At 37.2% G+C, this 56887-nt stretch carries 66 protein-coding genes and 4 pseudogenes (2 of these 70 only partly in view); 48 read left to right on the top strand and 22 right to left on the bottom strand.

All coding sequences use genetic code 11. The annotated features are described in order from the left end of the window. On the bottom strand, window positions 1-650 hold the 5' portion of the coding sequence (locus MIDI_RS04930; protein ID WP_013951482.1) for a glycosyltransferase family 2 protein. The gene continues 301 nt to the left of window position 1, outside the view; the window shows 650 of its 951 coding nt (coding positions 1-650); the start codon lies at window positions 648-650; its stop codon lies beyond the left edge, outside the window. Window positions 651-726: 76 nt separating this feature from the next. Between MIDI_RS04930 and MIDI_RS04925 the strand changes: the two genes are divergently transcribed. The 3 genes from MIDI_RS04925 to MIDI_RS04915 all read left to right on the top strand — a co-directional run bounded on the left by MIDI_RS04925 (window position 727) and on the right by MIDI_RS04915 (window position 3337). After that, window positions 727-1875: an ankyrin repeat domain-containing protein gene (locus MIDI_RS04925; protein WP_013951481.1), complete on the top strand. Its 1149-nt coding sequence runs from the start codon at window positions 727-729 to the stop codon at window positions 1873-1875. 97 nt (window positions 1876-1972) lie between these two features. Next, window positions 1973-2959 carry a transporter substrate-binding domain-containing protein gene (locus tag MIDI_RS04920; protein ID WP_083809654.1) on the top strand — a complete coding sequence of 329 codons (987 nt, stop codon included), beginning with the start codon at window positions 1973-1975 and terminating at the stop codon, window positions 2957-2959. Further along, window positions 2960-3337, top strand: a complete 378-nt coding sequence (locus MIDI_RS04915; RefSeq protein WP_013951479.1) for a dihydroneopterin aldolase — start codon at window positions 2960-2962, stop codon at window positions 3335-3337. It begins immediately after the preceding gene. A 374-nt stretch (window positions 3338-3711) separates the two neighbouring features. On the opposite strand, the gene MIDI_RS09440 is transcribed toward MIDI_RS04915, so the two are convergent. The 3 genes from MIDI_RS09440 to leuS form a co-directional block, all read right to left on the bottom strand. Further along, window positions 3712-3891, bottom strand: a complete 180-nt coding sequence (locus MIDI_RS09440) for a hypothetical protein (RefSeq protein ID WP_013951478.1) — start codon at window positions 3889-3891, stop codon at window positions 3712-3714. A gap of 161 nt (window positions 3892-4052) precedes the next feature. After that, a complete protein-coding gene (ybgF, locus tag MIDI_RS06425; protein ID WP_013951477.1) occupies window positions 4053-4919 on the bottom strand; it encodes a tol-pal system protein YbgF in 867 nt (288 codons plus the stop codon). Window positions 4920-4946: 27 nt separating this feature from the next. After that, a complete protein-coding gene (gene leuS / locus MIDI_RS04905) occupies window positions 4947-7466 on the bottom strand; it encodes a leucine--tRNA ligase (protein ID WP_013951476.1) in 2520 nt (839 codons plus the stop codon). A gap of 623 nt (window positions 7467-8089) precedes the next feature. On the opposite strand from leuS, the gene MIDI_RS08950 reads away from it, so the two are divergent. Continuing rightward, entirely contained in the window at window positions 8090-8230 is a 141-nt protein-coding gene (locus MIDI_RS08950) for a hypothetical protein (protein ID WP_192805741.1), read from the top strand. A 280-nt stretch (window positions 8231-8510) separates the two neighbouring features. On the opposite strand, the gene MIDI_RS09845 is transcribed toward MIDI_RS08950, so the two are convergent. Continuing rightward, the gene (locus MIDI_RS09845) at window positions 8511-8639 is read right to left on the bottom strand and encodes a hypothetical protein (RefSeq protein WP_272940948.1); all 129 of its coding nucleotides are present in this window, start codon (window positions 8637-8639) and stop codon (window positions 8511-8513) included. 536 nt (window positions 8640-9175) lie between these two features. On the opposite strand from MIDI_RS09845, the gene MIDI_RS06420 reads away from it, so the two are divergent. The 6 genes and pseudogenes from MIDI_RS06420 (at window position 9176) to sdhA (ending at window position 13678) form a co-directional block, all read left to right on the top strand. After that, window positions 9176-9526, top strand: coding sequence for a hypothetical protein (locus tag MIDI_RS06420; RefSeq protein WP_052567721.1), 351 nt, complete (start codon window positions 9176-9178; stop codon window positions 9524-9526). Between the two features lie 87 nt (window positions 9527-9613). Continuing rightward, window positions 9614-9929: pseudogene (locus MIDI_RS10010) on the top strand (hypothetical protein); the annotation flags it as partial. Beyond that, complete coding sequence (locus MIDI_RS04890) at window positions 9921-10937, top strand: PHA/PHB synthase family protein (protein ID WP_013951475.1); 1017 nt, start codon at window positions 9921-9923, stop codon at window positions 10935-10937. The pseudogene MIDI_RS10010 and the gene MIDI_RS04890, both read left to right, overlap by 9 nt. A 113-nt stretch (window positions 10938-11050) precedes the next feature. Continuing rightward, on the top strand, window positions 11051-11476 hold the full coding sequence (gene sdhC / locus MIDI_RS04885) for a succinate dehydrogenase, cytochrome b556 subunit (RefSeq protein ID WP_041185520.1): 426 nt from the start codon (window positions 11051-11053) through the stop codon (window positions 11474-11476). Window positions 11477-11496: 20 nt separating this feature from the next. Further along, entirely contained in the window at window positions 11497-11868 is a 372-nt protein-coding gene (gene sdhD / locus MIDI_RS04880) for a succinate dehydrogenase, hydrophobic membrane anchor protein (RefSeq protein WP_013951473.1), read from the top strand. 16 nt (window positions 11869-11884) lie between these two features. Beyond that, window positions 11885-13678, top strand: coding sequence for a succinate dehydrogenase flavoprotein subunit (gene sdhA, locus MIDI_RS04875; protein WP_013951472.1), 1794 nt, complete (start codon window positions 11885-11887; stop codon window positions 13676-13678). A 134-nt stretch (window positions 13679-13812) separates the two neighbouring features. Here sdhA and MIDI_RS04870 read toward each other — a convergent pair whose 3' ends face one another. Further along, window positions 13813-14295, bottom strand: a complete 483-nt coding sequence (locus MIDI_RS04870; RefSeq protein ID WP_148234163.1) for a hypothetical protein — start codon at window positions 14293-14295, stop codon at window positions 13813-13815. A 468-nt stretch (window positions 14296-14763) separates the two neighbouring features. Between MIDI_RS04870 and MIDI_RS04860 the strand changes: the two genes are divergently transcribed. From MIDI_RS04860 to MIDI_RS09090, 8 genes and pseudogenes are all read left to right on the top strand, one after another. Beyond that, on the top strand, window positions 14764-15483 hold the full coding sequence (locus MIDI_RS04860) for a Bax inhibitor-1/YccA family protein (protein WP_013951470.1): 720 nt from the start codon (window positions 14764-14766) through the stop codon (window positions 15481-15483). A gap of 72 nt (window positions 15484-15555) precedes the next feature. After that, a complete protein-coding gene (locus MIDI_RS04855; protein ID WP_052567718.1) occupies window positions 15556-16269 on the top strand; it encodes a pseudouridine synthase in 714 nt (237 codons plus the stop codon). Continuing rightward, window positions 16266-16721, top strand: a complete 456-nt coding sequence (locus tag MIDI_RS04850; protein ID WP_013951468.1) for an SIMPL domain-containing protein — start codon at window positions 16266-16268, stop codon at window positions 16719-16721. Before MIDI_RS04855 ends, MIDI_RS04850 begins: the two co-directional genes overlap by 4 nt. Beyond that, the gene (locus tag MIDI_RS04845; RefSeq protein ID WP_013951467.1) at window positions 16696-17082 is read left to right on the top strand and encodes a hypothetical protein; all 387 of its coding nucleotides are present in this window, start codon (window positions 16696-16698) and stop codon (window positions 17080-17082) included. Before MIDI_RS04850 ends, MIDI_RS04845 begins: the two co-directional genes overlap by 26 nt. Before the next feature lie 9 nt (window positions 17083-17091). After that, the gene (tsaE, locus tag MIDI_RS04840) at window positions 17092-17499 is read left to right on the top strand and encodes a tRNA (adenosine(37)-N6)-threonylcarbamoyltransferase complex ATPase subunit type 1 TsaE (RefSeq protein ID WP_013951466.1); all 408 of its coding nucleotides are present in this window, start codon (window positions 17092-17094) and stop codon (window positions 17497-17499) included. Window positions 17500-17502: 3 nt separating this feature from the next. Next, a complete protein-coding gene (folE, locus tag MIDI_RS04835; RefSeq protein ID WP_013951465.1) occupies window positions 17503-18042 on the top strand; it encodes a GTP cyclohydrolase I FolE in 540 nt (179 codons plus the stop codon). A gap of 329 nt (window positions 18043-18371) precedes the next feature. Beyond that, the gene (locus MIDI_RS09095) at window positions 18372-18599 is read left to right on the top strand and encodes an AAA family ATPase (RefSeq protein WP_083809652.1); all 228 of its coding nucleotides are present in this window, start codon (window positions 18372-18374) and stop codon (window positions 18597-18599) included. Window positions 18600-18675: 76 nt separating this feature from the next. Beyond that, window positions 18676-19345 (top strand): annotated as a pseudogene (locus MIDI_RS09090) (DUF4143 domain-containing protein). A gap of 143 nt (window positions 19346-19488) precedes the next feature. On the opposite strand, the gene murC reads toward MIDI_RS09090, so the two are convergent. From murC to MIDI_RS06400, 4 genes are all read right to left on the bottom strand, one after another. Next, complete coding sequence (murC, locus tag MIDI_RS04820) at window positions 19489-20913, bottom strand: UDP-N-acetylmuramate--L-alanine ligase (RefSeq protein ID WP_013951463.1); 1425 nt, start codon at window positions 20911-20913, stop codon at window positions 19489-19491. Next, window positions 20910-21659 (bottom strand): outer membrane protein assembly factor BamD, encoded by a 750-nt coding sequence (locus MIDI_RS04815; RefSeq protein WP_013951462.1) that lies wholly within the window; start codon window positions 21657-21659, stop codon window positions 20910-20912. The genes murC and MIDI_RS04815 overlap by 4 nt, the downstream gene beginning before the upstream one ends. A gap of 305 nt (window positions 21660-21964) precedes the next feature. Continuing rightward, window positions 21965-22393 carry a hypothetical protein gene (locus MIDI_RS08070; RefSeq protein WP_148234162.1) on the bottom strand — a complete coding sequence of 143 codons (429 nt, stop codon included), beginning with the start codon at window positions 22391-22393 and terminating at the stop codon, window positions 21965-21967. Window positions 22394-22566: 173 nt separating this feature from the next. Next, window positions 22567-23004, bottom strand: a complete 438-nt coding sequence (locus MIDI_RS06400; protein WP_052567716.1) for a hypothetical protein — start codon at window positions 23002-23004, stop codon at window positions 22567-22569. 548 nt (window positions 23005-23552) lie between these two features. Between MIDI_RS06400 and MIDI_RS04800 the strand changes: the two genes are divergently transcribed. From MIDI_RS04800 to nuoH, 4 genes are all read left to right on the top strand, one after another. Further along, window positions 23553-23723, top strand: coding sequence for an aminopeptidase P family N-terminal domain-containing protein (locus MIDI_RS04800; protein WP_160162276.1), 171 nt, complete (start codon window positions 23553-23555; stop codon window positions 23721-23723). A gap of 41 nt (window positions 23724-23764) precedes the next feature. Continuing rightward, window positions 23765-24394, top strand: a complete 630-nt coding sequence (locus MIDI_RS06395) for an aminopeptidase P family N-terminal domain-containing protein (protein WP_052567715.1) — start codon at window positions 23765-23767, stop codon at window positions 24392-24394. Between the two features lie 102 nt (window positions 24395-24496). Next, the gene (locus tag MIDI_RS06385; protein ID WP_237697441.1) at window positions 24497-25102 is read left to right on the top strand and encodes a M24 family metallopeptidase; all 606 of its coding nucleotides are present in this window, start codon (window positions 24497-24499) and stop codon (window positions 25100-25102) included. Window positions 25103-25150: 48 nt separating this feature from the next. Then, entirely contained in the window at window positions 25151-26152 is a 1002-nt protein-coding gene (gene nuoH / locus MIDI_RS04790; protein WP_013951457.1) for an NADH-quinone oxidoreductase subunit NuoH, read from the top strand. A gap of 7 nt (window positions 26153-26159) precedes the next feature. Here the strand turns inward: nuoH and MIDI_RS04785 are convergent, their stop codons facing one another. Further along, the gene (locus MIDI_RS04785; RefSeq protein WP_013951456.1) at window positions 26160-27899 is read right to left on the bottom strand and encodes an ABC transporter transmembrane domain-containing protein; all 1740 of its coding nucleotides are present in this window, start codon (window positions 27897-27899) and stop codon (window positions 26160-26162) included. Window positions 27900-28051: 152 nt separating this feature from the next. Here MIDI_RS04785 and MIDI_RS04780 point away from each other — a divergent pair, with 152 nt between their 5' ends. The 15 genes from MIDI_RS04780 (at window position 28052) to MIDI_RS04720 (ending at window position 38273) form a co-directional block, all read left to right on the top strand. Then, a complete protein-coding gene (locus MIDI_RS04780; protein WP_052567711.1) occupies window positions 28052-29443 on the top strand; it encodes a DegQ family serine endoprotease in 1392 nt (463 codons plus the stop codon). A gap of 2 nt (window positions 29444-29445) precedes the next feature. Continuing rightward, entirely contained in the window at window positions 29446-30492 is a 1047-nt protein-coding gene (gene lpxD / locus MIDI_RS07355) for a UDP-3-O-(3-hydroxymyristoyl)glucosamine N-acyltransferase (protein ID WP_041185517.1), read from the top strand. Further along, window positions 30489-30941 carry a 3-hydroxyacyl-ACP dehydratase FabZ gene (fabZ, locus tag MIDI_RS04770; RefSeq protein ID WP_013951454.1) on the top strand — a complete coding sequence of 151 codons (453 nt, stop codon included), beginning with the start codon at window positions 30489-30491 and terminating at the stop codon, window positions 30939-30941. Before lpxD ends, fabZ begins: the two co-directional genes overlap by 4 nt. Next, window positions 30925-31665, top strand: a complete 741-nt coding sequence (lpxA, locus tag MIDI_RS04765; RefSeq protein WP_013951453.1) for an acyl-ACP--UDP-N-acetylglucosamine O-acyltransferase — start codon at window positions 30925-30927, stop codon at window positions 31663-31665. Before fabZ ends, lpxA begins: the two co-directional genes overlap by 17 nt. Window positions 31666-31765: 100 nt before the next feature. Further along, window positions 31766-32614, top strand: coding sequence for an LpxI family protein (locus MIDI_RS04760; RefSeq protein ID WP_052567710.1), 849 nt, complete (start codon window positions 31766-31768; stop codon window positions 32612-32614). Between the two features lie 336 nt (window positions 32615-32950). Beyond that, window positions 32951-33190: a translation initiation factor IF-1 gene (infA, locus tag MIDI_RS04755; RefSeq protein ID WP_013951451.1), complete on the top strand. Its 240-nt coding sequence runs from the start codon at window positions 32951-32953 to the stop codon at window positions 33188-33190. A gap of 26 nt (window positions 33191-33216) precedes the next feature. Further along, entirely contained in the window at window positions 33217-33798 is a 582-nt protein-coding gene (locus MIDI_RS04750; protein ID WP_202795461.1) for a Maf family protein, read from the top strand. 87 nt (window positions 33799-33885) lie between these two features. Continuing rightward, entirely contained in the window at window positions 33886-34731 is an 846-nt protein-coding gene (locus MIDI_RS04745; protein WP_013951449.1) for a motility-associated protein, read from the top strand. 13 nt (window positions 34732-34744) lie between these two features. Then, window positions 34745-35632: a flagellar motor protein MotB gene (locus MIDI_RS04740; RefSeq protein ID WP_013951448.1), complete on the top strand. Its 888-nt coding sequence runs from the start codon at window positions 34745-34747 to the stop codon at window positions 35630-35632. 94 nt (window positions 35633-35726) lie between these two features. Continuing rightward, the gene (locus MIDI_RS04735) at window positions 35727-36095 is read left to right on the top strand and encodes a hypothetical protein (protein WP_148234161.1); all 369 of its coding nucleotides are present in this window, start codon (window positions 35727-35729) and stop codon (window positions 36093-36095) included. 148 nt (window positions 36096-36243) lie between these two features. Next, a complete protein-coding gene (locus MIDI_RS04730) occupies window positions 36244-36594 on the top strand; it encodes a hypothetical protein (protein ID WP_237697350.1) in 351 nt (116 codons plus the stop codon). 5 nt (window positions 36595-36599) lie between these two features. After that, entirely contained in the window at window positions 36600-37127 is a 528-nt protein-coding gene (locus MIDI_RS04725; protein ID WP_013951445.1) for an NADPH-dependent FMN reductase, read from the top strand. 241 nt (window positions 37128-37368) lie between these two features. After that, window positions 37369-37602, top strand: coding sequence for a hypothetical protein (locus MIDI_RS10615; RefSeq protein ID WP_237697349.1), 234 nt, complete (start codon window positions 37369-37371; stop codon window positions 37600-37602). 198 nt (window positions 37603-37800) lie between these two features. Beyond that, complete coding sequence (locus tag MIDI_RS07345) at window positions 37801-38019, top strand: transposase (protein ID WP_148234160.1); 219 nt, start codon at window positions 37801-37803, stop codon at window positions 38017-38019. A gap of 26 nt (window positions 38020-38045) precedes the next feature. Further along, complete coding sequence (locus MIDI_RS04720; RefSeq protein ID WP_013951444.1) at window positions 38046-38273, top strand: hypothetical protein; 228 nt, start codon at window positions 38046-38048, stop codon at window positions 38271-38273. Window positions 38274-38407: 134 nt separating this feature from the next. Here MIDI_RS04720 and MIDI_RS04715 read toward each other — a convergent pair whose 3' ends face one another. From MIDI_RS04715 to dapE, 5 genes and pseudogenes are all read right to left on the bottom strand, one after another. Further along, entirely contained in the window at window positions 38408-38638 is a 231-nt protein-coding gene (locus tag MIDI_RS04715) for a hypothetical protein (RefSeq protein ID WP_148234159.1), read from the bottom strand. Between the two features lie 14 nt (window positions 38639-38652). After that, window positions 38653-39132: an ATP-binding protein gene (locus tag MIDI_RS06380; protein WP_052567709.1), complete on the bottom strand. Its 480-nt coding sequence runs from the start codon at window positions 39130-39132 to the stop codon at window positions 38653-38655. Next, complete coding sequence (locus MIDI_RS10400) at window positions 39114-39209, bottom strand: ATP-binding protein (protein WP_148234204.1); 96 nt, start codon at window positions 39207-39209, stop codon at window positions 39114-39116. Before MIDI_RS10400 ends, MIDI_RS06380 begins: the two co-directional genes overlap by 19 nt. A 226-nt stretch (window positions 39210-39435) precedes the next feature. Further along, window positions 39436-39648: pseudogene (locus MIDI_RS06375) on the bottom strand (magnesium chelatase domain-containing protein); the annotation flags it as partial. 224 nt (window positions 39649-39872) lie between these two features. Further along, window positions 39873-41018 (bottom strand): succinyl-diaminopimelate desuccinylase, encoded by a 1146-nt coding sequence (dapE, locus tag MIDI_RS04705; protein WP_013951441.1) that lies wholly within the window; start codon window positions 41016-41018, stop codon window positions 39873-39875. A gap of 125 nt (window positions 41019-41143) precedes the next feature. Here dapE and gltX point away from each other — a divergent pair, with 125 nt between their 5' ends. From gltX to MIDI_RS04690, 3 genes are read left to right on the top strand one after another with little or no spacing between them, the layout of a single operon-like run. Further along, window positions 41144-42523: a glutamate--tRNA ligase gene (gltX, locus tag MIDI_RS04700; RefSeq protein WP_013951440.1), complete on the top strand. Its 1380-nt coding sequence runs from the start codon at window positions 41144-41146 to the stop codon at window positions 42521-42523. Then, window positions 42508-42891: a hypothetical protein gene (locus MIDI_RS04695; protein WP_013951439.1), complete on the top strand. Its 384-nt coding sequence runs from the start codon at window positions 42508-42510 to the stop codon at window positions 42889-42891. Before gltX ends, MIDI_RS04695 begins: the two co-directional genes overlap by 16 nt. Then, window positions 42872-43072 carry a hypothetical protein gene (locus MIDI_RS04690; protein WP_041185513.1) on the top strand — a complete coding sequence of 67 codons (201 nt, stop codon included), beginning with the start codon at window positions 42872-42874 and terminating at the stop codon, window positions 43070-43072. Before MIDI_RS04695 ends, MIDI_RS04690 begins: the two co-directional genes overlap by 20 nt. A 100-nt stretch (window positions 43073-43172) precedes the next feature. Here the strand turns inward: MIDI_RS04690 and MIDI_RS04685 are convergent, their stop codons facing one another. Continuing rightward, the gene (locus MIDI_RS04685) at window positions 43173-44576 is read right to left on the bottom strand and encodes a phosphomannomutase/phosphoglucomutase (protein ID WP_013951438.1); all 1404 of its coding nucleotides are present in this window, start codon (window positions 44574-44576) and stop codon (window positions 43173-43175) included. A 184-nt stretch (window positions 44577-44760) separates the two neighbouring features. Between MIDI_RS04685 and MIDI_RS04680 the strand changes: the two genes are divergently transcribed. From MIDI_RS04680 to MIDI_RS10390, 6 genes and pseudogenes are all read left to right on the top strand, one after another. After that, complete coding sequence (locus tag MIDI_RS04680; RefSeq protein ID WP_013951437.1) at window positions 44761-46992, top strand: NADP-dependent malic enzyme; 2232 nt, start codon at window positions 44761-44763, stop codon at window positions 46990-46992. A 23-nt stretch (window positions 46993-47015) separates the two neighbouring features. After that, on the top strand, window positions 47016-47933 hold the full coding sequence (locus tag MIDI_RS04675) for a TerC/Alx family metal homeostasis membrane protein (protein WP_013951436.1): 918 nt from the start codon (window positions 47016-47018) through the stop codon (window positions 47931-47933). Between the two features lie 292 nt (window positions 47934-48225). Next, on the top strand, window positions 48226-48363 hold the full coding sequence (locus tag MIDI_RS08705; protein WP_160162274.1) for a hypothetical protein: 138 nt from the start codon (window positions 48226-48228) through the stop codon (window positions 48361-48363). Between the two features lie 669 nt (window positions 48364-49032). Continuing rightward, window positions 49033-49176, top strand: a complete 144-nt coding sequence (locus tag MIDI_RS09430) for a hypothetical protein (protein ID WP_013951433.1) — start codon at window positions 49033-49035, stop codon at window positions 49174-49176. A gap of 127 nt (window positions 49177-49303) precedes the next feature. Then, window positions 49304-49480: pseudogene (locus MIDI_RS10395) on the top strand (tryptophan-rich sensory protein); the annotation flags it as partial. Continuing rightward, window positions 49425-49811, top strand: coding sequence for a tryptophan-rich sensory protein (locus tag MIDI_RS10390; protein ID WP_083809648.1), 387 nt, complete (start codon window positions 49425-49427; stop codon window positions 49809-49811). The pseudogene MIDI_RS10395 and the gene MIDI_RS10390, both read left to right, overlap by 56 nt. A 1106-nt stretch (window positions 49812-50917) precedes the next feature. On the opposite strand, the gene MIDI_RS09425 is transcribed toward MIDI_RS10390, so the two are convergent. The 4 genes from MIDI_RS09425 to clpB all read right to left on the bottom strand — a co-directional run bounded on the left by MIDI_RS09425 (window position 50918) and on the right by clpB (window position 54740). Then, complete coding sequence (locus MIDI_RS09425) at window positions 50918-51187, bottom strand: Fic family protein (RefSeq protein ID WP_237697348.1); 270 nt, start codon at window positions 51185-51187, stop codon at window positions 50918-50920. Then, window positions 51168-51305 (bottom strand): Fic family protein, encoded by a 138-nt coding sequence (locus MIDI_RS09420; protein ID WP_237697347.1) that lies wholly within the window; start codon window positions 51303-51305, stop codon window positions 51168-51170. The genes MIDI_RS09425 and MIDI_RS09420 overlap by 20 nt, the downstream gene beginning before the upstream one ends. A 187-nt stretch (window positions 51306-51492) precedes the next feature. Beyond that, entirely contained in the window at window positions 51493-51690 is a 198-nt protein-coding gene (locus MIDI_RS09415; RefSeq protein ID WP_237697346.1) for a hypothetical protein, read from the bottom strand. A 461-nt stretch (window positions 51691-52151) separates the two neighbouring features. Next, on the bottom strand, window positions 52152-54740 hold the full coding sequence (gene clpB, locus MIDI_RS04655) for an ATP-dependent chaperone ClpB (RefSeq protein ID WP_013951429.1): 2589 nt from the start codon (window positions 54738-54740) through the stop codon (window positions 52152-52154). Between the two features lie 597 nt (window positions 54741-55337). Here clpB and MIDI_RS10610 point away from each other — a divergent pair. After that, window positions 55338-55766: a transposase gene (locus MIDI_RS10610; protein WP_160162272.1), complete on the top strand. Its 429-nt coding sequence runs from the start codon at window positions 55338-55340 to the stop codon at window positions 55764-55766. A 192-nt stretch (window positions 55767-55958) separates the two neighbouring features. Further along, window positions 55959-56099 carry a hypothetical protein gene (locus MIDI_RS08695; protein ID WP_013951426.1) on the top strand — a complete coding sequence of 47 codons (141 nt, stop codon included), beginning with the start codon at window positions 55959-55961 and terminating at the stop codon, window positions 56097-56099. Window positions 56100-56179: 80 nt separating this feature from the next. Here MIDI_RS08695 and mltG read toward each other — a convergent pair whose 3' ends face one another. Next, window positions 56180-56887 carry the 3' portion of an endolytic transglycosylase MltG gene (gene mltG, locus MIDI_RS04645; RefSeq protein ID WP_013951425.1) on the bottom strand. It continues 318 nt past the right edge of the window, so only the last 708 of its 1026 coding nucleotides appear in the window; its start codon lies off the right edge, out of view; it ends in the stop codon at window positions 56180-56182.

Here is a 56887-nt window from a genome sequence, read left to right as displayed (position 1 = left end):
AAAGCAAGCTTATATAACTTAATAAAATTGAATGAAGTCGTACTTGAAAAACGTTCTGGTCTTTCAAATTCAATAACACTACTTTTAAACCCAACCCAGGCAAAAATGCCTTTCATAAACCTATTCTTCTCTCGGATTTGACGTAGTACTAAAACTACTTTTTTATCTAATAGTCGGTAATCACCCACATTTACTGGGATTTGAGTGTCGGCAACTTTATTCCATAGCCAATAAAATGCTGTTGCTGTCTTCTTTTTGAAGAAGGAATCTTTATTTCTTTTAACACGCTTAGCAAAAACAATATCAAAGCCTTCCTGCCATTTTTGCACCATGCCTTCTAACAGAGTTGGTGGATCTTGCAAATCCACATCTATAGGAACTACCGCTTCACCAGAAGCATAATCAAGGCCTGCAGTTATAGCTGCTTCTTTGCCGAAGTTCCTTGAGAGGTCTATTGCTTTAATTTGAGGCAATCTTTCTCGCTGGGTAATAATCTTTTTTAGGGTTTGGTCTGAACTGCCATCGTTAATAAAAATGATTTCAAAATTATCCGTTAACTTATTAAGTACAGTCAGGATATTATCTATAAACGGCTCTATTGCCTCCTCTTCGTTATGGACTGGAACAATAATAGATATCTTACAACCCATAGTTTAAAACCTATTTATTAATATAAAATTTTTAGTTAGGATAAAAGAATAAGATGATGTTTTATAAAAGGCAATAATGGTTATACAAATTAATACCACAAAGGACATTGCTAGTACTTTATCAAAGGATAGTAGTAATAGTCAGCTATTTGAGCATATAATTGGGTATCTCTCAGAAAAACAAGGTATAAGATCTTCAAGTGAAGATGAAGAATTATTATTGTGGCTACTTAAAAATGATAGAATAGAGGTTTTTGTAAAGTTGTTATCAGACAGTAGGATATTTGGTCCCTCTTCTGTTGGTCTTCTATCTAAGAAGAATACTAAAGAAAAACCTAAAACTGGTAAACTAAACTCTTCTGATGATAATTCAATAATTCTTAAAGATAATCTAATAAATAAGATAGTAGAAAAGCTTTATGATAGTGAGTACTGTAAACCTTTTTTTCAGAAATTAGGAGAAATAAATAGGTTCATAGAAACTAAGGTGAACCCTCAGTTGAGTCCTGAGGGAAGAAAGAAACAATTAAAAGAAGCTGGCTACGGTAATGATGTAATAGCTGAGCTCAAGCGGCTTTTGGATGATTTACACAATTCTATTTATGCTGGCGATTTAAGTTATATCCAATCTTTATTATCTTTACTACCAGCAGAATTAAAAAGCACCATGCCTTTAAATAAATTTGTTGAAGCAATTAATACTAAAGAAGAAGAAAAAATCTTGATCCTGCAAAGATCGGCAGAAGAATTGTGCGATGAAACAGCGTATGTAATTGGAGGCTGGGATTTTTTTGGGCAGTTACGCCAACAAGTGGAAACGGATCAAATGGCTGATAAGTTTATAGGAGGGCTAATGAATCTTGGTCTCGGAGTTGGCTTTCATCTTCTTCGAGATTCAACAGAATTTTTAGAAAATTTTCAATCAGCATTAGAAAAATGTCACTTTAAAGATATAAGGGATAAAGAGGGGAACACCTTGTTGCACAAAGCGTGCTTAGAAGGTAACGCAGATATAGTTAAGATCATATTGACTACTCATCAAGATGGTAAAATATCACTGGATTTTACAAACAATAAAAATAATGCCGGCCTCTCATTTGATGATTGCGCTCAGCTGTGCCAAGAAAGAGAGGTAAGAAATGCTATTCTTAACATGTTGAGTAATGCTAGCAAAGGCCAGCATATTCAGAAGGAAGCCACATTAGCTGTTGAAATTTCACGTTAGTGATGTATGATGTAAATTTTTTGTATTGATTTTTACAAAATACAGCTATATTTCTAGGGTGTATGTTCCATTTAGAATTATTATTTATGAATAAAAAATAAAAACACTGTTAGCTTCCTTTATATCATTTTTTGTTCTTACTGGATGCTTTGAAAAAGGAGATAACCACACGATTACAGTAGGGCTCTCTCCGGATTATCCACCGTTTGAATTTCAACAAGATAACACAGTTGTAGGCTTTGATGTAGATCTAGCGAATAGAATTGCTGAGAAAATGAATAAAAAGCTTGTTATTAAAGATATGCCTCTTTATAGCCTTGTCGCCTCACTACAAAGTAAAAATATTGATCTTATCATTTCTGGAATTTCACCAACAGAAGAAAGACAAAACTTAGTAGCTTTTTCTGATATATACCACAAAAGCGAAATGGCCTTATTATTTGATGCTAAAAGAAATTTAATCAAGGATACCAAAGATTTAAAAGGTAAAGTGGTGGGGGCCCAAACTGGTTCTACCATGGAAACTTACCTTGATGATCAAAAAGAGTTTCCAGATATTACGGTCCTTTCTCAAGATAGTAATATCCAGCTGATAGAGCATTTGAAAATAGGCAGAATTGACGCAATTTTACTTGATTTTGATCAAGCAATAGCCTTTAATAGGGTTTCACAAGATTTTGCGTATTTGCCGATTGATACTGGAAACACTTATGGTTTTGCTATTGCAATGCAGAAAAAAGATGAAGCCCTTAAGAAAGAAATCAACGATATATTATCTCAGCTAAAGCAAGATGGTACTATTGATGAATTAAAAAATAAGTGGGTGGTAAAATTAGAGACGCAAATTGCTGAACCAGAAGTTTCTAATACTGTCTCAGACACCGAACCAACTGTTCCTGATAGCGAGACTCCTTATGAGCACCCAGCTACTCCTGACCAAAATGCAATAGATCCTCCTGGTGGCGGAGTGGAAAGCGATGAAGTAATGGATTTACAGTCGGGAACAGTAACTCAATTAGAATCTTCTACACAAGAAAATAATCAACCTAAGACTGATACTATAGCTGTAGAACAACCGCAATAAATGTCTTATATTCTATCTATCAATAAGCTTCCTGTGCTTTTAAGCATAGGAGCCCTTGATTTTGAGAGGGTAGCCAAACAAGAAGTTTTATTAGACATCAAAGTTAAAAGTGAAGAGCGCCCTAGAGGGTGTATATCCGATCGATTGCTCGATACTACATGTTATAAAGAATTAATAGAGCAGATCCTATTATTTGCAACTACTAGGCATTTTAATCTCATAGAACATTTTGCTTATGAAATAATGCAGCTGCTAAAAGCTAAGTTTTTAGAAGAATCTATAATCATTGAAGTGACGAAGTTTCCTATTATAGCTAACCAAAAACAAAATGTATCTTTTCGAATCCAGTCTGATACCTTTTTAGAAGATTTAATGTAATACACGGCCAGGGCGGCGCACAAAGAGGACATCAAATTTTAGAAACCTGAAAAAAATTCCCAATTCTCTTGCTTGAAAGACGCCCTGTAGCTATCTATGCACTTCTTTAATTCGAAATTGGGTAACCATACCTAAGGTGGGCCATATTAAAAAAGTAAACGAGCCTGGCAACGGATCGTCCCTTAACATCTTGTTGGAGGCTTTTTAACTCTCCGTTTACTAGAGGTACACTGCGCATATCCACGAAGAATTCTCGGTGGGATTCTCTCTCAAGTTAGATTAGATTTACTGTCGTAGCTGGTTTGTTTTTGACATGGACCGTCTCGTAAGCTTTGCTCGCCAAGGGGCAAACGGCGTGAGATACTTTTCTTGCTTTAGCTATATTTTAAAAACCCTTCTGCGGTTAGTCTGATACAATGTGAAGGTCGATAATTAGAACTAGATTTTTGGGGGGCAAAATCTCCATTTAAGTCTCGCCTTGAACCGCTCCTTCCCATTACAGCAATGACATTAGTAGGTACCGTAAACGAAACGATTTTTTTAAAAGGCGGCATTCATTGAAGTGTTTCTTTTAGCTCGGCCGGCCGCCCAAAGTGTATAACCCACTCTTCTTTTGATAATCATTAGGCGCTAAAAATATAAAATTATTGGTATTTGGCTAAAGGGGCATACAGACGAGCTATAGGACCATGATTTGTCAAGGACCATCTTTGCGCTAATTGCATACCGCATCTTTTGCCAGTTGGTTCGCACTTCTTTTTATTGAAATTGATATATTAGGGAATTCTTTATTCAATTTTGCAATCGTTACACAGCATTCTTGACGCTTCCCAAGCTTAAATAAAGATTCCGCTAATTTCAATAAGTTATCAGGAGCCCTGCCGCTAGTTGCTCCGACTTGGTAGCCTTTTAAGTATTCAACAGCTGCTTTATCATATTCTTGCTTATTAGTATAAACCTCTCCAATCCAGTAATGCGCTGACCCTATTAAAGTATTATTGGGGTTATTTTTGATAAATTTTTCAAAAGCGTCCCCAGCTCCATCAAAATTTTTTTCTCTTAGCAAATAATAAGCATTTCTAAATTGCTCCTCAGGAGTAGTTAATCCTTTATCAACATTTACTTGAGTACTTGGATCTGGCCTATTTTCTATTTCGTTTAGTTGCGACTCAACCCTGTCTATAATTTGAGCATTTTCTCTCTTTTCTTTGATAGGGCCCTCTAAATCTGCAAGCCTGTGCTCAACATCAGAGGTGATTTTCAACATTCTATCATTAATTTGATTAATCTCTTGCTTAATATTTTCTAGATCAGATCTTATAGATTTAAATTGTTCGCCAATTTCGTCAACATTTATATGATTTTCAACGTTTCCAGAGCCCTGAGAGCCAGCCAATTGAGAGGAACTTAAATTGTAAACATATTTTTGTAATACGTTGAGCCCCTTTTCTATGGAATCAAGTCTGGCGGCCATTGCTCCTTCTGAAATCTGGGCCTTGGTTATATCAACAGGAGATGCAGCGTGCAACTCCAAGCAGCTTAAAAAAAGAGAAGAAAAAGCTAAAAATTTAATTCTTTGCATCGTTTAGTACCACCTAAGCGTAATAAGCTATATATAAACTATATTGATGATTTTATTTGGGATGTATATCACTTTTTTTATATTTTTATCATTTAAAAAATTTCTTATATTTTGCAGCTCTAACGAAAGCCTCTCCACCTCTTTTTGGGTAGTATCTTTTGGCACTTCAATTGTTGAACGAAGCTTACCATTAGTCTGTATTGCAATAGTCACTGTATCTTCCTTAATCAGGCTTAAATCTGGCGCTGGCCAAGGATAAGGAGCAAGCATAGTACCACAACCCAAAGTAGACCATAGTTCCTCAGTTAAATGTGGCGCAATTGGATTTAAAAGTCTAGTTAAAATTTTCACTCCTTCTTTTTTTATAGTAGAAGATATATCGCTACTATAGAGAGCATTTGTAAGCTCTCTCAAGCGAGCAATAGCTTTGTTAAAGTGAAAATTTTCGAAATCAGTGCTAACAGATTGAATTGTTTTGTGTATTAAACTTAAAACTCCTTCATCGTCTTTACCATTTTTATTTTCATCCAAGGTATCGAAAACAAGCTTAGCTACCCTCTGTAAATATTTATTACATCCTTCCACTCCTGCTTCGGTCCATTCCAAATCTTTTTCAGGGGGGGAGTCAGAAAGTACGAATAACCGTATTGTATCAGCGCCATATTTATCTAAAATCCGGTCTGGCTCAACAACATTTTTTTTAGACTTACTCATTTTTTCAATACGCCCAACGGTCACAGGAGCACCGTTTGCTCTTTCTATAGTACCTGCTTGAGTTTTTAAGACTTCTTCTGGGTATAACCAATTGTTGTTCTGGTCCTTATAAGTCTCGTGATTGATCATTCCTTGGGTTAACAGGTTAGTAAATGGTTCGTCTATATTTAGGTAACCAAGCTTCTTTAAGGCGCGAGTGAAGAAACGAGCATATAATAAATGCATTACGGCATGTTCTATTCCACCTATATACTGATCCACTGGTCCCCAGTAATCGATCTCGTCCTTTTCAAAAGGAGATGAAGAGTTGGGAGAGCAATACCGTAAAAAATACCAAGAAGATTCGAAAAATGTATCGAATGTATCTGTTTCTCTCAAGGCATCTTTTCCGCATTGTGGGCAGGCTACAAATTTCCAGGTTGGATGATGATCAAGAGGATTGCCAGGTTTATCAAATTGAACGTCTTCAGGCAGCACCACTGGTAGATCTTTTTCTGGGACTGGGAGGGTGCCGCAATTATTACAATAAATTATAGGGATAGGGCAGCCCCAATAACGTTGTCTTGATATCCCCCAATCTTTCAGTCTATAGGTTGTTTTTCCTACTCCTATTTTATTGTTTTCAAGGGATTTTATGATGACTTTTTTTGCTTCAGCAATGGACAGATCATTTAAGAAGTCTGAGTTCAACATAGTGCCGTCATCTACAAAAGGAGCTTGCATTATATCTACTTCAATGTCTTCTAAAGGTTTTACTACTTGCCTGATTGGTAAATTATATTTAACTGCAAACTCATGATCTCTTGAGTCGTGAGCTGGACATCCAAAAATTGCGCCTGTGCCGTAGTCAGATAATACGAAGTTTGTTATAAAAATTGGTAATTTAATAGCAGCATCAAAAGGATGAATCGCTTTTATTCCGGTATCTAGGCCTAATTTTTCAGCTTTCTCAAGAGCGTCTTCGGGGGCACTAATCTTTTTACATTCCTCCAAAAATAATGACAACTCTGGAGTTTCATCCATATTTTCAATCAAAGGATGATCAAAAGCTACCCCGATAAACGTAGCTCCGAAGAGGGTTTCTGGTCTGGTTGTGAATATTCTAATTTTACTTCCGGTATCTGTTTTGAAATCAACTTCAGCTCCTTCAGATTTATTAATCCAATTTGTTTGCATTAATCTAACTTTTTCTGGCCAGCCTTTTAGTTGTTCTAAACCAGACAATAAGTCTTCAGCAAAATCAGTAATCTTCAAAAACCATTGTTTTAGTTTTTTACGTTTAACAACAGCTCCAGATCGCCACCCCCGCCCGTCAATGACTTGTTCATTAGCTAAGACAGTTTGATCAATTGGATCCCAATTAACGATTCCTTCTTTTTGATAAGCAAAGCCTTGATTGTAAAAATCAATAAAGAATTTTTGTTCATGTTTATAGTAGTCTGGGGAGCAAGTTGCTATTTCCCTATTCCAATCATAAGAAAAACCCATTGGAAGTAGTTGATTTTTCATGCTAGCAATATTCTCCATGGTCCACTGCTTCGGCGCCACCTTATTTTGCATTGCTGCATTCTCAGCAGGTAAGCCAAACGCATCCCAGCCTAATTGGTGTAACACATTAAAACCTAAGGATTTTTGGATTCTAGCTATTACATCTCCTATAGTGTAATTCCTCAAATGCCCCATATGAATCCGTCCAGATGGGTAAGGAAGCATTTCTAAGATATATTTTTTAGGCTTTGATCGATCTACTTGAGCTTCAAAAACCTTTTTTTCTGACCATATTTTTTGCCATTTTTGTTCTATTTTTTTATGATTGTAGATTTTCTGTTCCATTCAATCTTTAGGAAAGCATTAGCACTCACTAGGTCTCTTTATGTACTATAATTGTACCGAAAAGTCCAATTATTCTCCCAAGGTCAAGGCGCGGTCAATAAGGCTAACCCTCATATAAATCAAATCCACTGTGAAGGGTAAGATCTCTTAAAGCTTCTTATTAAACTGAAAGCTCCGTTAGCACAGTACCCGAGCGAAACTCCCAATCGGCCTACAGCTTAGTATCGACAACCTCAGTATTTTGGCACCAGCCCTGCCTATGCTATATACGCAAACTAACCCCTTAATTGCTTTATGTAGCTATAAGACAAATCTAGCAACAAGATGCGAAGAATTACTTACTTCTTGCTCCTTGATTCAGAAGATTTGTTAGATCTGCCTGCTTTATTCAAGGCGATAACAACAGCTTGCTTCTGCGGATATCCTTCCTTCCTAATCTTGGCTATGTTACCACTTACTGTCTTTTTGCTGGCTTCCCAGATTTAATAGGCATAATAACCTCCTTAACGATTGAACACATATGTATGCCACCAAAAAACAGTAGCAAAGTAAATAGTTAATGCGGCACTTAATCGGCATTGCCTAATATTTATAGATAGAAGTTTCAAATCCAGCAAATGCCTATGGAAGAAGAGGGTAAGAGTAGCGCAAAGCATCCTCAGGAATTTGCTATAGCGCTCTGTTCTCCGATTAAAACTAGCTGGATAATGCCTCTTAAAGAATTCTTTGATTCTACAAATGAGGTCTCAGCTTTTGTTTTGTGATGGTGCGTGGAGATTTTATAGTATTCATAAACGCTGTAATCATCTGTACATGCTCATTTATAACGTTCCTCAAAGCCTAAATGCCAGGTTCAGGTGGGTTGCCTTGCTTCCGTCACCTACTTCAAAATCAATAATTTCACCCGCTCCTCTATCAACAGCAATCCATATAAAGGTGTACTCCCACTTCCATTCTTTGGTCTTTTTTTATATATGTGCACAGCTCCTCAATCTCTAGGACCTCGATATCCTTAAGTGACTTTGTGCTGTTGCAAGCTCTTATCTAACTTTTCTTGCACATAGCGTCCCCCCGTCCTTCGATCCATGAAGATATTTGGCTGTTATGGATTCCAGTCAGTCTCTCTATCATCCTAATCCCGCAGTCCTCAAGGTTAGGTTTTAAGTCTATCATTCATAGTGTATTCTGCCGCTTATCACCTTCTCGGTAATTCTTTTTGCAATTCTTGCACCCTATTACCTCTTGCTGTCCCTATACCACGCCATTCTTCACCTGCTCGCTGGAGCCGCAATATTTACACTTGATTGTCATTTCCTACTCCCGTTTTACTGCGAAGATATCAACACCCTCTTATTGCTGTCTATAATTACTAGGCATTGCCTATATGAGTGACCTTAGCAGATCAGCTGACTTATCTATATTTATCACAAAACATAATTCTTCAATGGGGGTTCTTACTAAAGAATGCCACTTTTTCTGTCTTGCTTCAGCTCATAGAGCACAGAAATACTTCTTGTATTTATGGAGAGATATTATTATTACAGTGGGAAATGTGTAACGCCCTGATGTATAGGGATTTTGGTGACGGCTTCAGTGAATTTCTTGTTTTCACTTTTTTAAAAAAATTAATAATACTTTTATTGTTATTGACCAATAAAAAACTCGCCGTTACTCTGGACCAAATACAATATTTATAAGTAGGTTAAGTCATGCAGTTACTCAATAATTTGCCATATGATTGGGAGTTACTTTCCGAAAATATTCGTTTAGCTCATCAAAAATATTCAGAAAGCTTTGCACTGCTACCTTCTCTTTCTTCCAAAATGATCGAAGAATTAAAAATTAAACCTACTTTTGATCCAATTACTTTGATAAAAGTTTTTGGTCAGACGATAGTGGATTCTATGAAGCCAGAAAAATTAGTGGCCTACATACAACAACTGGGCACTTGGTCGTCACTATCAAATCCTATGTTTATAAATTATTTTAATGCCTCTAACGTAAAAGATAAAAGATTTAAAGATAGTGAATGGTTAACTCATCCATTTTTTCATCGATAAAGGATTACTACTTACAAAGTAGCGAAGTGATGAAAAATTTCGTGGAAGCAATACCTGTAGATTAATTTAAAAAATAAGCATAAATTATTGTTTTATACTAAACAGTTAGTAGATGCCTTAGCCCCGGTAAATTTTCCATTTTTAAATCCTGAAGTTATAAGAGAAACTATGAATAGCCATGGTCAAAACCTTATTAATGGAGCGGAAAATTTCCTAGAAGATATCAAAAGAGGCTGTGAAACTGGAAAGTTTCTGATACCAACCACAGATTTAGATGGTTTCTCGGTTGGAGAAACTCTCGCAATCACTCCAGGTCAAGTAGTTTTTGAGAATGAATTGTTCCAGTTAATACAAGCCAAGCACAAAAGAGGTGTTTAAAAGCCCTATTCTTATTATGCCTGCGTGGATAAACAAATATTACATATTAGACTTACAGCCGCATAATTCCTTGGTAAAATGGATAGTTGATCAAGGCTATACTGTCTTTATGATCTCGTGGATTAACCCAGATGCTACATTTTCTAATAAATCTTTTGAGGATTACATGATAACAGGAGTTCTGACCGCAATTGAAAAAGCAAAAGAGATAAATAAAGCAGAGAGCCTAAGCTGTATGGGATATTGCTCAGGAGGCACGATGCTAGCAGTAACTCTCGCTTATTTAGCTGCCCAAGATAAACTGCACAATTATGTTAATTCTGCCACATTTTTGACTACTCTAGTTGATTTTAAAGAAGCAGGGGATGTAGCTACTTTTATTGATGAGCAACAATTAGAGCTACTTGACAGCATAATGAGAAATGCTGGCTATCTAGATGGCTACTATATGGCGCTTTGTTTTAGTATACTAAGGTCTAGTGATATGATTTGGAGCTATTATACAAGTAATTATCTACTAGGCAAAAAACCCCAAGCATTTGATATATTGCACTGGAACTCAGACTCGACAAGAATGCCCTATTCTATGCATTCCTATTACTTACGCAAGCTTTACCTAGAAAACTCTTTAAGTAAGGCAGGAAGTATCGTAATTAATGGCGTCGGAATAGATCTGTCAAAAATTGATATTCCAACTTATGTATTGGCTGCAAAAGAAGATCACTATAGCGCCTTGGCAATCAGTTTATTTAACATCCAATATGGTAAAAACTGTTTTGTATTAGGAGGCTCAGGGCATGTCGCTGGGATAATCAACCCTCCGAATAAAAGTAAATATTCTTATCGAATAAACGAAAGTCAGTACCTAGATCCTGAGGAGTGGTTCAGAACTTCCAAAGAAATAGCTGGATCTTGGTGGCCTCATTGGTTGAATTGGGCCTCTGCTCTAAATAATGAAAAAATACCACTCCGGCAAATAGATAAGAAAAGTATTATAGAAAAAGCTCCAGGACGATATGTTAAGATAAAATGAGACGACCTTGGGCTTCTTTTTCCAACGCAGGGTGTGTGATTTTTCTTGCAACCACAATTAAAAGTAGTACCATAACAGGATATTATTTTCGGTTTATAATGTAGAATTTTACTATGAGTAACAAAAGGCCTTTATCACCACATCTTACAGTATATAGAATGCAAATTACTTCAGCGCTTTCTATACTGCATAGGGTAAGCGGGTTGTTTCTTTTTATAGGCTTCTTAATATTATTATGGTGGCTTATTTACTGCATTCATAATTATGGCTATAGCGCTTCCGAAATCCTTTGCATCACAAGTTTTATAGTGGAAATAAGAGAAGATATGATTTTCTCTATTTTTAAGCATACCTTTGGAAAATCTATCTTAATTATTTGGAGTTATAGTTTATTTTACCACATGTTGGCTGGAGTGCGGCATTTAATATGGGATGCAGGTTTGGGCTTTAAAATGAAACAAGTCTATTTATCTGGATGGTCCGCGGTTATCACTTCTCTCGTGATGTGGGCTTTGGTTTGGGTTTCACTATTGTCTTAGTTTAATTTATTGGGATTCGTATGTCTAATTTATCTTCAAAATCAGCAGTAAATCATTATATAACTCAACGTTTAACTGCAATTGTGTTGATACCTATTGCTGTGTGGTTTATTGTAGTGGTATTTAAGATTTCTAAAGCAGACTCTTTAGCAGAGCTTGGCGAGCGGTTGTTATCTCCTTTTAATATGATAACTGCAATTTTATTTGTAATTGCTGCTCTTTACCATGGCCTTTTAGGCATTAAAGAAATAGTTACGGATTATGTCCATTGTTCGACATTAAAGAAGGTGTTGGTTTCATCATTAGTCTTAGTAACGATTATCTCTGCAATTGCGGGGATTTTCTCGCTTGTTTATTTTTTTATCATGTTAAAAATATTCTTTCCTTGTTAATTTTGCTATTTGGTTTATGAGTTTAGCATATAATATTATTGATCATGAATATGATGTTGTGGTTGTTGGAGCTGGAGGGGCTGGACTACGAGCCACATTTGGCATGGCCGAAAAGGGGTTGAAGACTGCGTGCGTTACTAAGGTTTTTCCAACTAGGAGTCATACTGTGGCGGCGCAAGGTGGTATTAGTGCGGCACTTGGCAATATGGGAGAAGATGACTGGCGTTGGCATATGCATGATACGGTAAAAGGATCAGATTGGCTTGGCGACCAAGATGCAATAGAATATATGTGTAAAAATGCTAAGGATGCCATTATTGAGCTAGAACATTATGGAGTGCCTTTCTCAAGAACCAAAGAGGGAAAAATATACCAAAGACCATTTGGCGGAATGACCACCCATTATGGAGAAGGAAAAGCTGCGCAAAGAACGTGTGCGGCAGCTGATAGGACGGGTCATGCAATATTGCATACCCTTTATCAACAGTCTTTAAGAGCGCAAGCAGAATTTTTTATTGAGTATTTCTGCTTAGACCTCATTATGGATGAGGGAAGGTGTGTGGGAGTGATCGCATATTGTTTAGAAGATGGTACACTACATAGGTTCAAATCGCATATTGTAGTTATTGCAACAGGAGGCTATGGAAGAGTATATTTTTCAGCAACTTCAGCCCACACCTGTACTGGTGATGGGAATGCAATGGTTTTAAGAGCTGGACTTGCACTTGAAGATATGGAATTCGTGCAGTTTCATCCAACTGGGATATATGGATCTGGGTGCTTAATCACCGAAGGTGCAAGAGGTGAAGGTGGCTATTTAATTAACAGTAATGGCGAACGATTCATGGAAAAGTATGCACCAACTGCTAAGGACCTTGCCTCTAGAGATGTGGTGAGCCGCGCCATGACAATTGAAATAAAAGAAGGTAGAGGCTGTGGACCTAAGAAAGATCATATACACCTCGTATTGTCGCATCTTGATCCAGAAATTATCCATGAACGGTTGCCAGGTATTTCTGAAACAGCGAAGATTTTTGCAGGTGTCGACCTGACTAAACAACCGATACCAGTGCTTCCAACAGTTCACTATAATATGGGTGGAGTACCAACTAATTATCATGGCGAAGTTCTTGCTAAAACGGGAAAGAAATTTGAACCAGTTCCAGGACTAATGGCTATAGGAGAAGCTGCGTGTGTATCAGTGCACGGGGCAAATAGGCTTGGATCAAATTCGCTGCTTGATTTAATTGTATTTGGACGAGCAGCAGCTATCAAAGCTGTAGAGCTGCTGAGGCACTCAAGCAAAACTCATGAAAAATTGAAGCCGAATTTAACAGAGAAAACTATTCAGCACTTTGATAAAATCAGGCATGCTAATGGCAAATTACCGGCTGCTGAGATACGTGCACATATGCAAGAAGTAATGCAAACCTATGCTGCAGTTTTTAGAACTGAAGAGACACTTAAATTAGGCTGTGAAAAAATGAAAGTAGTTTTCGATTCCTATTCGGATGTTGCAATAACTGATCGATCCCTGATATGGAATAGTGATTTAGTTGAAGCTTTAGAGCTGGATAGCTTGAGATTACAAGCATTGGTTACCATAAATGCCGCATTAAATCGCCAAGAAAGCCGGGGTGCACACGCAAGGGAAGATTATAAAGAGCGGGATGATGAAAATTGGATGAAGCACACTCTAATTAGCTTAGATACTGGGACAGGAAAAGTTAAAATAGACTATAAGCCCGTTACTCTTGAAACCTTAAGTGATGAGGTAAAATCAGTTCCTCCTAAGAAAAGAGTATACTAGATTTTTGTATATCTAAGTGGCTATGATTTGACTGGTTAATACCTAGGCCTTACTCAAATCTTTTAGTTATAGAACTGATTTATGCTTTCATTGTAAAGCTTAGCCCGACACTTTAGTTATTCCGCTATATACTCTTATCTACTCGTTCCCTTATTTTCTTGTTTTAGGACAGCTTGGCCTTGTTCCGGCTTATCTGGCGCTTTGGCAGAGTAATTGATTGCAACAACAAGATCTTGACTTACGGCAGAGACTAAAGAAGCGAGCTCTGGTTTAGAACTCCGTTGTTGTTCTTGCGGTCCTTGATCTTTGTTGTTGGTTTTTTCTTGCTCTTGGGTATTTGCTTTTGCAGTTTTTCCCTGGAAAATATTATTTATTGTTGCTGCTGTACCGCTCACTAGTTGTTGCAAATTTTCCATAATCTTCTTAAAAGCCCCAGTGATATTTTCAATAAAATTATCTATGAACTGTGCGAAATTATCAAGCAGGCCCTTTTTTTGCTCCTGGGTTGGTTGCTGGTTCATGTTTTGAGTGTTGCTGTGTTCAGCTTTCTGTAGAGTATTTTCAACATTCGCATTATGAAATTTACTTTTCTTGTCGTCTGGAAGAGCATCAAGCAAGTGATTAACGAATTCACGGGCGTGGGGCCTCTAAGTTCTGGGCTTTTATCAAAAGCTTGAATTAGGGCTGTTTCATACCTCGCAATGAGTGAGGAATTATCGCTGTTTAGGCTAAGTGATACATAATGGCTAAATTCTTGTAAATTTGGGAATTCGCCGCTAATATTCTTTTGCTCACAAAACTTGTTTACAGTATAAGCTATATCCCTTGCAGCTATTTTTTTAGAATTTTCATCTTTCATCTTTATATTTATACCCTTTTAAATTAAATGTAATATAACCATTATTATGTATAATAGTGAGTTCGGCAATAGGGATTTGCACCTTTAAATTGTGGGCCGCACCCTTTGGTTGAGGTGGCTGCGGAAGTAAAGGAGTACTTGTTTTTTATTTTCCTTAAGGACCTTGCAAATTTTAATGAAGAGATATATACTGGTGCTACAATTCAAAATTAATTGGGTATGTATCATGAATTATGGTAAAATGGGTGCTAACAGCTTCACGACGACCAGGGTCGGCGTTTTGGACGCTGGGTTGCGCTCTTATATGGTTGCGGTTTACAAGCATATGTCAATTGCACTAGGTTTAACTGGTTTGATCGCATTTTTGGTGTCATCTTCTCCGGGGCTTACGAATCTAATCTTTGGTAGTTCTTTAAGGTGGGTTGTTATCTTTGCTCCCCTGGGGATGGCGGTTTTTATGAATACGAGATTTGTATATATGAGTAGTGAGGGAGCGCGTATATCCTTATGGGTCTATTCAGCTCTGATGGGAGTCTCTATGGCTTCATTGTTTTGGCTCTATACTGGTGCCAGTATTGCTAGGACTTTCTTTATTACTGCTTCTGCTTTTGGGGCCATGAGCATTTATGGTTATGCTACAAAAAAAGATTTATCAGCAATGAGCTCTTTATTCATGATGGGCCTTATTGGTATTATAATTGCATCCTTTGTTAACTTGTTCATGCAAAGCAATGCGATGTCCTTTATTATTTCGATAGTTGGAGTTGGTGTATTCTCCTTCTTAACTGCTTATGAAACTCAGAGATTAAAAAGCATATATTATCAAATTGCCAATGATTCATCCGCGGCTGAAAAAATTGCTGTATTCGGTGCTTTAGGCCTCTATATGGATTTTATAAATTTATTTATTAGCTTCTTGCACTTCTTTGGTGAGAGACGTAATTAAAACAGCTCATTAGACAAATCAAAATCCCAATTACGAAAGTAGTTGGGATTTTTTCTTTTTTGATATTTTGTTGTGAAGTATAGACTAGCCAAATTTATTTCCCATTCTGGGTACTGCTCAAGAAGAAAAGCAGAAGAATTAATACTAAGCGGCCGGGTTTCAGTTAATAATGAAATTATAGTAAATTGTGCAACTTTAGTCGAGCCTCAAGACAGAGTTTTGACCGCAGATCAAGAAATTAGCCTTATTAATCAACCTAGATTGTGGATTTATAATAAACCAAAAGGCATTATTACTACCAATAATGATCCGCAAAATAGGTCAACTGTATTTTCCCAGCTGCCCCCAAATTTACCACGAGTTATATCAATCGGTAGACTTGATTATAACACCGAGGGGCTCTTATTGTTAACCAATAGTCCAATACTTGCACATCATTTAGAAAGTCCACATCTTGGCCTTATCAGGAAGTATAAGTGTCGTATCTTTGGGCATTTATCTGCTAGCCATATAAAGCAACTTGCGGAAGGGATAGTTATAAATAAAATTAAATACCGTAGTATAAAAGTTGAATTATTGAAAAAACAAGGCAATAATTCTTGGATCATGGTTTCACTTACTGAAGGAAAGAACCGAGAAATACGGTCGGTAATGGAGCGCTTCGGCTTCCAAGTCAATAGATTGATCAGGTTAGAATATGGGAAATTTTGCTTGAATGACTTAGCAAAAAATTCAATAATAGAGGTCGACCCAAAACTTTTTGAGGAATACCTTACAAGCAAATGAAAAGGACAAAAGATATCGAGTATAGTGCTGATCATAAAAAGTGGGGCAGTAGGTGTGGCACCATAATAGCAGCATTTGCTATGATATTGACTAGCTCGATTATAATAAGAAATGGTTTAATTAATACACAAAAAAACCAAGAATCGGTCTCAGTCAAGGGTCTGGCTGAAAGAGTTGTAAGGGCAGATTCTGCAATTTGGGTTATTCCAATTAGTGAGACCGGAGATGACCTCGAATCTGTTAAAGACAAAATTGATATAGATGTAAGAAAGATTTTTGCCTATCTTAAAAAATATGATATTGAGGACAATGAAATAGAGCAAGACATCATGCGGGTGTATGATAAGTTGGCGCAAAGATTTTATGATGAACATAATAAAGCTAAGCGCTTCTCTATCGATCATCAATTGATAATAAAGAGCTCTAATGTGGAAGCTGTACACGAGGGCTAGCAAAAATATAAATGAGTTATTGAAAGAGGGCGTAACCCTTTCTTATGATGGCTATAACAGTTCTTATTCCCCAAGATATTTATTTACAAAGCTAAATGAAGTAAAACCAGAGATGTCATCTGAGGCAATGCAAGAAGCTCAAAAGGCCGCGGAGCAATTACTTAAGCCTTCAAATAGTAGAGTAGGAGGTATAAAATATGCCTCCCAGGGCGCCTTTGGTATATACTCTAGAGAAGCAACAGCGAGCGGTGCGGGCATTGACCCACGCGCCGGATATGGTCAATATAGCAGCAATGAAGCTTGTTTTATAGAAAAAGTACTGAGAGTTGTTGCAAGCGTTGACTACTATATAGAAAAATAAATCTGTGCGATGATAAAATGTACTTTATCGGAAGTGCAAGATGTCGCTATCACGTTAGCGAAAAAAGTAAAAAGAGGTACAGTGGTATGTCTGTTTGGTAATTTGGGGGCAGGCAAGACTACCTTTTCTAAAGCGTTGATAAAAGAGCTAACTGGTAATGAAGAAGCAACCAGTCCAACATTTAATATTATACAAACTTATGAGGGCAAAAATAATCATGTCTCTCATTTTGATTTGTATAGGATAAAAAATTTAGAAGAGCTGAATTATATAGGACTAAATGAAGCTTTGGATTCTAGTATTTCTATCATAGAATGGCCTGAAATTGCAGCAAATATGTTGCCAAGTGATGCGATAAAGGTGTATATCAACTTTACTGATGCACCGGATCAAAGAATAATAAATATCTCTTATTAAATTATGAATAAAAAAGTTACTAAAAACGATGCGCTTGAAGCAATTAAAACTATTTTGAAATGGATAGGAGAGGATCCAACAAGAGAAGGTTTAATGGAGACTCCTATGCGTGTAGTTGAAAGCTACGAGGAGTATTTTAGTGGCTATAAACAAGATCCAAAGGAAATATTAAACGTTTCCTTCTCAGAAATCGCTGATTATAAAGAAGTTGTTGTTTTGAAAGATATAAGATTTGAGTCATTTTGCGAACACCATATGGCGCCCATTATAGGAGTCGTGCATATTGCTTACCTGCCCAATAAAAAGGTAGTAGGAATTAGTAAATTAGCTAGATTGGTTGAAGTATTTTCGAAAAGGCTGCAAATCCAAGAAAGAATGACAGCTCAAATTGCTCATGCTATTTTTAATGAATTAGAGGCCAAGGGGGTTGGCGTGATAGTTGAAGCAGAGCACCACTGTATGACTACAAGGGGGGTTTATAATACTTCCTCAAAAATGCGTACCCAAAGCTTTTTGGGAGAGTTAAAGACTGTTGATATATAAAAAGAAAGCTATAGTGCTGTGGACTTTAGTGTGTATAAATTTAACAGTTGAAAAGATATATACTAGGAATATGATCCAAATATATACGATATTTTAGGATGGTATTCTTTGGCTTTAATTAAGAGTTACCTTGAAATTGAATTACCCCAGGGTCCAATCGTGTTTTCTCTGGGGCACAAGAAAAACCGGAAAATCAACATACTTACATGAGAAATTTAAAAATGGGTTGTTTATTGATCTATTAGACTCGCGAGTTTTTCAACAGTATATAAAAAAACCCAAGCCGACTTGAAGGTGAACTACTAGCCCATCCCAATAAGACGGTTGTTATCATAGATGAGGTACAGAAAATTCCTGCGTTATTAGATGGAGTACATCGTTTAATAGAGCTGTACCCTGGTAAACAGTTTGTGTTATGTGGTTCAAGCGCTAGAAGATTAAAGGCTACCGGTGCAAATTTACTGGGAGGGAAGAGCTTGGGCGGTTTCTGTTTCTACCATTTTATTACGCAGAACTTAAGGAGCTCAATTGGCAGAGAATTTTCAATAATGGCTTAATACCGAACCATTATCTGGCAAAAACTCAAGTTCAAAAGAGCTTATCCTGCGTATATTTGATTACATTTTACCCGAAGTGCGATCTGAGGCTAACCTAAGGAAAAGAGATAATTTCGCAAGATTTTTGGATATTCTTGGGTGTTGTCATGGCAAGATTATTAATCATAGCGATATAGCGAGAGATACAGGGGTAGATAGTAAAACAGTGCGCGCGCTTTATTTTGAAATTCTAGTTGATATGTATTTAGGGTATTATATAGCGCCCTACAGTAAACACTCGAATAAGGCAAGTTATATCACACATGCCAAAATTTTATCTATTTGATATAGGAATAGCTAATTACCTAAGACGTTATGAATACCGAGATATGATTGGAGAAGAAGCAAGCAGAGCGTTTGAGCACTACTTTTTACTTGAACTTATGGCTTATCGAGCTTTCTCTGACAAAAGAGAAGAGATAAGCTTTTGGTGTACAAAAGAAGGCTATGAAGTCGACTTTGTATTTCAAAATCATGCATTTGAAGTGAAGATTTCTACTCCTATTCAAAAGAGAGACTTAAAGGGTTTGTTGGAGTTTTCAAAAGAACACTTGCATCAATTGCATGTTATTAGCATGGAGCCAAGAAAGAGACTGATGCATATAGATAATAAAGAAATAACAAGTTTGGCCAATTCAAGAATTTCTGGAGCAAATGTGGTCTCACCAGGTTTTATAGCTGGCAATATATATACCTCTAGTAAATGAAGAGTTACTTCGCTTGCTAATAGGCCAGAAGGCGGGGCATTTTCAGTTGCAAACTCGCTTTATCTAGCTTTCTTGGTGCACATCTACTTATCAACAGTGAAAGAATTATACAAGTGCAAGAGGAATAGCTATAAGCTCGCTTTCTATTCCAGGCTGTTCGAGGCTACTAGTTTATAGGCCCATTTGGTAATATCACCTGCTCCTATCGTAACTACTATATCATTTGGCTTGGCAATTTTTTGTAGCATAGGTTTTAACTCATCGTACTGGCGGCAAATTCCAATAACTTCTTTGCTATTATGCGTAATTTTGTCTCTTAAACTTTCTGAATTAACATTTTCTATTTTTGTTTCCCCAGCTCCATATACTTCGGTCAATATTACAAAATCAGCATCGGCGAAAGAGGCTGCGAATTCGTCCATAAGTTTAAGAAGTCTACTATAGCGATGGGGCTGCATCACAGCTATTACATTACCGGATCGCATTTTTGCTATACGCCTTGCAACGGAAAGAGTAGCTTGAATTTCTGCTGGATGATGGGCATAGTCATCTACTATCATAACTCCGTCAACTATTCCTACTTTAGTAAAGCGTCTCTTAACTCCCCCAAAATTTTTTAAGCTCTCTCTAATTTTATCAATACTAATACCCAAAGCTAAGCCAATTCCTAAGGCTGCAAGTGCATTATAAACGTTGTGTTGTCCGTATAACGACAAAAACAAATTTTTTTCTTGTAATGATTTAACAGAAAATTTTTCCGCAAAGGTTTGGCTAAAGACTAAATTAAATTTTGTACCATTTTCAGTAACCTCAATATTACTAGCCCTTATGCCGGCCTCAGTATTAATTGCATAAGTTATTATATTAGAATTATTAATATCTTTAGAAAGTCTAGACAATTTCAAATGATCGTTGCATATAAAACAAAAACCCGTATCAATTGTCTTTAAGATAAATTTTTTATAGCTTGCTTGCATTCGCTCAGTGGAGCCATAATAATCTAAATGTTCTGCGTCCATATTAGTAACTACCGCTAAATCAGAGGGGAGGACTAAAAAACTTCCATCCGATTCATCAGACTCTATAACAGCTAAATTGCCAGTGCTAGTCAAGACATTGCTAGAAAATCGCTTCATAAAAGCGCCGTTTACTATGATTGGACTCAAGCCTGCTTCAAAGCAAATTGCTCCAGTAAGCGCGGTTGTTGTTGATTTTCCATGAGTTCCAGTAATGGCAACTGTTTTAAGGCCCTTTAGTATTTCAGCCAGAGCCTCAGCTCGATGAAGGACTTTAAGGGAACGCTTTTTGGCTTCAACCACTTCAATATGATCATCCTTAATTGCTGTTGATCTTATTATAAGTGAGGCATCTTTAAGGTTATCTGGGCTATGGCCGATTGTTGCTTCTACCCCAATTTTTTTAAGATGTTCAGTAATATAAGTTTCGCTTACGTCAGAACCTTGGACTTTTACTCCGCCTTTGGAAAGAATTTCTGCTATAGCGCTCATGCCTATGCCGCCGATTCCTATTAAGTGAACTTTGTGATTATAAAAATGCTTGAGGTTCATTTTGTTTTTTGCATCAAATCGTAGGCCTTCTTATACCATGGCGAGCTTGGGTAATTATAACCTAAGACCGCCGCATACATTTTAGCATCCTTTTTGATTCCCATTTTATAATATATTTCAGTCATTCTATATAGTGCTTCTTCTATAAAGATGGTATCGTTGTAATCTTTTACAATTGCTCTATAACGGATTAATGCTGGGATTAGTTTTCCTTGATTTTGATAAAGAGCAGCGATAGCCATCTCTTTTCCAGCTATTGCATTATAGGTATAGAGCCTTTTCTGTTTGGCATCTTCAACGTATTTAGAGTAAGGGTATTTAATGATCAATTCTTCAAGAGCTTCTTTAGCTTTGATAGTTTGTTTTTGATCACGCTCAACGTCAACTATTTGATCATATTCGCACAGTGCTTTCATATAATACATATAATCTACGTTTGGGTGGGCTGGATATTTTTTAATAAAATCCTCAGCAGCAAAAATGGCATCTATTAATTCGCCTTTTAAGTAAAAAGCATAACTTTTCATCATATTTGATTTCACTGCAAATTCTGAGGCAGGAAAATCTCTATCAATAGCATCAAAGTTCTTGATTGCTTGTCCAAAATCTTCCTTTTGAATTAGGACCAGTGATCCTTCATATAAAGCCTTTGGATCTGTGACAATAACTTGTTTATCATGGTGACTACATCCTTGTATTACTAAAATAAAAAAGAAAATAGCACCTTTGCCTTTAAACCGTTTCATCTTTGTTTTGAATTATAACCGCAAATTTTAGTTTCTTTATCATACCTAAAACTATACTAAATCCAATAAATAATTAAGTATCAATATATCCTAATTTTGAATCCTCTGATCTTCCTGGTGCGCATAGTAGAGTACTATACTGTAGTCTAAATAAAGACTCAATTTAGAAATATGGCTGCAACTATAGAAGATTCACCAAATATAAGAAACAGGATTTATCACTTAAAAGTCGATAAAGATAAAATGTTGCTTTTGATAGTGTGATTCAACCTAACTTTTATGACGTTAAAATAGGCAAAATAGAATTAAGTGAGAAGAGATAAATAGGGTTGTATGAATGTTCTATCGATGTCAGAGTCTGCCAAGAAATTGATTGGCGAGCGATGCCTTAAAGACCTTATTACGGCTAGTACGTAAGTTATGACAAACCTTCCAGCTTTTTGTTGAGTCAACGTACCTGTTTGTTTCCCTTTGCAGCAATTCAGCAGAATGACCAACGGGATGACCGCGTCTCGCATCAGCTCAACAAAGCGATTGTAGCTGACAAGCTTTGGCAATTCCTCTCTGAGAGAGGTTTGAAAACAGTTTAGGTAAAAATCTTTGAATCCGGTAATGCCCTCAAATGAAACAAAACGAGGATCGTTATAACTTCGGAAAGCATCATCCCAGACTCTCGTTTCCTTTGTCTCTGCGAGTTTCTTAAGGATCTTTGGTACATGAGTTGTTGCTTGCAAAAATCATCAATCAAACAAAATATTTCTACTAGGGGAACCACTTTTCTTATTTATCGTGAAATTGAGAAAAACTTAATGATTACACAGCTTCTTTGAAGCCATATCAGATAATTTCTTTAAAACTTACCTCAAACTGGGGTTATTTAAGCCAACTATTCTTGATAATACCGCCCTCAATTTGTATGGGGTTTTGTTGGTATTGTGCTGAAAATGCATATGTGCCCAATGGCTTTTTTTAGACTCTCTATTTCTCCATCCCTATTACTATGCAGATACTCACCCACCTTTTGTTTACAAGAGAAATTGTGATGAGTCACTACCTCGTCCATCTTAGCTATTAGCGGCAGGCCTAAGAGTTGCCAATTATGAGGATCCTTTTCTAGTAGAAATCCCGTTAAGTCTTTTACATGCAATCTTTGCATTACCACAATGATTGCTCCCTTTTTTTGATCATTTAACCTTGAAGTAAAGGTTTGTTCAAACCAAATGTTAGCACGTTTTCTAAAGGAATTGCTAAGCGCTTGCATTGGAGTCAGTGGGTCATAACTATTAAAAATCTGCCCTTTACCTGTCCAAAGTACCTCCCATTGAAGTTGCGAGACGAAATCCATTTTTATTCGTTACAAACTTACGTTTACTGTTTTCTCCCCTCAATATCTGAGTGTTAGGAAAACTTTTTCTATACCAATCGGACAATATTATTTTTCTACAATCCAATTCGTGCTTTATGCTAAGAGCTTGACTGTAGCTTGCACTTATAATTTTATAAAGCAGGATTTTTAAGCTAAGAGCCGAACAGACCAAGCAACACTTACACAGATCGATTTTAAGGACCGAGGAGGAATATTAAAATTAAGTCAAGATGCCAATTATTTAAAAAATTCTTGATTATGATGCAATGTATTAAAAGATTTATGTAAAAAACTTTTAAAATCGCATTTTAATATCTTTGTAAGAATACTTTTCATTTCTCCAATTAATAGTTTTGCAGTAATTATAATGGTATATCTATACTGGCCGGAAGGTTGCTGATAATGAATAGTTTTAACCGCATTACTAAACTAAGAGATTTACTGAAACAATATAATATCGATGGTTATTTAGTTCCAAGCTATGACGAGTTTAGAAGTGAATACCCCCCCCCAAATCTTTGCAAAGGTTGGAATGGTTAACGGGTTTTACTGGATCGAACGGACTCTTAATTATTAAAGAAGAGAAATTAATATTTTTAACTGATAGCAGATATCTTCTTCAAGCCGCACAACAATTAGGAAACAAGTATCAAATATTGGATATGGCAGATGAGGCTTCCTGGAAGCAAGGTCGCTAAAATAATCAATGGATCTTGCGTATTGGTCTATGACCCTATGATTGAGAGCGTTAACAGTATGCAATATCATCAAAGAATGTTTTCGGGGGGAAAATATTCAACTACAAGGTATCAAAGAAAATTTAGTAGACTTGATTTGTGCAGATAAACCCAAGTTAGAATCTAAAAAAATCTTAAGGTTAGCTAAAAAAGATGCTGAGTTGTCCACTGGGGAAAAACTGGAGCAGCTACTCTCAAAAATGGATAAAAATGTAGATTACCTTTTAGTTACTCAACTAGATTCAATATGTTGGCTACTCAATATTAGAGGCTTTGATATTAAGTACTCGCCTCTAATTTTAGCTTATCTGATAATTAAAAAAACGGGTGAGGTTTATCTCTTTTCTGATTTTGTCGCTGAAAAAATAGAGGGAGTAGAAGTACTTAAATTAAACCAAATAAAAGAATTCTTTATTGAGCTAATTATTTCAGGTTCTACAATACAAGCGAGTACTGCGGTCTCTTATTGGTTTAAGGAAACTGTGGGTACCGGCCTATTCATCAAGGAAGATATTATGGAATCCTTAAAGGCTTGTAAAAACGAAGTTGAGATAGAAAATATAAAGCAAACTCACTTTTTAGACGGTCTGCCTTATGCAGGTTTATATGTGGCTCGATGTCCACATAGGTAAGGTCACAGAAATATCAGCTGCTGAGGAATTTTTAAAATTTAGGCAAATGGCAAAAAATTTTGTAGATTTAACTATAAGCCGAGCAAGAAAACTGATAAAACTATTACTAAAGATAACTTATATTTACTTGATTCTGGAGGCCAATATAAATTTGGTACTACTGACGTTACCAGAACTTTTTGCTTTGGTGGCCCAAATACTGAGCAAAAAAGGAATTATACACTAGTATTAAAGGGGTTAATTAGGCTTTCTCAATTAAAATTCCCAATCGGTACTAACGGAGCACAGTTGGATTCTTTAGCGCGCCTTGACTTATGGCAGTACGGCTTAGACTATGGACATAGTACAGGACATGGAGTTGGATATTTCTTATCCGTGCATGAAGGACCAAGAACTTTTAGCAGGTCGGGCTCTGCTCCTTTAAGAGTAGGTATGGTAACATCTAATGAGCCAGGTTATTATAAAGAAGGGGCATATGGAATACGTATTGAAAATTTGATGTTAGTTGTAGAGTCTGAAACAAAAGGATTTTTAGAATTTGAAACGTTAACCCTTGTGCCAATACCTCATAATTTAGTAGATTTTGACCTTCTTGATAATAGAGAAAAAGCTTGGTTACAAAACTATAACCAGAAAGTTTTTGAAAAAATGTCTCCACACTTAACCGCAGAAGAGAGAAATCGATTGCAAAGCATTTGCTATTGCTAAAAAGTATAGTTAGTATAGTAAAAAGGCGGATTTTTAGGTTAGTTTTATATGGTGGAATTTTTTGAGAGCATCAGCACAATCTTATTAAAAATTCTAGCTTTACTAGTACCATTAATTTTATCTGTAGCCTATCTTACTTTAATGGAACGTAAAGTAATTGGTTGGATGCAGCTTAGGTTAGGGCCAAATGTTACTGGACCTTTTGGGTTACTACAACCAATTGCAGATGCAGTCAAATTAATCTTCAAAGAGCCTATTATACCAGCTCACTCTGACAAATTGCTATTCTTTTTAGCCCCTGCTATTACCTTTTCTCTCGCAATGATAGGGTGGGCGGTGATCCCCATTTCAGATTTTGTAATTGCCGATATAAACGTCGGAGTGCTTTATCTTCTTGCTATATCATCTTTAGGTGTTTATGGCATTATTATTGCAGGTTGGGCAAGTAATTCTAAGTACGCATTTTTAGGGGCTATTAGATCGGCTGCGCAAATGGTATCTTATGAAGTATCTATTGGACTTTGTATAGTAACTGTTCTTATCGTAACTCAAACCATGAATTTAAAACAAATAGTACTAGTTCAACAGGACATGCCTCTTTATTTACGACTGCTTCTTTTGCCAATGTTTGCGGTTTTTTTTATTTCTATACTGGCAGAAACAAATAGGCATCCATTTGATCTACCGGAAGCTGAATCAGAGCTAGTGGCAGGCTATAACGTTGAATATTCTTCAACCGCATTTGCACTTTTCTTCTTAGGAGAATATGCAAATATGATATTAATGTCTGCAATTGCAACCATTTTGTTTTTAGGTGGCTGGCTCCCTCCTTTTGGCTTGCTTTATTTAAGTTTTATTCCAGGGGTTGTCTGGTTTGTCATAAAAATTTTATTTTGTTTATTTGTATTTATTTGGGTTAGAGCTTCCTTACCACGTTACCGTTACGACCAATTAATGAGGTTGGGATGGAAGGTGCTACTGCCCCTAACTCTCTTTTGGGTAGTTTTAGTTGCTTCTATAGTCTTCATTACCGGCTCTAAGCCTGCGTAAGTCCTTTTCAGGAGTAGGGCAACTTATCATATAGTGAAAAATGTTTTCTATACTCAGGACTGCTTTTTAGCAGAAATTCATGCGTACCCCTTGCCGCAATATGACCATTTTTTAATAACAATATTTGATCAGCATTCACAATTGTAGAAATTCTATGAGCAATTACGATGGTAGTCCTATCTTTCATTAATTTATCTAAGGCATTTTGGATCAAATTTTCATTTTTGCTATCCAATGCGCTTGTTGCTTCATCTAATAATAATATTTTAGGGTTTTTCAAAAGAGCTCTAGCAATTGCTATACGCTGCTTTTGTCCTCCAGATAACTTCGTTCCTTTTTCTCCTAAAAAAGTGTTAAAGCCCCCCGGTAATTTTTGGATAAAATTATATGCGGAAGCAAATTTTGCTGCTCTAATGACCTCCTCTTTACTAGCATCCGGATTACCATACAAGATATTTTGATAAGCCGAAGCTGAGAAAACAACAGGATCTTGCCCAACATATCCGAAGTTGTTGCGTAAGTCTGCCAAATTAAGATTTTTTATATCTATCCCATCAAGCAGAATTCCTCCTTGCTGCACATCGTAAAATCTTAGTATAAGTTGAACAATTGTACTCTTACCAGATCCGGATTCACCAACTATGGCCAACATTTTTCCAGGCTCAACAGCAAAAGAAATATTTTGTAATACTGACTTTTGCGGTATATAAGAGAAATAAACACCCTTAAAAGCTAAAGTACCACGGTTATTCGAAATTAACTTGACTGGATTTTTGGGATTTTTTATGGCAGGCTCAATATTTAAAAATTCAAAAATTCTTTGCGTGGCCCCGGCCGCTTTTTGAATTTCACCAAACGCTTCGGTAATTGACATGGAAGTTGTAGCGCAGATTAAAGATAAAAATATAAAAGTCGATAATTGACCAGGACTTAATGTTCCTGCCAAAACATCGTGGCCGCCAACCCAGAGAATTGTGCCTATTCCTCCAAATATTAAACATATTACTACCACAACAAGCAAGGCTCTAGTTTTTATTCCAAGTTTGCCTGTATTAACTGTATAATCCAAGCTGGTTGCAAAATTTCTCCGTTGGTACTCCTCTCTAGTATAAGACTGCACCACTTTTATAAAAGAAATAGTCTCTTCCGATTCAGAAGATAATTCTGCAACAGTATCTTGGTACTTCCTTGCAATACTTTTTAATTTCCTGCTTACTGATATAATTGGCACTAAGACTACAGGTATCATCGCAAGTATCATAATAGTAAGCTTAAGACTTGAAATTGCAAGCATAACGATACTTCCTACTAACATTATAGAATTGCGCATGGTAACTGAAATACTGCTTATTACAGATTGCAAAAGGGCGGTGTCTGTATTTAATCCGGATAATATTTCTCCAGTCCTCTTATCTTCATAAAATGACGGTGACAGCTCTAATATCTTGCTATACATATCTTCTCTGATATCTCTAACAACATATTCCCCAGTTAGAGTGATAAGAGAGCATCTAAGGCCCGTTGCAATTGCAAGAATTAAGGCTATACTTATGAAATATAACATTGCCGAATCAAGCATAACTGTATTTTTGGCAACTATTGCTTTATCTATAACATACCCTAAACTATGACTCATTATAAGTACTGAAGAAGAGGTAATAATTAGACAAATAAAAACCCCGAGCAGGTAATTCTTATATATTTTTAAATAATCAAGTATTTTTTTCTTAAGGACTTTCTTTATCATTGGATATGATCTATTTTTATGTATGATATACATATACTTCATTTTCTAAAAAATGAAGATTTTTGTTCGGGTATGTTTATTTGTTGATGAATATTTAAAAGGTTAAGATTGTGAAAAAATTTTTGCTACCCATACTATTATCGATCTGTCTTTTGGCGAAAAATGCAAACGCAGGAGCTATTCCTCCCGCTTCTTTTAGCGAAGTGGTTGAAAAAAGTATGCCAGCTGTGGTTAATATATCAACCTCAACTTCACAAAAAGTTATCAAAAAAAGGCAACAACTAGATGCGGATAACCCTTACGATATATTACGTGACCTTTTTGAACGCGAATTTGGGTTAAATCCTTATGGTGGTGAACAACCAGTCCCACCGAGGAAAGCTATTTCTCTAGGATCAGGATTTATTGTCGATCCAAGTGGTTATATAGTCACAAATAACCATGTAATTGATGAAGCAGACGAAATTAATGTTACATTAAGCGGTGAAAATGGTTTGTCTTACAAAGCAAAGTTAATAGGAAAAGATTCAAAGACTGACCTTGCCGTGCTTAAAATAGATGTTGGAAGCAATCTTCCTTTCATTAAATTTGGTGATTCTGACAAGGCAAAAGTTGGAGATTTTATCCTGGTAATTGGCAATCCATTTGGCCTAGGAGGATCAGTGAGCCTGGGCATCATTTCTGCTAAAGCAAGGAATATAAATAGCGGCCATTTTGATGATTTTATTCAAACAGATGCAGCCATAAATGTAGGTAACTCTGGGGGGCCTATGCTTAATACTGAGGGGGAGGTTATAGGGGTGAACTCAGTTATACTATCACCTTCTAAAGGCAACATCGGTATAGGTTTTGCTATACCTTCTAATATGGTGCAATATGTCTTTAAGCAGTTAAAAGAAAAAGGTAAAATAGTTCGTGGACACCTGGGGGTTACCATTCAAGATATAGAAAAAGGACTAGCTGATGATCTTGGATTGAGAGGAATTAGGGGCGCTTTAGTTAGCGGAGCCTTAAAAGGCAGCCCAGCTGAACGTGCTGGAATAAGAATTGGTGACGTTATCACAAAACTCGATGGCAAAGCAATTACTTCAGCTTCTCAATTACCAAGACTGGTTGGAGAAATTGAACTCAATAAGAAAGTTAATCTTGAAATATTCAGGGATGGCAAAATTATTAATATTCAGGTGAATGTTGAGAAGTCAAAAGAAGAAGATACAATCGCTTCTAATGATGTTGAAGCTTCCAAAAACACTTCCGTATTTGGAATGCAGGTGCAAACTATTAATTCCCGGTTAATTAAAAAATTTAATTTAAGAGACAATGCGAAAGGAGTTCTAGTAACCGGCGTTGAACGCGGAAGCCTTGCTGCAATGGTCGGAATAAGAGCGGGAGATATCGTGATAAGCGTTAATAAAAAAGAAGTTACTACAGCTAAAGAATTTGATGCTATTACTTCTAATATTAAAAAAAGTGGAAAAGGATCAGCAACGTTCTTAATAGCAAGAGGAGAAAGCACTTTCTTTGTTTCTTTAGAGGACAATTAGTTATGGCGGAATTTCGGGAAAGGTTTTGGCAGCCAGTACAAAAAATGGAAATTAGAAAAATAGCTTCTATCATAAAGGCAGAAGTTGTTGGGAACCAAGAATTATTAATTGAAAGCCTGAAGACCCTAAAAAATGCAGCATCTGGGGACTTAACTTTCTTAAGCAACCCTAAGTATAACAAACAGTTGCAAGAATCTAAGGCCTCTGCCTGTATTATAAAAGAAATTGACTTGCCACTTGTTCCTGAAGGAATGGCGGCTATAATAGTTGATAATCCTTATTTTGCCTGGGCACAAATCTTAGAGTTGTTTTTTCCGAATATTACTGTAGATTCCAATATGTCAGATAGAGCATTCATAAGTCCCACTGCCAAAATCGGTTCTGGCTCTTTTATTGGAGCTGGTGCAGTTATAGAAGATGAAGCAGAAATCGGCTCCAATTGTCATATTTATCCAGGGGTTTATATAGGAAAAAAAGTTGTTATTGGCAGCAATGTTAAGGTGGGTCATGCGGCAACAATTGAATACAGTAAAATTGGCAATAACTGTATCATTCATGCCGGTGCAAGAATCGGCCAGGACGGATTTGGCTTTGCCAACGATGATAATCGAATTATCAAAGTAAACCAAGTTGGCGCCGTTATTATTGGTGACAACGTGGAGATAGGAGCTAACAGTTGTATAGATAGAGGGGCTATTGAAGACACAGTAATAAAGGATAATACTAAAATAGATAACCTGGTACAAGTTGCCCATAATGTTAAAATCGGCCAGAGCTGTTTCTTAGCGGGCCAAGTCGGGATTGCAGGCAGTACCGTAATTGGAAATGGTGTTATGCTTGGAGGCCAAGTTGGCGTTGTCGGCCATTTAGAATTGAAAGATGGAGTGGTGGCTAGTGGAGCCAGCGTCATTACAAAAGATCTTGAAAAAGGTAAAGTAGTAGGTGGTTACCCAGCAGTTGATATTAATCAGTGGCATAGACAAACAACTTTATTGAAAAAAATGGTTGAAACCGCTAAATCATCATTAGATTCAAAGGAGAATAAATGAGCAGCATATTAAATATTCAGCAGATAATGAAGCTGATTCCACATAGGTACCCCTTTTTGCTAATAGACAAGATCATTAGTATAGAATCCGGTATAAAAGCCGTAGCCTTAAAAAACGTTACGGTAAACGAAAATTTCTTCGTGGGACACTTTCCTATAAAGCCTGTCATGCCAGGTGTATTAATAATAGAAGCTATGGCACAGGCTGCTGCTGTATTTTTGATCCATGATACGAAAGCAGAAATGAATAATAAGTTAATTTATTTCACTTCAATCGAGAATGCAAAATTTAGAAAACCCGTAGAGCCTGGTGACACGATGATCATAGAAGTTTCTAAGATTCAGTCTAGAAGCAGCATGTGGAAAATCAAAGGAGAAGTAAGAGTAAACGATACTCTAGTTACAGAAGCAATTGTGAGTGCGGTTTTGGTTGATGTCGAAGATAAATAATATAAGTAGTTCAGCCACAATACACCCTACCGCAATCATTGCTCCGTCTGTAATAATAGAGGGCCTTGTTGAAATAGGCCCTTATTGTCACATAGAAGGTAATGTAACTTTAAAAAAATCAGTAAAATTACATTCCCATGTTTGTATAACTGGTAATACTGAAATTGGCTCTGGCACTGAAATCTTTCCATTTGCCTCTCTCGGTTATCAGCCTCAAGACTTAAAATATGCTAGGGAAGAATCGGCTCTTATTATAGGAGAGCACAATGTTATCAGGGAATACGTCACTATGCACCCTGGAACTAAACATGGATTAATGAAAACAGTGGTTGGGAATAATTGTTTATTTATGGTCGGCTGCCATATTGCCCACGACTGCATTATAGGCAATAGTGTTATTATAGCTAACAATGCAGGACTTGCAGGACATGTAGTACTCGAAGATAACGTCATAATAGGCGGGTTGTCGGGTGTACACCAGTTTGTAAGAATTGGTAAATATTCTATGATAGGTGGTATGACCGCTGTTAGAGAGAGCGTCACCCCTTATAGCGTAATAATAGGGCCCAAGGGCACCTTAGAGGGTGTAAATAATGTCGGTATGAGGAGGGCTAACTTTAATAGAAAAGATATAGAGGCGGCTGCTGATGTATTTAAGAAAATATTTTTTGAGCAGGAGGGAGTAATGAGTGAAAGAATTGAAGAAGCTGCGAATTTTTTTTAGAGGTAGTCATGTTGTGCAAGATATATTAGATTTTATAAAAAATAATAATCAAAGAGCGATTTGCATGCCAAAAGATGATAAGAATTTCAGGAGGTAACCTTTGTCTCCCCATAGAACTGCTAATAACCTTTTAGATGTAAAAAAAGTAGCTGTTATTGCTGGTCGCGGTTGGCTACCGAAGCACGTGCTAGAAGGCTGTATAGAAAAAGGTATTGGATGCGAAATCATTGCAATAGAAGATCAATTTTCAAAAGAGATTTTTGAAGGAAAAAGCTATTATACTTTTCCTATGCATGCAATTGGCAAGATTATTAATAAGATTAAATCTTTAAGTATAAAGCACATTGTGTTAGCCGGCACAGTAAAAAGAACGGGTGTTACTAAATTATTGCTAGATTTAAAAGGGGCTAAGCTTCTTACTATGATAATGAAAGCTGGACTTAATGACGATTCGATTTTGCGTACTGTTATAGCATTTTTAGAATCAGAAGGGTTCGCCATTATTCCTCCTGAAAAACTTGCCACATCAATTATAGTCCAGAGTGGCCTCTTAACAAAAACCAAGCCTGATCCAGCAGCATTTGCTGACATAAAGAAGGGTACTGAAATATTAAAAGCAGTAGCAAATTTTGACGTAGGTCAAGCATTGGTTATACAAAACGGCTTAGTTTTAGGAGTAGAAGCAGCAGAAGGTACAGATGAACTCATAAAACGCTGTGGGCTGATCCAACAAAAGGATGAGGAAATGTGTATATTAATAAAAATATGCAAACCTAACCAAGATAAAAGGATTGACCTGCCTTGCGTAGGGCCAGAAACTATAAAGAATCTATACCGCTACAATTTTAAAGGTGTTGCACTTGAGGCTAGCTCTGCATTAATACTAAACAAAGAGGAAACTTTAGCGGAAGCTGATAGATTAGGAATATTTATCTACGGTATCTCCTAGAAAAAATTTCTAGCGTCTTATAATTGAGCAGTGGTTATCGTATATCACCTAAAGCAATATTAGACCTTTTTCTTATAGCTAAAAGTCTTCATGCTGGGTAAAAAAAGTTGCGCACGTAGGGGTTTGCATATCCTACGGCAGCCTAGGGATCTATTTTAAAGTATAAAAAGAGGCGAAGTTCTCTAAAAATTTGTAATCTTTCGATACCGCCTTGGTGATATTACTAATTATGAACAGTACTAAATAATATTCAAAACGAACTCATAGGTAGGCTTGCAATAAAAGCTTATTGGGCTTATAATCCCTCCAAGTGCTTATAGGTGTTAATGAATATAGATGTCCAACAAAGAAGAGCTATTAGAGTTTAAGGGTAAAATTCTAGAATTGCTGCCCAATGCCATGTTTAGGGTGGAATTAGAAAATGGCCATAAAATTATTGCCTACACTTCTGGTAAAATGCGTAAAAATAGAATTAAGGTGTTGGTAGGCGATGACGTAACAGTTGAAATGACGCCTTATGATTTAACAAAGGGTAGAGTAACTCATAGACGCACTGATCTTCCCATAAAGTTCTAGGTAATATGACAACGCCAAGGCTAATATTGGCCTCATCATCAAAGCGCAGGCTATCGGTTCTTTCTCAAATGGGTTATAAACCAGATTTAATTATCCCAGCAGACATAGATGAGACACCTAAAGAAAGCGAAGGTCCTCGTAGCCTTGCGCTCCGTCTTGGCTTTGAGAAAGCTTTGAAAATCTCTAAAGAATATCCCCTTGATGCTGTCTTGGGAGCAGATACAGTAGTTGGAGTAGGGCGTACAATTCTGCCGAAAGGAGAAACAGAAGCAGATGCTTTATATTGTTTGGAGAAATTATCAGGACGGCGACATAAAGTTTATACCGGCGTGTGCTTAATTTACAACGGTAGAATTTCTAAAAAAATATCAGTAACAACCTTGAAATTTAAAGTATTGTCAAAAATAGAAAAGGATGAATTCATCAAGACCGGGCAATGGCATGGTAAAGCAGGAGGGTATGCTTTGCAAGGATTTGCCGCTCAATTCATAGAAAGTATGAGTGGTGTTGATACTAATGTTTTAGGCTTACCAGCTTGTTTAGTCCACAAGATATTATCCGGAATTGGCATTAAAAAAGACTACACCATATCAACAGAAATTTGTTAAATTATTTTTTATTTTTATTAAGTACTACTGCTTTACAAATATTGCTTACATTGTTTAAGCTTATTTAGTATACTCTAGGTAGAAAATATGTCTTTAAAGTTTGGTTTTGTAGTAGCTATCTTATCATTAGTTATTGGTTACTTGGGCAGTGGTGGCAATCTTCATGTACTACTGCAACCCTTTGAATGGCTCGAAATTATTGGGATTGCGATTGGGACGTTTATTATATCTAATCCAAAACCGGTACAGAAAGCGCTATTTGCGAATTTTCACAAAATAGGCAAAAATTCTCCTTATTCTAGGACAGAATCTATTGAGTTTTTGTCTATTATTTTCCAGTTCTTAAAATATGCAAATGGCGCCCCTCTTGCAGAAATTGAAAAACAGATTGACAATCCTAAGCAAAGCAATTTTTTCCGCAAACTTTATTTAGTGCCCAACGGAGAAGAATTAATAAAATTTTTCTGTGATTATTTCAGGCTAACTATTATGGGATTTAATAAATCACATGAATTAGAGGCAATAATGGATAATCACATTGATGAAAAAAGAATTGAGATTGAAAAAATGGCTGATGCTCTATTGCGACTGGGTGATTCTTTACCAGCGCTTGGAATAATCGTTGCGGTACTTGGAGTTGTTACGGCCATGGGGGCAGTCGGCGCAGAGCCAGCAATACTAGGTGCAAGGATAGCTTCTGCTCTAATTGGAACTTTTATAGGAGTATTTCTGTCATATGGAATAGTTACACCAATTGGCCTGTTCTTACAAAAATTCTGTTTAGAAGAAACTTTATTTTTTGAAGCCATAAAAGTTGCTATTATATCACACGTAAACGGCAATCCACCTTCTATTTCTATTGAATTTGTGAGGCAAACTCTTCCTGAAACCATAAAGCCTTCTTTTACTGAATTAGAGAGCAAAATAATCTAGTGGGAGGGATATCATGCTAAATAAAGACAAATCTATTATAGTTAGAAAGAATATAATTCTTCAGAAGGATAGCCATCATGGCGGAGCTTGGAAAGTGGCTTATGCTGACTTTGTGACTGCGATGATGGCTTTCTTTTTGCTGCTGTGGCTCCTTAATTCAACCCCTTCACAAAAATTGAAGGGAATCGCCCAGTATTTTGAACCAACTATAGGCCTCATGAATAGAAAATCTTTAGATAAGGATTCTTCCGAAAGCAGAAGTGAAGACGAAGCGCCTTCAGATGGCCCCTCTGTTAGCGGCCTTGTGTATGGAGTTAAACGGGCTGGCCAAATAGTTTCTATCCAACAACAAGGTATGGAACAGACAGATATCGAAACAGAAAATAAGACTTTTATGTCCACCCAAGAAAACATTGAGCGGCGAATACAATCTGATGCCGCTTTAAGTAAATTCAAAAATCAAATTACTTTAGAGCAAACTCCTGAAGGGTTATTGATACAGGTTCAAGATTCAGACGAACAAGAAATGTTCGAATCTGGTAGCACTACACTTTCTCCTAATGCCAAATTAATTTTGGAGAAAATCGTAAAACTTATTCAATATTCCCCTAACTTCATCTCAATAGGTGGCTATACAGACAGAATTAATAATAATACTGGTAACTATACTGCTTGGGAATTATCAGCTGATAGGGCCAATGCTGCCAGGAGGTTTATAGTTAGTAGAGGTATTGCAAGTGATAGAATCGCCAAGGTCGTCGCATATGCTGACTCAGCTCCTTTATATGAAAACAACCCGTATGCTGCTAAAAATAGGAGGGTGTCCATAATGCTTATGCGTAGCTCAGTTATGCCTTTTTATAAAGTTTCCGCACCTAAGGATTTAAAACCATCTAAATAGTTGAAAAAATAATTTAGTTTAGTAATCTGAATTTGTTTTGTTCTTTACTTTGCGTATAGTGTAAAAAATACCGTGAAGATGTATGATGGAGAATTTGATTGAAAAAATACAAATGAATGAATTTGACTTTTTGGTCTTCTTTATTGATTTGATTTATATAATGTTTGCAACAGTAATTTGTATCCGCTTTGCTGGTTACTTCGCAAATTTTAAGTTTGACCACTTAGTTAGGGATGCTTCTCATGCCTTTAATATAATTCTGATCTGTAGTTACATTTTTTTTATAGTACTCATATCAGCAAATATACTCCATCATGCAATGCATGAATCTTTTCTTAACTGCTTACTTAGTATTGTCTCATATACCTTACTTGTTATTACCGTAATGCTATCTAGGAAACCAATAGCGTTAATTAACGCAGTACCTGATTTTATATTTGCGCAAAAACTCTCAAGAAAATAAGGCAAGTCAGCTGTACGATTCTATCAGTTTTATTGCTTCTGGAATTGCTGTTAGCGGCATTCTCTACTATTTTTATGAACTAAGTTTAGTAAGCATTTTCTTGCTTTGTATCTCGGTAGAGTTTTCCTTGGAGCTCGTTTTCAGAGCAGTGATGATTTTAAATTTAACTAATTTAAAAAAACTAGTGCTAGAACATAATTTAAGATTAATAGGAACCGCCAGTATCTTAAAACTTCATTTTAGTTTGATATTTGCAGCTTTAGCTGGTTTGGTCGATATTAGTGAGGATAGCGGTATATTAATTTTTCTAACTTGGCTACCAATTTCAATAATTTTATTTTTTATCATAACCGGGATAACTTTCTTGCTTGAAAAATTGCTTTTTAAGAATACTGATATACTCTATATTCTTCATAAGGATACGGATTATACAATCATAATTGCCAGATTTCTCTTACTGTTAAGCTTGGATATCGCTACAATGATACTCTTAAATTAATCATCATGAAAAATATTATTGCTATACCAGGTAGTTTAAGACAAAACTCGCTTAATTTAGAATTACTTAGATCAGTTTGTGCGCAATTTAGTACAGAAGCAAGGGTATGGATCACGCCCCAAGCTAAACTGGAGTGGCCGCTCTTCAATCAAGATGTTCCTTTACCTGAAAATTTAAGTAAAGATTTGATTGAATATAAAAACTTATTGAAAAACAGTGAAGGGGTTCTAATTGCTTCTCCAGAATATAACGCCTCTGTGAGTGGGGTGCTCAAAAATTTTATTGATTGGCTTTCCAGAGAGCCTAATCCCTTTTCGAACAAAAAAGTAGGCCTAATAAGTGTTAGCACCAGCCCATTTGGAGGAATAAGGGGTCTAATGCATTTAAGAGATGTCATGGCACAGCTTGGAGCCTTTGTATATCCTAAAAATATGTGCCTATATACAAATGGCACAGCTTACTCAGAACAACAATTACGTTTAATTAAGGACTTTGCTCACAACTTCTTTAACTTTATAGATAGCAAATTATAACTCCAATGCAGCACCTCAAATATGCCATTACAGCTCAATTGAGGCAGTATTTATTGGATCGCATAAACTGAATAATGCGGTATCATCTGCTTGTTCTGTAAATAGACCCAGTTTGAGGTAAGTAAAGAAATTATCTGATATGGCTTCAGAGAAGCTGTGTAACCATTAAGTTCTTCTCAATTTCACGATAAATAAGAAAAGTGGTTCCCCTAGTAGAAATATTTTGTTTGATTGATGATTTTTGCAAGCAACAACTCACGTACCAAAGATCCTTAAGAAACTTGCTGAATTGCTGCAAAGGGAAACAAACAGGTACGTTGACTCAACAAAAGCTGGAAGGTTTGTCATAACTTACGTATTAGCCGTAATAAGGTCTTTAAAGTCATCGCTCAGCGTGGGAAAACGTCAACCCGGATGGTTCTTTGGCTTTAAGTGGTTCTCAATGATCAAGGAGAGATTATGTCATTCACACTGACCTCAGAATACAGATGATCGAGCCGCTGTCGAGAAACCGACTCAATATTTGACAGGCCTTCTATTCGGAGATCGGTGGTATATAAGCAAAAACACTGAGCAATCAAGGTATTGAGCTCATCACACGGCTTAAGAAAAACATGAAAAACAAAACCCGCGCTTGCGGCTTTTAAACAACTACTTCTTGCAAGGGCGTGGATTGATTGAAACAGCCATCGGACAATTGAAAGAGATTTGCCAAATCCAGAACCACGGGCATCACTCGCCAAACAATTTCTTGGCAGGGCTCTTGGCTTATGTCTTCAAACCCAATATATCCCATGGAAAAATAGGCTCACGGGCCTACTCCTTACGTCAAACTGAGGTTATATTAGCGATTCTCTTCACGTGCGTTAAGAGGGGGGGGGTGGGTATATAGTAGGAGATTTTGCAACAATTAGCTTAATGTGCGGCATTATTGGCAGCAGTATAGGATTATTTAGTATGCATTATTGGCAAAAATATCGGGGAATAGACGCAGCTGAAACCCATAAAACTATAGCTGCTTTAGAGATGAAAGAAAAAATAAAGTTGGATATGCTAATAGCACTGACCAAATTGAAGAATGGTATAAGGAAAATACTAAAAATAAAGAAACGTAGCGGTTGGCAAAGAACTTCGGCGAACGTATAGCAAAAGCTACACAAAGCAATGATAACCTCTCTATATCCTAATCCTTGCAATCCTATAACTTAGCGCTTCGGCTGCTATATGTATTTTATTAATTTCTTTTTCCTGAGCAAGATCAAGCAATAGTTCTTGCGACTTTAAGTTACTCTATTGAAGGAGCGCATAGAAGGTGATAATTTGCCAGCAGCTTCTTCCATAATTTTTTTGCACTCATTATCAAGGCTGGTAAATTTGTAAAGCAGCTCCCCACCTGGTTCAGCATTACTTGATACTTCGGTTTCTTTGTTACCTATCTTGCTGAACAGTGGCCGCATACCCGCCGCATACCCAACTCGTCTTGCAATTTTCTGCCGAGCTTTCACCTTCATCTTCATTTTTAAGCTTAAGTTAGATTCACTTTTGGTACTTCAATTTGCAGATCAAACCTATCAAAAAGAGGGCCAGAAATTCTGTTTTGGTATTCTTCAGCACATCTGGGCATTTTAGTGCAAGAACTACTGACACTACCAAAAAATCCATATTTACAAGAATTCATGGCCGCAATTAATTGAAAATTAGCAGGATATGTTGCATGGTTATTGACTCTTGCAATAGTAATATTTTTAGATTCAATTGGCTGTCTCAATGATTCTAAAACATTTCTCGAAAATTCTGGTAATTCATCCATAAAAAGCACCCCGCGGTGCGCTAAAGTAACTTCTCCTGGCTTAGCATTTTCTCCACCACCCCGGACACCCATCGCTGCCATAGAAGCAGAACTATGTGGCTTTTCTAAAAAAAAAGGTCTTCTGTCTACTAATCCAGACTCTTCAGGGAGCTCGCCCGCTAAGCTAGATATAATAATTATTTCAAGCCCTTCCATATTAGAGTTAGGCTCGGCATAATACTGGTCAATCTCTTAGCAAGCATAGACTTGCCAGAACCACCTGGTGGCCCAATCCATTAACATGTGGTGTTCTTCCCCCTCCCCCCAACCAGCTGCTGCTATTTCCATAGCTCTTTTAGCAATAGCCCGTGTGTCCCCCCCTCTTTAATATCCCTACCCCATATCAATCTTATTGATATTTGATTCAGGCGCTACCTTAGGGGGTTTTAAATATTGCAATACTTGCCTTCCACTAAAATGGTTTATAATTTCAATCATATTATGCGCTACAAGTACTGTTTAATTTCCAGACCAGCTCGCTTCTCTCTCATTAGCCTGAGGACAAATTAAACCTAAGTTTTTAGCATTAGCTTTAATAGCTGCAGGTAAAACTCCTGGTACTCTTGCCATTCTGCCATCCAATGATAATTTTCCCACAACAATAAAATTATCAATTTCTTCTTGAGGTACACTATTCATTTCAATTAGTAGGCCAATTGCAATAGCCAAATCGAAGCGGCTGCCCTCTTTTAATAAATCCGCTGGAGATAAATTGACCGTAACTTTCTTTTCATAGGAATACTAAGTCCAATACTCGCAGAAGCTGCCCCAATCCGTTTTTTTGACTCATTAATTGCTTTATTAGGCATTAAATGCTGCCTATGCCGCTGCATACCTGGACTTGGACCTCGACTTCTATTGGCTCGACTCCAATAAAGGAAAGGGTTTTTTACGATTTATTTAAAAATTTCACATTTTTGTAGGATTTTCATGTAGATACCTGTAAGCAGCTCTAAGTCCTCTGAAGAAACATGCTCGTTGATCTGATGGGCGGTTTTGTTAAGTAAACCAATTTCAACTGTTGGACAATATCTAGTTAAAAACCGTGCATCAGAGGTACCACCTAAGGTATTGATTTGTGAGTCAATATTAGCAACTTCTTTAATTGCTTCCGCAACTATTGGCGCAAGTCTTTCGTAGTTGGTTACAAAAGCTTCACCGCTGCTGTGCCATTTTAAATGAAAGTTATTCGTGTACTTCTCACATATCTTCTCAACCCAGGCAGCAAGACTTTTTGAGGTGTGCATATTGCCAAACCTAATATTACATCTAGCCTTTGCAGCCGACGGTATAACGTTCTCTGCTTCATTTTCCACACTTAAATCAGTAAACTCTAAATTAGAAGGCTGGAAATGCAAATTTCCATTATCTAGGCTGATTGATTTAAGTTCCTTAATGATATTTGCAAGAATAGGAATAGGATTCTCAGCAAGTTGGTGATAAGCTACATGTCCTTGTTTACCTACCACTTCAATGCTAAGAGTAATACTACCTCGTGCCCCAATCTTAATTGTATCTCCAATAGATTTTGTGCTTGTAGGTTCACCTATAATACAGAGATCGATTTTTTCGTTTCTTGCTTCAAGCCAAGGCACCATTTTTTTGGTACCATTGATTGCTATTCCCTCCTCGTCAGCAGTCAGTAAAAGGCTGATACTATTCTCTTGATTAACAATATTCTTATCTACTCCCCTCCTTATTGTTTCAATAAAGGCTGCAAGCGCTCCCTTCATATCAACTGCTCCTCTACCGTAAATATGTCCATCTACTTCATCACCACTAAAAGGTGGAACATACCACTCTGCTTCCTTTCCAGGCGGCACCACGTCAACATGCCCTGCAAAACAAAAATTTTTGCCTTTTTTACCTAGCCTCGCATAAAGATTTTGAACAGGTTCTAATCCCTCTTCTTGAAATTCAATAAGATGGCACTCAAATCCGATATTTTGCAACAATTGATCCAAAAATTTTAAGCAACCATTATCTGTAGGAGCAACACTTTTAAAGCGAATAAGCTGTTGCAATAGACCTATTTGTCTCATAAGGCGTAAAATTGATTTTTTTGGATATTATATTTTAGTGCATAGTATTTCAATAATAAAAATGATTGCGAAATTTCGAAAAAGGTTTAGGCTGAAGGGCGAATTTGGGTTAAGATTTTTTATAAATGAAGGTAGTTACAAGGTTTGCACCGAGTCCTACAGGTTTCTTGCATGTAGGCAATGTTAGGACCGCCCTGATTAGCTGGCTTTTTGCTCGTTCTGCTGGCGGTAAATTTATCTTACGCGTAGATGACACAGATGCAGAGAGATCTGAAGCAAGATACGTTGATGCTATAAAAAGAGACTTAGAGTGGTTGGGACTTGAGTGGGATGAGTTGTTTTTTCAGTCAAAAAGGCTTGAAAAGTATGAAGAAGCTAAGGAAAAGCTTATTGGGAGCGGTCGATTATATCCTTGTTACGAAACCCAAGAGGAGCTTGCCCTTAAAAAGAAGAATTTACTTAGTCGAAATCTTCCGCCAATATATGATAGAGCCTCTTTAAGACTAACCGCCACCCAAAAAGAACAATATGAAAAACAGGGAGTAATGCCTCATTGGCGTTTCCTAATTAGTGACTCAGCTATATCATGGAATGACGGAATTAGAGGATTAATGAATTTTGCACCGAGCAATTTAAGTGATCCTGTTTTAATAAGAGCTGATGGCTCTATGACATATACTTTAGCTTCAGTTGTTGATGATATTGAATTCGGGATTACAAACATAATCAGAGGTGAAGATCACCTTTCAAATAGTGCGGTGCACATACAAATTTTCGAAGCATTAAATGCAAAATCTCCTGATTTAGCACACCTCTCACTGCTCACTTCTAAGGATCAAGAGATATCAAAGCGTTTGGGAGGATTTGACATCTATTCTTTACACCAAGCAGGAATCGAACCTATGGCTATCAATAGCTTTCTAGCAAAAATCGGCACTTCTGATGCAATTTATCCTTATCAAAATATGCAAGATTTAATAAAGAGCTTCACTTTGAGCAAGCTTGGAAAGTCTCCTTCTAATTATGAGCAGGCAGAATTAGAAAGGTTAAATGCCAAATTAATACATGCTATGCCATATGAAATTGCCAAGAACCGCTTTAAAAGTGAGAGTTTAGAAGATGTAGGGGCGGAATTTTGGGAGGTTGCAAAATATAATGTAAAAACTCTCCAGGAAATAAACTTATGGTGGCGGATCTGTAACACTGTTTCAGAGCCAACGGCCATAAATTACGAACTTACAAAACAAGCTGCAACAGTACTTCCAAAAGAGCCATGGGACATTAACACTTGGTCAACCTGGATTGAGGAAGTCAAAAAAATAACCAAAAAATCTGGTAAAGAATTATTTATGCCAATTAGAAAAGCTTTAACCGGGCTTGACTCTGGACCAGAGCTCAAAACGTTATTGATCCTTCTGGGATATGAAAAAACTTTTGCTAGGCTTAATGGTAGAAGCACTCAATCTTCAACTCAAAGCGCAGAGGCCTTATGTCAAGTAAAATAATCACAACAGCAGCAATAGCAGGTTTATGCGCAGGCGTAATAAAAGCTATTCTTACAGAAGGTCAGCGGGGTATTAATTCAGGGGCTGTGGGCCCTATGATGCTCGAGGCTAGCGGAGGATTTTTTACCGGAGCGCTAATTGGTTTTTGCGCAGAAAAATTGGGATTAAAAGATCAAGGCTGCCAATTACCAGCAGAAAAAATGTTTGGCCCAGTAAATCTTAGTATAGCTGCAGCAACAATAGGAACTGTTTTAGTAAGCGGTTCTTGGAATACTCTCATGGCCGGTCCCCCTCTGCTTGGATTTGCCTTAGCCCTTACTATCGCTTATTTTAAAGGTGTGTTTTGGTGTGGAAAAAAAATCCTATGATGTTTTACTCTCAATACCTCGACTTTTATTGCCTATACAAGAGGAAGATGATCCTACTAAAACTGATAACGATCTTTATGATCCTGAGGGCGCAAGCGCGCTGAAGCAAGATGTGATAAATGATGATTCAGGGGAATTTGAAGATATATATATAACTCTAGAACATATTTGGTTTATATAACCTCTAGAAGAATTGCCATAGACGACGGGAAACTTAAAAGATGGCTAGGAGCATGCAAAGTCTTCACGAGGCGCGTATTGAACTTTGGCGCGACGACTTTTCAAGTTATACCTGCTGCGTTGCTTCCTATACTTAATAACTGATCAAATACTTTATTAATTTCTGAAATTACATGCATATTATGTGCTTCACCGGCAAATAATATTGCATCTTCCGTATTTGAAGCTCTAACAAGCCACCAGCCGTCTTCTAGGTCGACTCTAATTCCATCTATTTCGCTAAATTGGTAATTTTTTTGCTGCAAAGAAGACCTGACTGCATTAATAAATTTTTCTTTCTGTAATGAATTGGCACTAATTTTGCGGTCAGAGATAGCAAATACACTTTCAGTTACCTGCAAACTCTTTTCTATAAGGCTACGATCATGACATGCGATCTCTAAAAATTTACAGGCGCCAAAAATCGCATCATCAAAGCCATAATAATTCTCTGCAAAAAATATATGACCACTCATTTCTGCGGCAAGCATTGCGTTCACTTCCTTCATCTTGGTCTTAATTAAGGCATGCCCAGTTTTATACTGTATTAAATTACAGTTTAATTTTTTGAGGGCATTCATTATTAAAGCACTCATTTTTACATCAGTGAGAATTGTTGCATGTGGATTCCTTTTTAGTAAGTCACAAGCAAAAATATATAATAAGTGAGAACCAAATAATATTTTTCCCTTACTATCCACAACCCCCAATCGATCTGCATCACCATCAAATGCTATACCAAAGTCATAACCCTCTTCTTTTACTCTTTTTATCAATTGTTGTAGATTTTCCGCCCTGCTCGGGTCTGGATGATGTGCTGGAAAACTCCCATCTATTTCTTCATTTATTATTAAATGCTCGCCAGGCAAATGCTTAATCAACTTTTTTAGGATATTGCAAGCTGCACCATTGCCTGGATCCCACACCGCCCTCAAATTATTATTAATAGAGATCAAGTTTCGCAATACGGTGAGATACGTTGACTCAACATCAGATTTTATAACCTCCGTCTGAGTTTGGCCGCCCTGAGAGTCAACAATTTCTAGATCAGCTAAATCCTTGAGATTCTGTCCAAAAAGAGTCTTTCCATTTAACATAATTTTAAAGCCGTTATGATTAGCTGGGTTATGAGAGCCAGTTATCATAACGGCTATATCGATATCAATAAAGTAATTAGCCGCAAAATATAAGACAGGTGTCGGAACTAACCCCAAGTCAATGATTTTTACGTCTTCTGTCATCATGCCTTTTAAAAGAGCGCTATAGAGAATTGGTGAACTGATTCTTCCATCATATCCAATACACACCTTTCCCTTTAACTTTAGATTATTTCTTGCTTGTAACAACTTTAGTGCTAGAAAAAAGGCATCTTCTTCTTTTAAATTTTCTCCAAATATTCCTCTAATATCGTATGCCCTAATAATTTCACTAGCAAATTTATAATGTTGGTGTATAGAGATGTTCATAAAAATAGTTTTTAGTATCTTATAATATAATTAAACTTTAATTCTCAATCAGTTTTTGATACTCAAAATATTTTGAAAAGCTGCTGCGATGCAGCATAAAAAAACTTATATAGTCAGTATTTGTCTGGATGTTTTTTATTGATAGAATTAAATTATTATCGTGATTTAAGTGAGGAAAAATTCAATGAGCGTGAGTAACAATCAAATTTATAAGGATTCTTTACATTTTCATTCCGCCGGTAAAAAGGGAAAGATTGGCCTTGATATGATTAAGCCTTTGGTAAATCAGCGGAGTTTAGCTCTCGCTTATTCTCCTGGCGTCGCTGCACCATGCCTAGAAATTCAACGAGACAAAAGTTTGGCATACGAATACACCTCGAAAGGAAATTTTGTTGCTGTTATTTCAAACGGGACAGCCGTTCTCGGTCTTGGCAACCTTGGTGCTCTTGCGTCTAAACCTGTTATGGAAGGCAAAGCTGTACTTTTCAAAAGATTTGCAGATATTGATTCAATTGACATAGAAGTTAACACTGAAGATCCCAAAGAATTTATTAATACCGTAAAAAATATTGGCTTGAGCTGGGGCGGGATTAATCTAGAAGACATCAAAGCACCAGAGTGCTTCATAATTGAAAGAGAATTAAAAGAATTGCTCGATATACCGGTTTTTCATGATGACCAACATGGTACTGCAATCGTTGCAGCGGCTGGGCTCATTAACGCAGCCTATATTACTGGGCGTAAGTTTGCAGATATGAAAGTAGTAGTAAATGGCGCAGGAGCTGCAGCAATTGCGTGTATAGGATTATTAAAGTCTATGGGCTTAAAAAATGCAATTCTTTGTGACACTAAAGGGGTTATTTACAAAGGCAGAACTGAAGGGATGAATGAATGGAAGACTGCTCATGCCGTAGATACAGATAAAAAAACATTAGCAGAAGCGGTAGCTGGAGCTGACGTATTTTTAGGCCTTTCGGTCAAAGGGGCCTTAAGCAAAGGGATGGTGAGCACTATGGCTAAAAAACCAATCATTTTTGCTATGGCAAATCCTGAACCAGAAATAACGCCAGAAGATGTTCACTCCATAAGAGATGATGCAATCGTTGCTACAGGACGCTCCGATTACAATAACCAGGTAAATAATGTTATGTGCTTTCCTTATATTTTTAGAGGAGCTCTCGATACCCAAGCCACCACAATTAATTTAGAAATGAAGATCGCAGCAGCCAATGCAATAGCTGCACTTGCAAGACAAGAAGTAACGGAAGAAGTTATGGCTGCTTATGCAGGTAAAGCCCATAAATTTGGTCCAGATTATATAATTCCCGTACCGTTCGATTCAAGACTAATACGAGAAGTTCCAGCGGCTGTTGCTAAAGCTGCCATGGATTCTGGAGTTGCAAAAAAATCTATTGAAGATTTTTTCGAATATAAAATGGGACTTGCAGCAAGGCTTAGTCCTGTGACCAGTATTACTAATAATTTCTTTTCCAGACTCAGAAATAACCGGAAAAAAGTAATTTTTGCTGGTGATAGCATAGCTATGGTTAAAGCCGCTCTTGAATGGTGTAAAAATGGGTATGGAGAAGCAATTATAGTTGGAGAAGAGAATAAAGTTTATCAAGTTATTTCCAAGGAAGAGAATAAAATTCAAGTCATAAACCCAGCAAAGGTTGCAGCAGAGCAATATATTGAATTTCTATACAAAAGAATGCAAAGAAAGGGGATGACAGAAGCTGATTGTAAAAAGTATACTACTAACGACTTAACCCTCTTTGGAGCATCAATGCTTGCAAATGGTGAAGCTGATGCAATGGTTGCAGGTCTCGACCATGGCTATCTTTCAACTTTAGAAAGCGTTACTAAAGTTGTTGATAGAGCTGACAATCAACCACTTTTTGCTCTCTCCATTCTTTCAAAACCAGATAAAGTACTGTTTGTGGCAGATACCGCGATAAATGAGCTGCTCACTGCTGAAACCCTAGCAGATATAGCTGTACAAGCCGCTGAAGAGGTTAGAAATTTAGGTTACGACCCGAGGATTGCTTTTATTTCTTTTTCAACTTTTGGCAACCCTCAGCGGAAAGAGTCACAAAAGATGAGAGAAGCTGTCGCAATATTAGATAAAAGGAGAGTTAATTTCGAATATGATGGAGAGCTGGCTGCAAATGTTGCCATTAATCAGTCCTTATTAAAGCTTTATCCTTTTTGCAGATTATCAAAGCCTGCTAACATCTTAATTATGCCAGCTTTGCATAGTGCTCATATCTCATCCAGACTCTTGCAGGAATTTGGAGGGGCTACTTTAATAGGCCCTATTCTATGTGGGTTAAGTAAAAGAGTGCAAATAGTACAAATGGGCTCTTCTGCAACAGATATATTGAATTCTGCAGCTATTTCTGCTGTACTGTCATAAGTTATGACTTTCAGTGGGCAGTGATGTTTCCTATAGAGATTTGGATAGTATTTTTTAGCCTTATAATTTTTGCTATTGCCTTTGACTTAGGGGTCTCTTCAAAATTCTCGACCCATACTATTTCAGTAAAGACAGCAGGTACCCTTACCGCTTGCTGGGTGGGCTTAGCTTTTTTATTTGCAGGTCTAATCTTTCTCTACGCTAGTCTAGAGAAAACAGCCTTATTTATAACTGGGTATTTAGTTGAGTTAGCACTCAGTATTGACAATATCTTTGTCTTTATTTTAGTATTCAATAATTTTAAAATCTCACAAGAAGCTCAGCATAAGGTCTTAATAATTGGTATATTAAGCACAATTATAATGAGATTTTTAATGATTAGCACGGGCGTTTATCTGATTCAAAAATTTCAATGGGTTTTTTATATCTTCGGTACCTTTTTGATTTATAGCGGCATCAGAATTATTAAGGGTAAAGAAGAAAGGAAAGAAGAGCAGAACAATGGCTTTATCTCCTTCTTTAAAAAGCTTTTGCCTATTAGTGAAGAAGAGCATGGAGATAAATTCACAGTTAAAATCAAAGGCAAAAGATATTTCACCTCTTTATTTGTAGTACTTTTGATTATAGAAAAAGTAGATTTAATATTTGCCCTAGATTCAATCCCAGCAATTCTTGCAATTACTGATGATATCTTTATTGTCCTAACCTCAAATGTATCTGCCACTCTAGGCTTAAGGTCGATGTACTTCTTTCTATATGATATATTAGAGAAGTTTATTTATATAAAGCATGCGTTATCAATAATACTATGTTTTATAGGCTGCAAAATGATAGCATCTGTCCAGGGCTACCATGTGCCTATCCTTCTATCATTATCTGTAATAATAATATCGATTTTAACCGCTATCTTATTTTCCATTTTAAAGCAGAAGAAGTCATAATCACTCATTCCACTATAAATTGCATACAGCACAACAATCAACCCTTGATTGTCAAATATTAACAACAACATGCCTCAATAAAACGGCAATGCCTGGTAATTATAGACGGCATAAGAGGGTGTGATATCTTCGTAGTAAAACGGGGGGGCAGAAATTACAATTAAGTGTAAATATATTGCGGCTCCAGCGAGCAGGTGAAGAATGGTGTGGTATATGGACGGCAGAGGTATAGATTGCAAGAATTGCAAAAAGAATTACCGAGAAGGTGATAAGCGGCAGAAATACACGATGAATGATAGACTTAAAACTTAACCTTGAAGACTGTGGGATTAGGACGATAGAGAGACTGACTGGGAAATCCATAACAGCCAAAAATCTTCATGGATCGAAAGACGGGGGGGGGACGCTATGTGCAAGAAAAGTTAGATAAGAGCTGGCAACCAGCACAAAAAGTCACTTAAGGATATCGAGGTCCTAGAGATTGACGAGCTGTGCACATATATAAAAAAGACCAAAGAATGTAGGGGAACACCTTTATATGGATTGCTGTTGATAGAGGAGCGGGTGAAATTATTGATTTTGAAGGGTAGGTGACGGGAGTAAGGCAACCTATCTGAACCTGGCATTTTAGGCTTGAAGAACGTTATAAAATTGAGCATGTACAGGTGATCACAGCGTTTATGAATACTATAAAATCTCCACGCACCATCACGAAACAAAGGCTGGGACATCATTGTGGTAGAATCAAAGAATTCTTTAAAGGCATTATCTAGCTCGTTTTAATCGAAGAACGAAGCGCTACAGCAAATTCCTGAGGATGCTTTGCACTATTCTTAACCTCTTCTTCCATAGGCATTTGCTGGATTTGAAACTTCTATCTATAAATATTAGGCAATGCCAGGACGTAGCTAGTCATGTTGTTTGACTTATCTATGCCCAAACCTCCCCCCCACGAACTTTTCCGTGCAACAAAAGCGCAAAACGTTAAGAGACTTTCCTGAAGAATTAATCAATTATCTTCTGGTTCATCATTTTAATCACGCAAAACTTGAAGCTGCTATACTGAGGATTGCAAAGCCCCGTACTTTCTGCTTAAACCATGGCTCAGCTGTTCGTAAAAGACGATAAATACGACAAGAAAGGATTGCTGTTTGAAAGCGGAAACTTTGAAAAAGCTGTGCCGCCGAAGGTGTATGGCGCGGGGTTCTGTATGGCCAGGAAAATGGCCAAAAAATCATCCTAAGCAGTCTTGCTATAATGCAAGGCGATATTTGTACCTCCATATGTAAATATGAACTGATGGAGGCAGGAAGGATTGTCCATGCAGAAATTGAAGAAGTGAAAGTGAGGATTTATCAGCTCTTACGCCTCCCAGTTATGTGTTTCCAGTTGCCTGGACTATTTTATATGGGACAACCGGTGCTTGTAGTTGGGTCATTTGGAGCACTTCATCGTCTTCCTACCTAAGACTTATCAAAAGCTCACATGTAAATCCAGTTAATTTTAAACTGGTGCTGGACACCCTTGTTTTTTCCACTATCACTTGACTGGTCTTTCGCCCCTAGTTTTAGTAGTAATGGATATTGCGCGGTTAGCACTATTATTTATGTAGCCTATCTGAAGGCTAGATCTGTATCGCTATTTATGATGCCCTATTTATTATGGATTCTATTTGCAAGCTACTTAAACTTTTACATATGGCAACATAATTTATGTTACGAGTTTATGAACGTCTCGAAAAAATCTATTTTTTTATGGTACTTGCCACATATTGGAGAATATGTGCAAATAATCATCGCAATATCAGACAGAAGGACGAAAAGCCACCCTATAGATATAGCCTCAGCTTTATCAACAGCCATTATCATGTCCTTTTGAGATATATTGCTCCTAAATTCATCAGAGTTTCTGAAGTCCTGGATATCAATAGCAAGCATTGAATCATAATTTTGTGGGTTTTGTTTTACATGGTCGAGTTTGTGTTTATTGCTCTAGTCGAGAATAACCATCATTTTGCACACTTCCTCCACCAACTGCTGAGACAAATAAGGTGCAAAACAAAATAATATGATATAGAAAACGATAATTTTCTTTTTATGAATAAATGTCTAGACACGAAAAGCGCAAAAAATGCAGATAATGTTAGAAAAAACAATTGATGCATTGATAAAAGATTATTGAATGTCATCTAAACCTCCTTTGCACATTGTTTTAAAAAATTCAGTCATTGCCCCTAAAAGTAGCTTGTGTCGCAACTCTATCTTCTAACGCCCAAATCCATGCAAGCACCGCCTGAACAAAACACCAGTCTACACTTCTGCTCTTTGGAACGTTTAAGGTGCCAGAAAATGTGGCATACGATTTTGAATAATCTCTGCCGCATTTTATACGCTTAGAAGTGCTGGTATAGGATCTTGAATAAAAGGGCGGCTACTTAATAGGCCGCCCCCTCACCAATCACAGCCCAATCCTCACCATTTTGCAAGATGTTATCGTGATGTGCAAATCACCTCGTAGCAAAACATCTGGTCCAGAATTTTGTAAAAGCTGGTCACTGAGCTTTCTTGCTTTTTGCAAATAGCCTGATGGAAGGTCCCATTCTTTATCCAAAGCCTAGAGACAATCTTTGACATAGGGGAAATTGTGGGTCTGCAGCCAACACTTTAACTGCACCAAATCCCGCAATGCATTTTAGAGCAGAGGCTTCTCGCTTTAACGCTTCACCATCAAGATCGAGCTTTACATAAATGCTGATGATATTAGATTGAAATTTGCTCACAGACCCTCCATAACAAGAATGTCGTAGGCGTGCGCTAGTTTATATTTTCTAGCTTTATTAGAGTAATCGACTATTTCTAGGGAGCCGCTTTCGACCCATTTTTTTACAAAGCGCAGCGTTCGTTCTGGGTTGAAAGCCAGATAAATCAACTATTTGCTTGGCTGTAACTACATCCATATTCCTTGGATAACTCCAAGGCTTTGCGTTATTTTGGATCTAACGTACGCATCAGTTCAGAATGATCTTTTTCACCCTTTTCATTACTTGCAATCATCTGGGATACAACTTTCTCAAAAGCAAAAGCCACACCTTCGGTAAAATACTCCACCCAGGTTGTAATATCACCTTCAGCTCTTCCGAAGTAATAATTATGAGATGGTCCAATACTGATAGCACGATAATAGCCAAGTAAATTTTTGGCACAACATTCCTCAAGAGAATACAGTCCTTTTAAATCATATCCGCGAAGGTGCAAAAATCAACGTCGTCAGCAACCTACTTGTGCGGCCATTACCATCGTAGTAATAAGGGTGGATCGTTGCGAACTGGTAATGGGCAATACCGGCAGTGATGGGGGCGTGGCAGTCCTTCATTTTCTTTGATCCACGATACCCAATGTTCCTGTGCTACTTGCCCTTTTGATAACATTTTGCCCATCACGGTGCGGGGGGGGCGGTTCGATGCGCGTGCAACCACCACTTATCACAAGAGCATGTAAGGTTTGGATAACTTTTCCCAGTTTACAGGATGGGTTTTGTGCGGCGTATCGCTCAAGCCGAGCTAGGGCAAGCATAATAGCCCTTTTTCAACTTCATGTTCATCCCGTTCTCTGCCAGGAAAATGTCCTTTGAACTGAATGACCGCTTTAATTTCGTTGGGCTTTAGTTGATTCCCTTCTATCGCCGTTGAATAATGAGCGACGTATAACTTTGCTGTCTCACGCAACAGATGCAAGTGTCGTAGGACTACAGGCAGCAACGCGAACTCCCCCTTGACAGCTTCGATCCTCATAAGACGCCTGGCAACGCCAGGCGCGATACCACAGGCAGGCTTAAAATTTGCCGACACAACATAAGCCCAATATCAGTTTGGCCTCGCCGCTCATTGTGCCGATAAAAAGCTGATAAGTCAAGCAGAATATGCTGATAAGAACCATAGCAGAATCTATAGTGTCCTGTAGGTATCATTTTTCGACACCTTAAGGACATAGCACGTCCTTAAGGTTACTGATATAGTAACTTTACGAACATTATGTCTGTGCGCCTGCTCTCTGTATGAAGAGTCTAAAAACAACCAATTTAGCCCCCCCTCTAAGTGCGCCTCTATAATCGCATTTGGAGAGAACAACACGACTACACCACCCCAGTTTGGAGTTGGTTAGGTTGTGGTAAACTGATCTCCGCCATTTTTTCTTATCACTATACAAAAACTTGTGGCTATTAAGATCCCAAATCGTTTTTCTCAATCTTAACAATTTGGTTCTTCTCATCATAGATAGCTCTAATTTTATCACCTTCCGCCACATTGCCTGCTAATATCTCTTCGGCTAGTCTATTTTGCAAAGAATGTTGAATCACTCTTTTTAAAGGCCTTGCTCCATATACTGGATCATAGCCCTCGGCTGCTATCCAGTTTTTAAGAGAATCATCAATAGCAAGAGTGATATGTTTTTCAGCAAGAATCTCCTCTAACCTTTTTAGCTGGATCTCAGTTATTTCCGTCATATTAAATTTATGTAACCTACTAAATAATATTATTTCATCTAACCTGTTAATAAATTCTGGCTTAAAAGATTTTTTTACTACTTCCATTACCAAATTTTTTGCAGAATCAGTATCCTGTCCTTCTGCTAATTGGGCTATGAATTCTGCTCCTAGGTTGGATGTTAAAATAATTACCGTATTCCTAAAATCTATAGTTCTACCATGGCCGTCAGTTAACCTGCCTTCATCTAAAACTTGCAATAATATATTAAATACATCTGGATGAGCTTTTTCAATTTCATCTAATAATATGATCTGGTAAGGCCTTCTTCTCACGGCCTCAGTAAGCACTCCACCTTCTTCATGGCCAACATAGCCTGGAGGAGCTCCAATCAATCTAGCAACAGAATGCTTCTCCATACATTCAGACATGTCTACCCTCACTATCGCTTTTTTATCATTAAATAAAAACTGCGCTAACGCTTTTGCTAATTCAGTTTTTCCAACGCCAGTTGGGCCTAAAAATAGAAAAGAACCTATAGGTTTATCTTGGTCAGAAAGGCCCGCTCTCGATCTTCTTACTGCATTACTTACTGCAACAACTGCTGAGTGTTGTCCAACAACGAATTTTTCTAGATACTTTCCCATGTTGCGTAATTTCTCTTTTTCAGAGGCGAGCATTTTATCAACTGGAACGCCGGTCCACCTTGAAACAATTGCAGCAATGTCTTGTTCAGTAATTGCTTCTTTCATGAAGGTACTCGCTTTACTAGCGTCAAATTCAGCGATCTTTCTTTCTAAAGCAGGTATAACCCCGTATCTCAGCTCTCCGGCACGGTTAAAATTGCCTTGCCGTTGTGCGTTTTCGAGTTCTATTTTAGCACTCTCTAGCTTTTCTTTAGCTGACTTAAGTTCACTAAGCTTCATTTTATCAGCTTGCCATTTATTAGTTAAATCAAGTGATTGAGATTCCAATTGCGCAAGCTCTCTTTTGATACCTTTTAACCTTTCTTTTGATGCCTCATCCTCTTCTTTAGCTAATGCAATTTCTTCTATTTTTAATTGCATAATCCTTCTTTCTAGTTCATCAATTTCTTCTGGTTTGCTATCGACTTGCATACGGAGCCTACTTGCTGCTTCATCTATTAGATCAATCGCCTTATCAGGTAAGAACCGGTCCGTTATGTACCTTTTAGAAAGAGTGGCCGCTGAAATTATCGCACTATCACTAATTCTAATCCCGTGATGAACTTCATATTTCTCTTTCAGTCCTCTTAAAATGGAAATTGTATCTTCAACAGTTGGCTCTCCAACAAATACTGGCTGAAATCTTCTAGCAAGAGCTGCATCTTTTTCTATATATTTCTCATATTCTGCAAGCGTTGTTGCCCCAACACAGTGCAGCTCTCCCCTTGCAAGAGCTGGCTTTAATAAGTTCGATGCATCCATTGCTCCGGCCTCTGCTCCTGCCCCAACTAATGTGTGCAGCTCGTCAATAAATATAATTATCTCCCCGCTTGCTGAAGTAATCTCATTTAAAACTGCTTTCAGTCTTTCCTCAAACTCTCCTCTATATTTAGCTCCAGCAATTAGTGCGCCTAAATCCAAAGACAATAATTTTATATTATGCAAGCTTTCTGGTACATCGCCTGCAATAACTCTTTGGGCAAGGCCCTCAACAATAGCAGTTTTACCAACTCCAGGCTCTCCTATTAAAACCGGGTTATTTTTAGTTCTTCTTGATAAAACTTGTATAGCCCTTCTGATTTCTTCATCTCTTCCAATGACTGGATCAAGCTTGCCAGAAACTGCTAAAACTGTGATATCTTTTGTATATTTTTTTAGCGCTTGCATTGAGTCTTCAGCATTCGCTGATTGCGCTTTACGCCCTTTTCGAACATTTTCTACTGCTTGATCTACCATTGACTCTGTTATTCCTACAGCTTTAAATATAGAAGCTACACTTGAAGATTTTCTTATTATACCTTGCAATAATCTCTCAGTTGTAACAAAGCTATCGCCGTATTTTGTTGCAAGCTCCTCGGCGCACCGTAATGCCTTGGCGGTGTCAGCTGCCACGTAAGGGTGAGAAGCTCCGCTTCCACTTACCGATGGTATTTTCGCTAATGATTCCTTTAACTTTGATACAATAATTTCTGTTTTAGAGCCAAGAGAAATGATAATTTGTGCAATTAACTCATCTTCTTCTATAAGTGTACATGTTAAATGTTCTGGCACTAACTGCTGATGATCCATTGCAGTAGCTTTCAATAGAGCTTTTTGCAAGATAGCTCTGGCATTATCAGTAAGTTTCTCTAAGTTCATACTCATTACTTTAAAAATATCTCTATTCTTATTAAATAGGTTATAATTATGATTTTTCAAGTAACAGGTAAATGGCTCAAGTTAACGCTCTCATATATAGTATGTAGTATGGTTTATCGATATAAAAAATTTTACCTCATCTAACTCAAGAGATATGGCATTGCCTAATATTTATAGATAGAAGTTTCAAATCCAGCAAATGCCTATGGAAGAAGAGGTTAAGAATAGTGCAAAGCATCCTCAGGAATTTGCTGTAGCGCTTCGTTCTTCGATTAAAACGAGCTAGATAATGCCTTTAAAGAATTCTTTGATTCTACCACAATGATGTCCCAGCCTTTGTTTCGTGATGGTGCGTGGAGATTTTATAGTATTCATAAACGCTGTGATCACCTGTACATGCTCAATTTTATAACGTTCTTCAAGCCTAAAATGCCAGGTTCAGATAGGTTGCCTTACTCCCGTCACCTACCCTTCAAAATCAATAATTTCACCCGCTCCTCTATCAACAGCAATCCATATAAAGGTGTTCCCCTACATTCTTTGGTCTTTTTATATATGTGCACAGCTCGTCAATCTCTAGGACCTCGATATCCTTAAGTGACTTTTTGTGGCATTACCGGATTCAAAGATTTTTACCTAAACTGTGTTCAAATCTCTTTCAGAGAGGAATTGCCGAAGCTTATCAGCTACAATCGCTTTGTTGAGCTGATGCGAGACGCGGTCATTCCGTTGGTCATTCTGCTGAATTGCTGCAAAGGGAAACAAACAGGTACGTTGACTCAACAAAAAGCTGGAAGGTTTGTCATAACTTACGTACTAGCCGTAATAAGGTCCTTAAAGGCGTCGCTCAGCGTGGGAAAACGTCGACCCGGATGGTTCTTTGGCCTCAATGATCAAGGAGAGATTATGTCATTCACACTGACTTCGGGTAATACAGATGATCGAGCCGTTGTCGAAAAAACTGACTCAATATTTGACAGGCCTCCTATTCGGAGATCGGGGCAACCCAGTTGTAGCCATTCCTGATATGATTACATCGATAAATCAAGATAATAATTTCTTTGATGAAATTGCTCGCTGGTTTATCGCTTTATGTCAACAGCTGGGCTACAGCAAAAATAGCGACGAATCCAAGAATCTCGAGTATACCCTCTTGCAAGGATTATATGAGGTAGTATTGTACAGTGCAGCTGGGCCGGTATTTTCCGGCCTTCCAAGATGCCACCCAGAATTTTTGAGCTGGATGATGATTTTGGTTATGAGGGCAGTAACTTGCATGACGATAACCAGACAGATATCATAGAACAAGATACTTTTTTTTACCCAAGAATTACAGAAAATATTACTATTTATGAATAAAACCCTGGATATGCAGGCCGACAAGAAATCTAAGTTTCAAAACCTACTAATTTTTGCTTCAATAAAACGTGTATACTGTCTTACTCCTGACTCAAAATAGGATTGTTTTTCAATAAAGCTTTTCTATATTTTTTAATGTTCTCGCCATGATCTTTAAAACTACTTGAGAACAAATGTCCACCTTTGCCGTCTGCAACAAAATAAATTTCGTTGGTATAATGAGGATGCATAACCGCTTCTATTGCAGCCTTACCTGGATTGCATATTGGAGACGGAGGTAAGCCATTTACCATATATGTGTTATAAGGAGAGACAAAACGAAGATTATCATAAGATAATTTCAAATCAAAAGTTTTGCCTTCAGTAAGCGCAAAAATCACGGTAGGATCAGCCTGCAGAGGCATTTTTATTTTTAATCTATTAAAGTAGACCGCAGCTATTCTTTGTTTTTCTGTATCAAGTTTTGCTTCTCTTTCTACTATAGAGGCCAAAATCATAGCTTCTTGCTTGTTATTTATTATATTATTAATTAGAGGATCTCTTTGATTCCAAGCATAGTCAATAAACTTGTTTAAATTTTTAGCACACTTTTCAAGTAACTCACTTGCTTTTGCGCCATAAGTATAAAAATAAGTTTCTGGCAAGATTACACCTTGAGCTCTAAACTCGCTTTTTCCGCCAAGGTCATTTGTAACTCCTGGAGAGTTAACAATTATATTAACTGCTTCTATAGTAAGGGACCCTTCAGGAATAGTGAGCTTATAAACTATGATATCGCCGGCTAACAT

The organism is Candidatus Midichloria mitochondrii IricVA (genome assembly GCF_000219355.1).
Taxonomy (GTDB): domain Bacteria; phylum Pseudomonadota; class Alphaproteobacteria; order Rickettsiales; family Midichloriaceae; genus Midichloria; species Midichloria mitochondrii.
Note: the sequence above shows the minus strand (reverse complement) of the source record. Positions and strands in the feature narration are given on the sequence as shown.

Excerpts from the sequence above, each read along its gene's own strand:
- MIDI_RS04815 (WP_013951462.1), bottom strand. The coding sequence starts at position 21,659 with ATGAAACGGTTTAAAGGCAAAGGTGCTATTTTCTTTTTTATTTTAGTA.
- MIDI_RS04720 (WP_013951444.1), top strand. The coding sequence starts at position 38,046 with ATGTGCGGCATTATTGGCAGCAGTATAGGATTATTTAGTATGCATTAT.
- gltX (WP_013951440.1), top strand. The coding sequence starts at position 41,144 with ATGAAGGTAGTTACAAGGTTTGCACCGAGTCCTACAGGTTTCTTGCAT.
- MIDI_RS09430 (WP_013951433.1), top strand. The coding sequence starts at position 49,033 with ATGGCTCAGCTGTTCGTAAAAGACGATAAATACGACAAGAAAGGATTG.
- sdhA (WP_013951472.1), top strand. The coding sequence starts at position 11,885 with ATGAGTTTAGCATATAATATTATTGATCATGAATATGATGTTGTGGTT.
- MIDI_RS06380 (WP_052567709.1), bottom strand. The coding sequence starts at position 39,132 with ATGGAAGGGCTTGAAATAATTATTATATCTAGCTTAGCGGGCGAGCTC.
- folE (WP_013951465.1), top strand. The coding sequence starts at position 17,503 with ATGAATAAAAAAGTTACTAAAAACGATGCGCTTGAAGCAATTAAAACT.
- MIDI_RS04915 (WP_013951479.1), top strand. The coding sequence starts at position 2,960 with ATGTCTTATATTCTATCTATCAATAAGCTTCCTGTGCTTTTAAGCATA.
- tsaE (WP_013951466.1), top strand. The coding sequence starts at position 17,092 with ATGATAAAATGTACTTTATCGGAAGTGCAAGATGTCGCTATCACGTTA.
- murC (WP_013951463.1), bottom strand. The coding sequence starts at position 20,913 with ATGAACCTCAAGCATTTTTATAATCACAAAGTTCACTTAATAGGAATC.
- MIDI_RS06420 (WP_052567721.1), top strand. The coding sequence starts at position 9,176 with ATGCAGTTACTCAATAATTTGCCATATGATTGGGAGTTACTTTCCGAA.
- MIDI_RS04925 (WP_013951481.1), top strand. The coding sequence starts at position 727 with ATGGTTATACAAATTAATACCACAAAGGACATTGCTAGTACTTTATCA.
- dapE (WP_013951441.1), bottom strand. The coding sequence starts at position 41,018 with ATGAGACAAATAGGTCTATTGCAACAGCTTATTCGCTTTAAAAGTGTT.
- MIDI_RS04845 (WP_013951467.1), top strand. The coding sequence starts at position 16,696 with ATGTGGAAGCTGTACACGAGGGCTAGCAAAAATATAAATGAGTTATTG.
- clpB (WP_013951429.1), bottom strand. The coding sequence starts at position 54,740 with ATGAACTTAGAGAAACTTACTGATAATGCCAGAGCTATCTTGCAAAAA.
- MIDI_RS04680 (WP_013951437.1), top strand. The coding sequence starts at position 44,761 with ATGAGCGTGAGTAACAATCAAATTTATAAGGATTCTTTACATTTTCAT.
- leuS (WP_013951476.1), bottom strand. The coding sequence starts at position 7,466 with ATGGAACAGAAAATCTACAATCATAAAAAAATAGAACAAAAATGGCAA.
- MIDI_RS04850 (WP_013951468.1), top strand. The coding sequence starts at position 16,266 with ATGAAAAGGACAAAAGATATCGAGTATAGTGCTGATCATAAAAAGTGG.
- MIDI_RS06400 (WP_052567716.1), bottom strand. The coding sequence starts at position 23,004 with ATGGATTTCGTCTCGCAACTTCAATGGGAGGTACTTTGGACAGGTAAA.
- MIDI_RS04685 (WP_013951438.1), bottom strand. The coding sequence starts at position 44,576 with ATGAACATCTCTATACACCAACATTATAAATTTGCTAGTGAAATTATT.
- infA (WP_013951451.1), top strand. The coding sequence starts at position 32,951 with ATGTCCAACAAAGAAGAGCTATTAGAGTTTAAGGGTAAAATTCTAGAA.
- MIDI_RS04860 (WP_013951470.1), top strand. The coding sequence starts at position 14,764 with ATGAATTATGGTAAAATGGGTGCTAACAGCTTCACGACGACCAGGGTC.
- nuoH (WP_013951457.1), top strand. The coding sequence starts at position 25,151 with ATGGTGGAATTTTTTGAGAGCATCAGCACAATCTTATTAAAAATTCTA.
- MIDI_RS04890 (WP_013951475.1), top strand. The coding sequence starts at position 9,921 with ATGCCTGCGTGGATAAACAAATATTACATATTAGACTTACAGCCGCAT.
- ybgF (WP_013951477.1), bottom strand. The coding sequence starts at position 4,919 with ATGCAAAGAATTAAATTTTTAGCTTTTTCTTCTCTTTTTTTAAGCTGC.
- fabZ (WP_013951454.1), top strand. The coding sequence starts at position 30,489 with ATGAGCAGCATATTAAATATTCAGCAGATAATGAAGCTGATTCCACAT.
- MIDI_RS09440 (WP_013951478.1), bottom strand. The coding sequence starts at position 3,891 with ATGCCGCCTTTTAAAAAAATCGTTTCGTTTACGGTACCTACTAATGTC.
- MIDI_RS04695 (WP_013951439.1), top strand. The coding sequence starts at position 42,508 with ATGTCAAGTAAAATAATCACAACAGCAGCAATAGCAGGTTTATGCGCA.
- sdhC (WP_041185520.1), top strand. The coding sequence starts at position 11,051 with ATGAGTAACAAAAGGCCTTTATCACCACATCTTACAGTATATAGAATG.
- MIDI_RS09420 (WP_237697347.1), bottom strand. The coding sequence starts at position 51,305 with ATGAAGGACTGCCACGCCCCCATCACTGCCGGTATTGCCCATTACCAG.
- MIDI_RS04740 (WP_013951448.1), top strand. The coding sequence starts at position 34,745 with ATGCTAAATAAAGACAAATCTATTATAGTTAGAAAGAATATAATTCTT.
- lpxD (WP_041185517.1), top strand. The coding sequence starts at position 29,446 with ATGGCGGAATTTCGGGAAAGGTTTTGGCAGCCAGTACAAAAAATGGAA.
- MIDI_RS04675 (WP_013951436.1), top strand. The coding sequence starts at position 47,016 with ATGTTTCCTATAGAGATTTGGATAGTATTTTTTAGCCTTATAATTTTT.
- sdhD (WP_013951473.1), top strand. The coding sequence starts at position 11,497 with ATGTCTAATTTATCTTCAAAATCAGCAGTAAATCATTATATAACTCAA.
- MIDI_RS04725 (WP_013951445.1), top strand. The coding sequence starts at position 36,600 with ATGAAAAATATTATTGCTATACCAGGTAGTTTAAGACAAAACTCGCTT.
- MIDI_RS04785 (WP_013951456.1), bottom strand. The coding sequence starts at position 27,899 with ATGATAAAGAAAGTCCTTAAGAAAAAAATACTTGATTATTTAAAAATA.
- lpxA (WP_013951453.1), top strand. The coding sequence starts at position 30,925 with ATGTCGAAGATAAATAATATAAGTAGTTCAGCCACAATACACCCTACC.
- MIDI_RS08950 (WP_192805741.1), top strand. The coding sequence starts at position 8,090 with ATGGAAGAAGAGGGTAAGAGTAGCGCAAAGCATCCTCAGGAATTTGCT.
- MIDI_RS04745 (WP_013951449.1), top strand. The coding sequence starts at position 33,886 with ATGTCTTTAAAGTTTGGTTTTGTAGTAGCTATCTTATCATTAGTTATT.
- MIDI_RS08695 (WP_013951426.1), top strand. The coding sequence starts at position 55,959 with ATGCCACCCAGAATTTTTGAGCTGGATGATGATTTTGGTTATGAGGGC.
- MIDI_RS09845 (WP_272940948.1), bottom strand. The coding sequence starts at position 8,639 with ATGATAGACTTAAAACCTAACCTTGAGGACTGCGGGATTAGGATGATA.
- MIDI_RS08705 (WP_160162274.1), top strand. The coding sequence starts at position 48,226 with ATGATAGACTTAAAACTTAACCTTGAAGACTGTGGGATTAGGACGATA.
- MIDI_RS04715 (WP_148234159.1), bottom strand. The coding sequence starts at position 38,638 with ATGAAGGTGAAAGCTCGGCAGAAAATTGCAAGACGAGTTGGGTATGCG.